Here is a 57671-nt window from a genome sequence, read left to right as displayed (position 1 = left end):
CACGCGCACGTCGGTTTCGAAGGCTTCGGTTTCGGTCAGGCGGCGCGCCTTTTTATTGCCGAGGTCGTAGTGGTAGATATCACCCGCCAGTGGGAACAGCAGCGCCTCGCCATCGCCGGACCAGGTGTACTCCATGATACCGCTGCCGTAGATACGTTGGCGCTCGCGGCGCGCCTTTTCCTCATCGGAAAGCACCTCTTCCCCTTTGTGCAGGGAATCGGCGTTCACCAGCATGCGGGTCTCGCCATCGGCGATGTTGTATTCCCACAGGTCATAGCGGTTGTAGTCCTCCTCGCGGCCCTGCAGAAAGGTGACCCGGCGGCCGTCCGGCGAGTATTTCAGCTCGCGGGGCGCAGTGCCGCCCAGAGCAGGGTCGGAGAACAATCTTTCGATCGTCAACTCTTCGGCGGAAGAAAAACTGGCAAAAGCGCAGCTCAACAGGATAAGCAGACCTCTTTTCATGGGGGAACTCGTTGTTATCGTCACAAATCGAACGGGACCGCAATGCGGACCCGCAACAGTGACCTCGATTCTACTGCTGCCCCGATAACGGCGCCAGTCTGCCCCGCCGCTCACGCTGCAGTATCTGTAGCGCTTCGCGGGCGTCTATCGTTTCCGACGGTGTGGCCAGACTGACTCCGACCGCCGCCACCAGTGCCGCAGCCAGCGAAGGCAGCGCCGGATTACCCCAGAAATCCTGCGCTGTCCAGATCACCAGTTGCGATACAACAGCACCGGCCGACAATGCCGCAACGGCCCCCTGCCAGTTGAAACGCGTCCAGAAACGACCCAGCAGACCGCAGACACACAGACCCGTCATCACCGTGGAAATCATCGCGGTGATATAGCCGATCAGGTCGTCGGACAGTGCCACCAGCAGCAGGGCGATACCGATGACTGCGACCAGCCCCGCGCGGGAGTAGAAAATCTCGCGTTGCGGATCCATCGCCCGGCTGCGAAAAACAAAAGACAGGTCGCGTACCAGTACCGTCACCCCGGCCACGGCGTCGGAACTGGCGCTGGACATGGTCGCCGACAGGCCGGCTATCAATACCACCATTCCCGCCCCCAGGGGCAGTACCTCCATGGCCAGATAGGGAAAGGCGAAGTTGCGGTTATCCAGTTCCGGATTCAGCGCGAAAGCCGCCATGCCGATAATGGCCGGCACAGCGCAGAAAAACAGATACAGGATACCGGAAGCGAGGAAGGACCGGCGCACTGTCTGTTCACTGCGGGCCGAATAAATGCGCTGGCGGAACGACGGCGTGGCCAACACACCCACGGCAATCACCACCACCAGCGATACCCCATGTAATATTCCACCGGTATTTTCAGAAGCCGTCGAAGTACCCGGCCCCGACTGTGCCGCCAGCAACGATTCCCAGCCACCGACCTGCTGCACGGCCAGCACCGCCATCAGCACAAAACCGACGAACAGCACAATGGCCTGCAGGGTATCGGTCCATACCACTGCGCGATAGCCACCTACCACAACGAAAATTGCAAAGCCCAGGGCGATGATCAGCTTGGCTGCAAACAGGTCGATTTCCGCAATCCACGCCAGGTACAGGCTGCCACCGAGAATATGTGCCCCCAGCCAACCGATACAGGCGATAAAGATCAACACCGCCACCAGTCTCCGCACCAGTGGGTTGGCGCCCACATAGTAGGAAATTTCCTCGCTCATGGTGGCAAAATTCAGGCGGCGCACGGACGCGAAGCAGAAGGCCAGTAACAGGATACCGACGGCACCCCCAACACCGTAGAGAGTGCCGGTCCAGCCATTGGCGTAGCCGAAGCCCACCGCCCCCATGGAAGAACCGGTCCCCACCATGGTGGCCACGGTGGTACCGATGGTCAGGAATACCGGCAGGCCGCGACCCGCCAGCAGGAAGTCGTCACCGCTGCACTGCCGTCGGGACGCCAGCCAACCGAGCCCGATCAGGCAGGCGATATAGGCGAGAAAAATGGAAAGGAAGAAACGCGAGTCCATGGCGGGGTTACGCCTCCCTGTAACACACCACGCCGACTTCCACCTTGCAATCCACCACCAGGTCACTGACGGAGCAGATACGGGCCGGGGGGTGATCGCCAAACTTTTCCCGGAAGACTTTATTGAAGGACTGGAAGTAGCGCGGATCGGTGAGAATAACGGTAACGTGAACCACATCGGCGGCCGAGTAGCCGGCCTCATCCATGATCGCGAAGCAGTTGTCGATAGCCAGTTGCGACTGCTCGACGATACCGCCCTCAACCACTTCTCCTTCCAGCATCGGCGTCTGCCCCGAGACGTGGAGCCAGCCACCGGCCTCCACGGCCCTGGAGAAAGGCAGGCGCTGCCCGCCGGTGCCCGTGCCGCCCTCGGCGCCGTAACGTTTGATGGTCATAGAAACCTCCGGTGAGTCTACTTCTATTATTGTTATTCCGGTTTCGGTGCGAAACCGCCATGGAAGGCGGTCATACAGAAAGTTCATGCAGCGGTCATTCGCCACGGCGTGATATACGCCCACTCCATGGCCGGGCCCGAAACCTCATAGAAACACTTGGCGACTGCGCGAGAGCAAATATCCACTGCGCGCCGGCTGTACACTACCGTCACTGTAACTGACCGCACCGTTGACCCAGACGCTTTCGATCCCCTTTGCCGGACGCTGGGGATTCCGGTAATCCGCAGTGGACTTGATACGCTCGAAATCAAACAACACCAGGTCCGCATAATTGCCGACTTTTATCTCTCCACGATCCGTCAGGTCGAATTCCCGCGCGGAAAGCCCCGTCATTTTGTGAATGGCCACCGGCAATTCAAACAGTTTCAGCTCGCGGCAATAATGCGCGATCACCCGCGGAAAGGCGCCCCACAGGCGCGGGTGCGGATGCGGATCGTTGGGCAGGCCGTCGGAACCGACCATGGTAAACGGGTGGCTGAGGATATTCAGCACATCCTCCGCCGACATACAGTGGTAGACGGCACCGGCGGGTTGCAGTTTTTCCGCCGCCCGCAGCAGCGACAGATTCCAGTCCTGTGCAATGTCGGCCAGCGGCCGGCCGCCCTGGTCGGGAAAAGGTTCCGACCAGGTAATAAAAATATCCGCGTCCGCCGCCACCTGCGCCAGGTCCAGGGTGCTGGAGCTGGCGGTATAGGGGTAGCAGTCGCAGGCCACTTTCTGCTGCGCGGCGGCGTTCTCCAGGGTTTCCAGCACTTCGCCGCTGCGCCCCCAGTTGCCGCGGCCGGCGCACTTAAGGTGAGAAACGACCAGCGGCACCCGCCCTTCTCGGGCGGTAACCAGGGCCTCGCCCATGGCTTCGAGAATCCGGTCAAACTCGGTGCGCAGGTGTGTGGTATAGACGCCGCCCAGCCGGCCCAGTTCGATGGCCAGGGCCATCACTTCACTGGTATCCGAGTGGCGCGCATTGGCATAGGCGAGCCCGGAACTCATGCCCAGCGCTCCTTCCAGCAGCGCCTCGCGCAGCTGCGCGCACATGGCCGACAACTCATATTCAGAAGCACTGCGATCCAGCGACGACATCTGGTTGTTGCGCAGCGACGTGTGGCCGATCAGCGCACCCACGTTCACGTTGGGGCGGGCGCGCTCCACGGCGGCGGCATAGTCGGCAAAGCGGGGATAGCGGAAGTCGCCCTCGACACCGAGCAGGTTGAGGGGATCCGGCGGCGCTCCGCGCAGGGAAACCGGACTGGCACTGATACCACAGTTGCCGACCACCACCGTGGTCACGCCCTGGCTGACTTTGGCCGCCATCTGCGGGCGGAGGATCACCTCGAGATCGTCGTGGGTGTGCACATCGATAAACCCCGGCGCCAGATGCAGACCCTCCGCATCCACCACCCGCTCCGCGGGGCCATCGATACACTCGGCAATACGCTCGATACGATCGCCGACAATGGCGATATCCGACTGGTAAATGGCAGCGCCACTGCCGTCGACAATCTGTGCGTTGCGTATTACCGTGTCATAGCTCATCGAAATTCCGTTTTGTCAGTCACCGAGCGGCAGGCGATCCTGCCCCAGCTTGTGCCTGTCCAGTGTGTGTTTCAGACGGCGCAGCGCTTCGCGGCTCCGGCGCTTGTGTCTGATCGCCAGCTCCGTGGCCAGTACATCGATCGCCGCCAGCATCACGTAGCGGGATGCACTGGGTTTGAAAATATAATCCGTCTCCAGCGGCTCGATGGGAATCAGGTGATCCACCACCTGCCCCAACGGGGAATCCTCCACCGTTACCCCCAGCGTCTGCGCCCGGTACTCGCGGGTAATTTCCGCCGCCTCCTGCACATCCGGGCTGTAGCCGCCCAGCGACAGGCACAGCACCACATCGTTGGCATCGATGGTGGAAGCCGCCATACGCATCAGCATCGGATCCGAATAGGCGGTGGCCGGAAACCCCAGGCGAAAAAAGCGGTGCTGACACTCCTGCGCCATTACCGTGGAGCCGCCACCCACACCGAAAATCAGGATCTGCCGTGCGCGCGCCAGCGTTTCAACCGCCGGCTTTACCACATCCTCCGTCACCAGCCGGGCATTGTGATCCAGTGCCGACTTGATGGATTCGTAGACGCCGTAGATGCCGCCCGGTTCTACCTTCACATCGGTGTAAAAGCGCTGTCCCACCGCCAGCGCCTGTGCCAGGCGCAACTTCAGGTCGCGCACGTTCTTGCAGTCCACCGCCCTGGCAAAACGCGTGATGGTCGCCTCGCTGACGCCGGCCTTTTTGGCCATTTCGCTAATACTGGCATGGGCGGCGAACTCCATATCATCCAGTACCAGCCGTGCAACTTTCTGTTCCGCATCCCGCAGGTGGTCGAACAGTGCATTAATGCGCGAAACAATATCCGGTTCGTGACTCACTGGAGTTTCCTGTTGCTGTGCATTCTTACCGCTCCGACAACTGTATTTGTGCGCAGAGCACACCGAACCTGATGATACGAAATCCGGTTGAGTATAGACATCGTGTTTGTTATTTTCAATACTTGAATAATATTTGTGGTAAAAACTATCATGCAGTTCCATCGCCCTACTACAACAACGACAGGTACACCATGGCCACACCACAGGATTCCCCCGGACCCAGCACGCCGCTGAACCTGTTGCGCGAAGAACTGCTGCTACCCGTCGCGGTCGTCTATCGCTCGCACTTCCTCAACAACCTGCACTGGATGCAGTCATTTGCCGACCGCTACGGAGTAGCGCTGGCCCCCCACGGCAAAACCACCATGACCCCGGCCTTCTTTCGCGAACAGATAGCCGCCGGTGCCTGGGGCATCACCCTGGCCACCGCCCCCCAGGCCGCCGCGGCCGCCCGCGCCGGTATCCGCCGGCTGCTGATGGCGAATCAGTTGGTGGGCAGACAGAATATGGAGCTGATCAGCGACCTGCTGGCGGAGGCCGGCAACGAGTCGGTGGACTTCTATTGCCTGGTGGACTCCACGGATAATGTGCGGCAACTGGGCGAATTCTTTTCCGCGCGCGGGCAGCAACTGCAGGTGCTGATCGAGATCGGCGTACCCGGCGGGCGTTGCGGCTGCCGCAGCCGCGAAGCGGTGGAAGCCGTCTGTGCCGCGGTCGCGGCCCAGCCGGCACTCGCGCTGGCCGGGGTGGAAACCTACGAGGGCCTGATTCACGGCGAGCACGCCGAAGCCCGCGTGCGCGAACATCTGATCAGTGTGCGCGACCTGTGCATCGACCTGTTGCGAGAAGAATGCTTCGATACCGAGCGGGCCATTCTGACCGGCGCCGGCTCCGCCTGGTACGACCTGGTGGCCGAGGTGTTTACCGAATGCGACGAGCCGCGGCTGCTGCCGGTGATTCGCCCGGGCTGCTACCTGATTCACGACTGCGGTATCTACAGGGAAGCCCAGCGGCAGGTGATGGAACGGCTGCACAGCAAACCCATGCCGGACGGCGATCTGCAGTCCAGCCTGGAAGTCTGGGCCTATGTACAGTCGCTTCCGGAAGCGGGCCTGGCGATACTGGGTCTGGGCAAGCGGGACGCGGCCTTTGATGCCGGGCTGCCACAAGCGAGCCTGTACTATCGACCGGGCTCGCCAGCGCCCCGCCCCGCTCCGCACAACTGGCGGACAACGGCGATCATGGACCAGCACTGCACAATGGAAATTCCCGCCGATGCGGACCTGGGCGTAGGCGATATGATTGCCCTATCCACCTCCCACCCCTGCCTGACCTTCGACAAATGGCGGCAGATCCATATGATCGACGACGAGTACAATCTGTTGCGGCGCGTGGAAACCGAGTTCTGATTGCAAATGTCAAAAAATAAATATCAAGGCCATCGCAGGGTCCGCCTTTTACTACTGGCCACAATGTTCGTCTCGGCCGCCAACGCCCTCGGGAAAGAACCCCTGGCACTGATGCCCTACCCGCAACAATTTCAGAGACAGCAGGGGCAACTCCAATTGGGCGGGGAACTGGCACTGGAAGTGCGCGGCCCCGCTTCCGCGCGCCTCGACGGCGCGCTCGAGCGTTTTCGCCAGCGCCTGCGGCGCCAATCGGGCATAGAACTGCGCGGCGGGACCCAAGCGGCGGCAAAGCTGACAGTGGAAATTGCCCGCGAATCGGCTGCCATTACCCGCCTGCAACAAATACAGCCCCCGGCCGAGGGCTACCGTCTGCGCGTCGGCGCCGAGGGCATACAACTGCGCGCGGAAACCGACCTGGGCGCACTGCGCGGGCTGCAAACCCTGCTGCAACTGATCGGCGACGGCGGCCAGCTGGCCGCCATCAGCGTAGAAGACCAGCCGCGCTTTCGCTGGCGCGGCCTGCTGATCGATTCCGTGCGCCACTTCTTTTCCGTGGACACCATCAAACGCCAGCTCGACGGCATGGCCGCGGCCAAGCTGAATATCTTTCACTGGCACCTCACCGACGACCAGGGCTGGCGCCTGGAATCCCGCCACTACCCAAAACTGCACAAACTCGCCTCCAACGGCCACTACTACAGCCGCGAGCAGATCCGCGAGGTGGTCGATTACGCGCGAGCGCGCGGTATTGTAGTGGTACCGGAGATCGATCTGCCCGGCCACGCCAGCGCCATCGCCGTGGCCTATCCGGAGCTGATGTCGGCGCCCGGCCCCTACGAGCCGGAGGAGCGCTGGGGTGTACACACGCCTCTGCTCAACCCCGCCGATGAACGTGTGTACGAATTTGCAGGGAAGATTCTCGCGGAGGTGGCGGAACTGTTTCCGTTCGAGTATGTGCATATCGGCGGCGACGAAGTAAATCCCCGCGACTGGCTCGAAAACCCGCAGATACAGGCGCTTATGCGCAAACAGAAACTGCCGGAGCCCGCTGACCTGCACAACTATTTCAACGGCCGCATCGCCGCGATTCTGCGCAAACTCGACCGCCGCATGATTGGTTGGGATGAAGTGCTGCACGAAAATCTGGCCTCCGGCACCGCGGTGCAGTCCTGGCGCGGTCCGGATGCCCTGGGCAATATCGCCCGCGCCGGTCACCCGGCGATCCTGTCCACCGGCTTCTATCTCGACCAGCCACAGACCGCCGCCTACCATTACCGCAACCGCCTGCTGCTGGCGCCATACGAATTCAGGCTCGCGGAGCGGGAAACATGGCAGCGCCGGCAATTTACCCTGCCGCGCAAACGCGGCAGCGCCATCGAGGGCAGCTTCACCCTGGTGGAAAAACCTTCCGGAGAGATGCGCGGCTTTATCGATTTCTCCGGCAAATCCCGCCGACCGCTACACAGTATCGACACCCGTCACGGTATCACCCGCTTCGAGCTGGATACCTGGATGGGGCCGCTCGAGGCGCGGCTGGACCTGGGCGGGACAAAACTGCGCGGCGATATGCTGGTGGGCAATGTCGCCTACACCGCCGGCGGTCAACTGATTGGCGGCAGTCAACTGGAAGGCACTTCGATTCCCGCGGCCCTGCCGGCCCCGCGATTGAGCGAGCGGCAAAAACAGAATATTCTCGGCGGCGAGGCCGCCCTCTGGTCGGAAATGGTGGATGAAAACAGCATCGACCTGCGCCTGTGGCCGCGCGCCTTTGCCGTAGCCGAACGCCTCTGGTCACCGCGAACGCTGCGCGATCAAGCATCGCTGTATCGCCGCCTGCCGCAGGTTTCCCGCTGGGCCGCTGAATCCACAGGGCTGAAGCACCGGCAGCAACAACGAGAGGCACTGGCAAAGCTGGTATCCGACGACCATTTCGAAGCGGCGCTGGTACTGAGCGAAGCGCTGGAACCGGCCCACTACTACCACCGCCACCACGAAAAGTCGGTACACGAAAGCTATTCCCGCCGCGACCCGCTAAACCGCTTCGTCGACTCACTGCCGGCAGAGAGTTTTGCGGTAAGGGAGCTGCAAAAGAATATCGACCAGTGGCTGGCCTCGCCCGGGGCGGAGTATCTGCAGGCGCTCGACGCACGGCTGATACGCTGGCGCGACAGTGCCGAGACACTGCGCAGACCGGATCAACCCGATGCCGATATCCGCCGGCTTGCGCAACAGCTATACCGGGTAAGCGACCGCGGCATCGCCCTGATCGAGCTGTTGCAAGCGGGCGAGTCTCCCGACGCCGACACCGCGGCATCCATTCGCGCCCAACTGCGCGAGGCGCAACAGATGCACGGAGAGGCGGTGGTCGCCGCGGCCTATCCGCTGGAACGGCTGCTGGATGCGAGCTACTGATATTTTTGCCACAACTGATGGGCACGTCGCTGCGCGCCTTTGCCCATCCTACGGAGCTGTTGAAAGTGAAAAGAACCCTTTTACTATTGGCGACTCTGCTGGGCGCCTGCGCGGAAACCCCGCAGAGTACCGAGGACTGGGTGGCCGAGCACCGCTTCACCGACGGCGTGGAGGGCCCGGCCATCGACGCCATGGGCAACCTCTACGCAGTCAATCTGGGCCGTCGGGGAACCATTGGCATAGTACGCGGCAAAGACAGAGAGGAAATTTTTGCGCAACTGCCCGCAGGCAGCACCGGCAACAGTCTCCGTTTCGATAGCGACGGTTTTATGCTGGTAGCCGACTATACCGGCCACAATATCCTCAAGCTGGACCCCCAGAGCGGCGAGCTGGTGCAACAATTTCACAACGACAGAATGCACCAACCCAACGATATCGCTATCGCCGCGGACGGCACCGTCTACGCCAGCGATCCGGACTGGCAGAATGGCAGCGGCCAGTTGTGGAAAATGGACGCGGATGGCCACTTTACCCTGCTGGAAGCGGACATGGGCACCACCAACGGTATCGAGTTGAGCACGGACGGCCAGCGGCTGTATGTCAACGAGAGTGTGCAGCGGAAGGTCTACGTCTACGATATTCAAGCGGATGGCAATATCGCCAACAAGCGGCTGCTGATGGAGTTTGCCGACCACGGCCTGGACGGCATGGCGGCGGATGCAGGCGGGAATCTCTATATCGCCCGCTACGGCGCCGGCGAGGTACTGAAAATTGCCCCGGATGGGGAGAGGCTGTCTTCCATCGGCCTGAAAGGGCAGCACCCCACCAATATCGCGCTGAGCAGAGACGGCAAACGCGCTTTCGTCACCATGCAGAAGCGCGGCAATATCGAGAGCTTTACCATCGATCAGACACACTAAATACCAAGGTAGGGTGCGCCCGATCGGCACCACCGGAGTTTTACTGCGGCCGCAGGTGATGGGCACGTCGCTGCGCTCCTTTGCCCATCCTACAAAGAGCGTCGGCTTAGCTTAGAGGCATTCGCGTCAGGGCCTATTTAAGATAGTCCAGCCCTCTCATGTCCCCGTATTCTGTTTCTTGCTCTGTACCAGATAGCGCAGATATTCGTCGTGCCCCGGCATTGAGGCCACAGCTCTGGCCATCAGCGTACGCATGCGCTCGAGCTGCTCCGCGATCCAGCCCGGATCCATGGCCGCGACAATCGCATCCCGCTCTTGCGGCCAGTGGTTGTGGCCCAACAACAGGGAAATCCACAGCGCCTGCGGCATCGGATCTCCCTCGTAGAACGGCATTATGCCGCGCTGGCGGAACAGGTCCAGGCGGTGCTGGAGGGCATCCGATACCGGCAGTTCGGCGGCCCGCCGCCAGAACTGACCATCGATACCGGCACCGAGCCAGGCGTGCAGGCGGGCAAAATCCCGGCGGTGTTCGAACTCCAGTGCGGCGCGGCGGTTGAATTCATCGCGGCTGCGGGAGAAATCGCGGCTTGCCGGAAACTGCTGCAGCAACCGCACCACGGATTCCTGTGCCCAGTGCAAAGGCCCGGTTACAAAACTGTCCAGGCTCTGCGCGGCTTCGCCCAGGGCGATACAGTTGCCACTCCAGCTCCGTCGGCGCCGGCCGGGCGAGACGGCGCGAAAGGCTCCGTCTTCCTTTTCATTGCCCCCCGACCACTGGCGCAACAGTGCCAGCGCCCGTTCATCGGCGATCAGCTCACAACAGAAATACAGTGTCGCCTCGGTGCCGGTGGGCGCGGACACCGAATATATCCAGCCCTGCTCCAGCGCCGCAAGAGTACTGTGGGGCACAGGTCTGTCGGGGGTAAAAGTCACGCTGACACAGCGATCCGCCGGCATACAATCGCCGGCATGGATCCGGGGTTCCGCCAGTGCTTCGCCGATCAGCCGCGCGCAGCGGCCGCTGCAGTCCAGGTAGAGATCGGCTTTCAGGGGCGCCCGGCGATCGGTCAGGCACAGCTCCTCGATCTCGCCGAGCGCATTGCGCTCCACCCCGGCCAGCGCCGATTCCACCACTTCGACACCGGCCGCCAATGCCCGCGCTCTCAGCATCCCGGTATAGATGGCTGTATCCAGTTGCAGGCCGTAGTCGAGCCCGGCAAACAGGGAGCCCGGTTTGGGCGACGGCGGCCGGTAGCGGCCCTGTCGCGCGGCCAGGGCGGCGACGGAATAGTGATCGTAGGGCGTGCTATCGCCGCGGCGCCGTTGCTGCGCGGCGAAGCCGTGAAAATCCCGGCGCTCCAGCATAAAACCGTGGGCGGCGAACGGCAGGAAGTGGTCGCCGCCGTCGCCCTGCCAGTTGCGGTAGGCAGTGGCCAGGGTATAGGCGGCGCCGCCGCGGGTGACCAGATCCACCTCGTCGACGCCGGCGAGGCGATTGTAGCCGCGTATCGACGGCAGGCTGGCCTGGCAGCGCGGGGACTCGCCGCCCTTTTCCGGGATATCCAGCAGCGTGAACTTTACGCCTTCGCCGAGCCGGCCGGCGAGCATCGCCGCGGCACTCCAGCCGGTAACACCGCCGCCGACGATCGCCACATGTGTAACAGAAGCGCTCACGAGAAGACTCCGTACAGGCTCATCGCCGCCGGCGGCCAGGCCTGGGGTCGGCCCTGCGCCGCATCCAGTGCCTGCAAGGCGCTCGCGTGTGCGGGCAGGGTCTCCGCCAGCGCCGCCACTTCTTCGCGCAGCGCGGCCAGTTGCCGCTTTAATGCCTCTGCCCCCGGCGTATCGGCGCCCGGGTGCCAGCGCTGCGGAACAATATTCTGGCCGATATAGACGGCGATCCAGCTGGGCTCCAGAAACATGCCTTTCTGGTAGTGTTCCACCTGCCCCTGTTCGCGGAACAGATCCATCTTGCGCTGCAGGCTGTCGGGCAGCGACAGATTCCGGCAGTCATTCCAGAAGGGCGTGTCGTCGCGCTCGCTGGCGCAGTAGTGCAGTATCAGAAAATCCCGCACCCGCTCGTACTCGGTGCGCATCAGGCGGTTGAATTCATCCACCGCCGCCGGGGCGATCCGCTCGCCGGGAAACAGGTCGATCAGGTGCATGATCGCCACCTGAATCAGGTAGATGCTGGTGGATTCCAGCGGTTCGAGAAAACCGCCGGACAGGCCGATGGCGACACAGTTTTTGCGCCAGCTCTGCGCACGCACCCCGGTGCGGAAGCGCAGAAAGTTGGGCTCTGCCAGGGGTTCCCCATCCAGCCCGGCGAGCAGCTCGTCGCAGGCCTGGGTGTCATCCATATAGCGGCTGCAATACACATGGCCGTTGCCGGTGCGGTGCTGCAGGGGAATGCGCCAGCGCCAACCCGCACCGCTGGCGGTGGCGCGGGTAAAGGGCGGCGGCTCGCCGACGCTTTCACTGGGGATGGCCACGGCGCGATCGCAGGGCAACCATCGACTCCAGTCCTCGAACTCCACTCCCAGTGTTTTTTCCGCCAGCAGCGCGCGGAAACCGCTGCAGTCGATAAAGAAATCGCCGGCGACGGTTTCGCCGGATTCCAGTTTCAGCGCGGCAATCAAACCGCTTGCGGAATCGCAGCTCACCTCCTCTATGCGCCCGTCGATATGCCGGACACCGCGGGCTTCGCTGTAGTCTTTGAGAAAGGCGGCATAGCGGTTGGCGTCGATATGGAAGGCGTAGCTGTACTTGCTGCGCAGATCCGATTCCTCCAGGGCCGGGTAGGCGAAACGCCCCTTGCGCGCAGCGACGGCGCCGATGGCGTAGTCCTCCAGGGAACTGCGATCACCCAGTGCGCGCCCGCGCAGCCAGCTATGCAGAAAGCCGCACTCGTACAACGGCCGGCCGTAGACACCGAAGGGGTGAATATAGCGATCGCCGATTTTTCCCCAGTCGACAAACTCGATTCCCAGCTTGAAAGTGGCGCTGGTCGCGCGCATAAACTCGCGCTCGTCAATGCCCAACAATTCGTTGAAAAAGCGCAGATGTGGCACCGTGGCCTCGCCCACACCGACGGTGCCGATGGCCGAGGATTCGATCAGGGTAATGCGATAGCGCTCGGTACCCAGCAACCTGGCCATGGCGGCGGCGGTCATCCAGCCGGCGGTGCCGCCGCCGGCGATAACGATGTTGCGGATCCCGGGGTCTGTTGTGGACATTGCTTTTCAATCGCTTTTTATAGCTCGAGCAGCCGATCTCTCGCGGCATACGTCGAGGCTTGAGCTTTTTATCATTTTTTTCCGGCGGGCCTGCGGCCCGCTTGCCGAGCTGGAGCTCGGCGTTCCCAGGGGAAACTACCCGGCTCCGAGCAGTCTATTCCGCAAACAGAGACGTGTCGGAGTTTTATCAGCAAGGCGGCCGGCCGGAAAATCGGCCGGCCGCCCCGCGGGTTTAGAACTTCGCCCGGAACACCAGTGCGTAGCGGCGGTCGGTGGTGAAGTTCAATGCATCGGTGGTAGTGCCCTCCTGGTCCAACTGTACCTCGGTGCGGGTTTCGGTTTCCAGCAGGTTGCTGGCCTCTAGCCCCAGCTCCATGTTCTCGTTGATGTTGTAGAACACGGAACCGTCCAGGAAGCCCGCGGCCTTGGCGTAGACCGGCGCGAATTCGTTGGAGTCGCGGCGGGTTACCAGGTAGCGGGAGCGCCAGTTGTAGGCCAGGCGCAGTGACAGGTCCTCGTATTCATACATACCGGTGACATTGTAGTTCTCGTCCGAGTAACCGGGCAGTGGCAGATCGCTGAAGGCGCGGAAGGTGTTGCGATTGTCGATAATCGGCGTGCCGTCCGCGGTGAAGCGTACCGAGCCCACCTCTTCATCGCTGCGCTGGTCGTTCAGGTCCTGCTGGTCGATATAGGTGTAGTTCAACTGCAGCCCCAGGCCGCTCCAGGCACCCGGCAGGAAGTCGTAGAACTGGGTGTAGGACAACTCCAGACCGCGCAGGGAGCCGGAGCCCTGATTGACGGGGCCACTGAAGTTCACATCCTTGGTTTCGCCGGATTCACTGGTCACCGACTCAACGAAGGAGCGTTCGCGGAACAGATTGTCGATATCCTTGTAGAAGATACCGCCGGTCAGTGAACCGAGTTCGGCGAAGTACCACTCGGCCGTCAGATCCAGATTCAACACCTCTTCCGGTTCCAGATCCGGATTGCGCGCCGCGCCGTAAAGCTGGATGTTCTCCACCGCCGTGGTCGGGTTGTAGTTCCAGGCGTTGGGATTGTCTACCGCCGGGTTGCCATCCGCACCGATATGGTCCGCCAGCACACTGACAATGCGCGAGTAGCGGGTCTGGTCGAGCGTGGGGAAATAGAGCCCGTTGGAGGCGGCAAAACGCAACACCACATCCTCGTGCAGACCGGCCGCCAGGTTGAAGCTCGGCAGTACGGTGCTGTAGTCGGTGCCCTCCACCGTCTGCAGTTCGGAGGCGGTGCCGTCGGCAAAGGCGAGAATATCCTGCGGATAATAGGGCGCAGCATTGGCCGAGGGGGCCGCCGGCATGGAGGTGTAGCCAGAGGATTCCAGTTGATAACTCACATAGCGCAGGCCCAGGTTACCGCGCAGCGGCACCGCCAGCTCGTCGTTACCGAAGTCCAGGCGGAAGTAGGCTTCCGTGCGCTCCTCGTTGGTGGAGCTGATATGCTGCGGCGCAAAGGGCGATCCCGGCGCAATGCGGTTGCCCAGATCCGGATTGGCCAGGTAGCAGTCCGCGGAGGTCTGCGCCGGCGAACTGGCGGCGTTGCCGCCGTGGGCGACATTGCTGATACCGGATTCACAGGCGCGGCGGGTAAACTCGACAAAATCTTCCGCGCTGGACATTTTCGGGAACAGGAAGCTGTCTTGCCCCTGCAGGCGGTTGCCGGAATCGTAGAAATCCCCCAGGTCCACGCGCTCCCATTCGTCCGGTGCCATCGACGGTGCGCTGGCGGACATACTGCCGGCGCCGCCCCAGCTGATGCCGGCCACACCCCAGTTGGAATATTCCGTGTCGCGGATGGTCAGATCCTTGTCGGAATAGTAGGCGCCGCCGGAGACACTGCGCACCCAACCGGCGTCCACTTCGAAATCCACGTCCAGACTGAAGGCGGTGCTCTCCGCATCGTTGTCCACATCCTGGTCCAGCAGTGTGCGCAGATAGAGATCGGGGGTGCCCGCCTCGGCGGAAGCCGGATCCGGATTGCCCAGGTTCGGGTTCAGGTACTCTATCTGCGGCCGGCTGCCGGTCAGGTCGACATAGGTATCGGTCACCGTATTGGCGGCGCCGGCGTTGATGCCGTAGTTTTTCACCCGCTGGCTGGCCTCGATGCGCTGTGCGTCCAGCTCGATACTCAGGCGATCGGTGGGAGTCAGCACCACATTGAAGGACATATCCTCCACCTCGTTTTCGGTGCTGTTGAAACGGGAGGACAGTAGATAGGGCAGCACATTGTTGCGGATGGTGCCGCTGGTAAACATGCCGTTTTCATCGAAGGTGGCTTCGGTGTCCGGCGCCAGGTTCAGGTCTGTCTGCTCGCCCAGCACGAAGCCCTGTCCCTGCTGGCCGATGACCCGTTCGCGCCAGGTCAGTGCCGCATCGGAATTGATGTACTCGGCGGTGGCGACCACCGTGCCGTCGTTGTTCTGCCACTGCAATGAGCCCGCCAGGCCCTGGCGCTCGCGGTCGTTGTTGGCGGTGCGGATGGACGTCTGCCCGGGGAAAAAGACAACGCTGTCTTCGTAGCCCAGCAGCGGACCGCCCTCGGTGTCGGCGCCCGGGCCGCGGGAATAGAAGTTGGCCACGCCGATACCGTCGCCGCGGGTCTTGTACTCGGATTCGGAAAAGCTCAGCAGCGCGCCGAACTCACCCGCGCCTGTCTGCCAGCGGTCGCTGAACAGGAAGGAGTAGACCGGCGTGGTTTCGCCGCGGAAGTCGCTGTAGCTACCCTTCACGCTGCCGGTAATCAGCGCCTCCTCCTGATCGAAGGGCTTGCGGGTAACCAGATTGACGGTGCCGCCGATACCGCCGGCCACCAGGTCCGCGGTCTGGTTTTTGACCACTTCCACCGCGCCCAACAGCTCCGGCGGAATATCCTCGAAATTGAGACCGCCCTGCGGATTGGCACTGAAGGAGGTGCGGCCGTTGATTTCGCTGCGCACCCGATCCAGACCGCGCACCAGCACGCCGGTGCCCTCGTCGGCGTAGTGGTTGGGGTCCTCGGAGGAGGCGAAACGCTCGATACTGACACCGGGCAGGCGCTGCAGCGCCTCGGTGACACTCTTGTCCGGCAGTGCGCCGATATCCGACGCGGTGATGGCGTCGACCACCGTATCCGCATCGCGTTTCATGGACTGGGCCGAAATCAGGTTATCGCGTATATCCCCGTAGACAACGATTTCCTCGATTGCGGCACCTTCGCTCTCCTGGGCCCCGGCCGCGGCCGGCAGCAGGCCGGATACCGCGCCGTATACCGCCAGGCTGAGCAGCTTCTTGTTGAATGTGGTTGGCATGATTAACCCTCAGTGGTCTTCGTTTTTATTGGATGGAAAAGCACTACCACCGGCCTCCCTGCCCAGTGCCTTCCCTTGATACCTCACGATCCTCGAGCCTCGGCGCCAGGACAGCTGCCGAAAAAACCGCTCACGGACACTCTTCCGGAGCAACCCGCAATCCCCGCGAGCGCCCGACTGCGAGCGGTACAAGGTGACAAGCTGAAAGCGCATGAACAGAACATATCAACGAAGAAATTAATTTTCAAGAAATTGATTTTTTAATGTTATATATTTTCACAGCCACCCATAAAAGGGGCGATTACGGCAGGCGAGCCTCCGGAAAGGCGCATTAATGAGGATTTTTACGCCACTTGGCGGGGCGGCGGTGGCATATTGCGGGCCCGGGAGCGCCGGGTGGGGGTCGACATCAGCTTCCATGGATGGCTAGCCGGGCATAGCCATCATCATTTGCTTAGTGCGACAGCGGATAGTTTTCGAGTTCTTCGGACAGGATTTCTTTCAGCGGCGCCAGCTCCGCCTCGAAATGCTTCCACTGTTCGGTGCCGCCGCGGTAGATGGGCTGGCGCACCTGTTCGGCGCTGGGTGTGCGCACGGCGCGCTCGGTTTTGTGGAAATCGATACAGGCCTGTTCGAACGGCAGGCCGCAGTAGTCGAGGATGCGGCGCACCTGGCCCTGCAGGTCGTCGACCACGGATTCGTAGTGCACGCGCAGCACCCTGCCCGGCAGCACCCGATCCCAGTGATCCATCAGGCGCACATAGTCGCGGTAGTACTCACCGATCTGTTGCTGGCCGTAGGTGAATTCCTGGCCGTCGGCGAACAGTTGCTTGAAGCCGCTGAAGCAGCAGGACAGCGGGTGGCGGCGGGCATCGATGATTTTGGCATTGGGCAGTATCAGCTGAATCAGGCCAATATGGCGAAAGTTGTTGGGCATCTTGTCGATAAACAGCGGCGCGCCCCGACGGTGGATGCGGGTTTCCTCGATAAACTGCCGGCCCAGTTGCTGCAGTTTTTCCGCGCTCAGTTCGTGCAGTACCGCCGGGTAGCGCGGCTCTTCACCGGCGCGGCGGCGGCCGTCCAGGCGGCGGGCGGCAGCCATGATATTCTGCAGTTCGAGGGTGCCATCCACCTGTGAGTGGGAGGCGAGGATCTGCTCCAGCAGTGTGGAGCCGGCGCGCGGCAGGCCGACGATAAATATCGGGTCCGGTGCATCGCAGCCGGCGCCGGAGAAGTTTTCAAACAATTCTCGCGTACAGTGCTGTATCTGCAGATCCGTGTCGCGGCGGTTCTGCTCGATGCTGTAGCGACACTCCTCCTGCTTTAATCCATTGCCCTTTTCGTACCAACGGAAGGCATCTGCGTATTCCTTTCGGTCCTCCAGTGCCTTGCCCAGGGCGAAGCAGAGATGGTAGCGATCCTCGCGCGCAGTGGCGGGGGCGTTCACCAGTTCGCGCATGCGGTCGATTTCTTCATCGGCAAAACGGTAGGTTTTCATATTGGCGAGACTCCAGTAAGCATCGCCAAAATCCGGTTTGGCCCGATAGGCATCGCGGTAGGCGCGGACAGCCGCGTCGGCGTCGCCGATGGTTTTCAGTGCATGGCCGCGCTGCAGGTGTACGCCGTATATTTCCGGCGACTCGGCGGCGATACGGTCGTAAACCGCCAGGGCGGTTTTGTAGTCACCCACCATGGCGCTCTGGGTGGCAAAGAGTGTCTCCGCCCGGCGACCGCCCTGCTCTTTTTTCAAGATTTTCGCCTGCTCCAGCGCCGCCGCGAACTTCTGTCGCTTGCGCAGTACGCCGACATGGTCGAAACGGGCCTGGTGAAAATCCGGGTAGAGCTCCAGGCAGCTCTCCAGCAGGAAGTCGGCGTCGTCGAGAATCCCCAGCTCGGCGCCCACCAGCGCCAGCAGGCGCATGCCCTCCGGGTGGTGTTTATGTTTCTGCAGGAAGGCGCGGCAGAGCTGTTCGGCCTTGTAGAGCTTGCGCTCGTACAGCAGTCCGGCGGCGCTGAGCAGCTGCGGCGGCATTTTCTGTAAATGCTGGAACTGGCGCAGGGCCTGTTCCGCCTCTTCCTTTTCGCCCAGGGCGCGCAGGCCCAGGGCCAGGCCCCGCCAGCTCGCGTGCAGGGCGGGATTCAGGTCCACCGCGCGACGGAAAGCCCCGACGGCCGCGCGGTTGTCATCCAGCCGGGCAAAGTTGTGGCCGCGCTCCTGGTGGGCGCGGGCGTTTTCGCTGTCCTGTAACAGCAGTTTTTCCAGTGTCTGCAGCGCCTGGGCGTGCTCGGCCAGATAGCGCTGGCTGGCGGCCAGCAGATAGAGGATTTCGGTATCTTTCGGGTGTGCTTCCGCCAGTGTTTTTGCCATATCCCGGGCGCGCGAAAAGTCGCGCTGCTTCAGGGCACTGCGGATTTCTGAGAGGGATTCCTGATGGGCGGGATCGGCGGGCACAGTCGATATCTCGGTTTACTGGAGGGGTTGGGGGAAAGGGCGAACCAACAGCTCCCCCTCTCCCCCAACCCCTCTCCCGCAAGCGGGAGAGGGGAGCACTGGTTGCTATCAGAAATCGTAGCTTACCCGGACACCCATGGTGCGCGGGCGGTTGGTGGTAGTGCGCTTGGAGCCGTCCAGGGTATTGATGAACAGCTCGGCGCGCTCGTCGGTGAGGTTCTCCGCGTAGAGCTCCACACCCCAGTTCATTTCCTGCAGGCCCACGGACGCGTCCACGGTGGCGTAGGCATCCTGCTTGAAGCGGTCGTTAGGCTGCACCACGATGGAGCTCCAGGCGTCGTCACTGTACTGGACGCCGGCTTGCCAGTAGGCATCGAAGCTGGAAATGGTCCAGTCGTAGCGCGCGCGCAGGTTCATCTGCAGGGCCGGGGACAGGGCCAGCTCGCTGCCTTCCGGTGCGACGTTAACCGCACTCTCCGGCACATCGGTGATCTCGGTGTCGTTGTAGGAGAGGGCACCGATAATCTGCAGGTTGTCGGTGGGCAGCCAGGTAATGTCCGTCTCGATACCGTTGATCTGGGCATCCAGTGAATTGTCCAGGTAGAACAGGAAGTAGACACTGGGGTCGAAGACCGCCGTCTGGATATCTTTCCAGTCGACACGGTAGATGCTGCCGTTGAACTGCAGCGAGTGGTCGGCGAGGCTGGTTTTCCAGCCGGCTTCGTAGTTGTCGACGGTATCGGTGCTCACCGTGTAGGGAATGGTGATGCTGCCGTCGGCATTACTGTTGCCACCGCCGCGGTTATAGGCCGGCGGGCGGAAACCTTCGGAGTAGGTCGCGTACAGCAGCACGTCGCTGTTGGGTGTGTAGCTGAGGGTGAACTTGGTGATGGTGTCACTTTCGTTCAGCGGCGTATCGATGCCCTCTTCTACCCATTTCTGGTCCAGGTTGTCGCCACCACCTTCGTCGGTATCTTCACCCCACAGGGTATCGAATGAAGAGTTGGCAGAACCCACCAGCTCCACATCCATATCGTAGTGGCGCAGACCCACGGTACCGGTCAGTTGATCAGTCAGGTCGTAGGACAGCTCACCGAAGAAGGCCAGTTGATCCTGGGTGCGGGTGATATCGTTGAAGAAGGCCACTTCCGCCGGGCGCGGATTCGGGTCGATCACGGTAGCCGGAATATCATCTGCCGTGTCGGGTGCCCAGCCGCGGGGATAGTTTTCGTGATTGCCCAGATCGGCAACCGACGGGTAAAGGAAATTGCCGTTGTCGAGAATTTCCACGTCTTCGTAGAAGGCGCCACCGGTAAAACGCAGGGCGTTCTCCTGCGGGGTGGAGATACGCAGCTCGTGGCTGGTGCGGGTATTCTCAATCGTGCCCACATAGGCCTTGGTGGGGTCGTAGCAGGTGTCGCCCGCGGTGTTACAGGTGTAATAGTCCACGTAACCGCCCACATCGTTGTAGCCGGTATAGTCCATGGACTGCTCGACTTCGCGATCCAGATAGGCGCCGGTGTAGACTACATCCAGTGCCGCCAGGCGGCCTTCCAGGGTCCAGCTGGTGAGATCGAAGCTGTCTTCCAGGGAGTCCTCGAAGTAGCGCTGTACTTGCAGGTCGCCGACATTTTCCGGATCGTGATCGAAGACGCCGTCCGCTTCCAGGTCCTGGTGGGTGTGCTGTACCAGTGCTTCCCAGTCGTCGTTGATGGCCCACTTCACGCCCAGGCGCGCGCCCTGGTAGCTGGCATCGTTGAAATCTTCTTCCACCAGGTCTTCGTTGGTGGCGCTCTCCACCGGCAGTCCTTCCCAGACCGGGTTCACGTCTGCATCCGGGGTATAGGTACCGGCGACGTTGTCGATGTAACCGCCTTCATTGGACTGGTAGGCAGCCACACGCACGGCCAGCTTGTCGTCGATGACCGGCAGGTTGACCACGGTTTCCAGGGTGTCGGACATCTCGCCGTCCTTGGTGGTGGCGAGGCCCGCGTCGATACCCAGTTCAAACTCGTTCAGCTTGGGCTTGTTGGTGATCAGGCGCACGGTGCCCGCCTGGGAGCTGGCGCCGAACAGGGTGCCCTGCGGGCCTTTCAGTACTTCCACACGCTCGATATCGGTAACGTAGACATCCAGGTTGCGGCCGCCGATGCTCACCGGCGCCTCGTCCATGTACAGGGCCACGTTCGGCGCAGTGCCGTTGGCCTGGGACAGCTGGGTGGCGATAGTCTCGGTAGCCATGCCGCGAATATAGATGGACGACTGGCCCGGCCCGCGACCGCCGGCGGTCACATTGGGCATATGGCGGATATAGTCGTCGAAGTTGCTGACGTTCAGGTTTTCCAGGTTCTCTTCCCCCAGTGCCTGTACCGCTACCGGAATATCCTGTGCGCTCTCGGCACGCTTGGTGGCGGTGACCGTCACCTCTTCGATCTGCTTGGGCTCGGCGTGGGCAGCCTGACTACCCATAATCGCCGCAGTAGCGGCGATTACCGCACTGTGCAGTCTGTTTTTCTGGAACACTGAGCTCTCCTCATTTTGGATTGATCGTCAACCGGGCCCACCCGGCCGGGGTGACCCGGCAGTCCCAAACAGCGAGGCGGCGGAGCCGCCGGACAGTCATAACAACACACTACCGCCGCGACACCGCTGGCTGCCGTGGTTACTGCCAAATCGCTGAAAAATTTAGTGGACTAATTATTGTGACAAGCTTTTCTTTTCAAGAACGTATGATTTTCGCTCTCAACGAAGCTTTTGGAGACGGGAGCACGGACTTGAACCCCAATGCCCGGCCCGGATTTGTGGCGAAATTCTACAGAAATGCGGCTAAAAAACAAATTTATAGGCGCCGCCTATCAGAATCTGGTCAAAATTCATGCAGACTCGCCTTTTCGCGCACTTTCCTGTTTTTATTTAGGTTTCAAAATAAATGCCGGCGGCAGTGACGGCAATTTCGGCAGGGCCCGCCCGGCATGGGCAGCCGGGCGAGATCGATGGCAAAGGTCGTCAGTGCTTCAGCAGGAAATCTGCGTGAAAACGCAGATGCTGTTCGATAAAGCTGGCGATGAAAAAATAGCTGTGGTCGTAGCCGGCGTGGTGTTCCATCTGCAGCGGGTAGCCGGAGGCCTCGGCCGCGGTTGCCAGCGCGTGGGGTTTCAACTGCTGCTCCAGGAACTGGTCCTCCTCGCCCTGGGATACCAGCGCCGGCAACGGTTCGCTGGCGCGGCTCATCAGCGTGGCTGCATCGTATTCCTCCCAGCTCTGTCTGTCCGCCCCCAGGTAGGCACCGAACGCCTTCTCGCCCCAGGGACAGGCAATCGGGTTGCAGATGGGGCTGAAGGCGGAAATGGAGGTATAGCGCTCCGGGTTGCGCAGACCGATCACCAGGGCACCGTGGCCGCCCATGGAGTGGCCACTGATGGCGCGACGATCATTGACCGGGAAATGCTGCTCCACCAGTTGCGGCAATTCGCTCGCGATATAATCGTACATCCGGTAGTGCTGTTTCCAGGGCTCCCGGATTGCATTCAGATAGAAACCGGCCCCCTGCCCCAGGTCGTAACCGGGATCGTCCGCCACCCCCTCGCCGCGCGGGCTGGTATCCGGGATCACCAGTGCAATCCCCAGCTCCGCCGCCGCGCGCTGGGCGCCGGCCTTCTGGCTGAAGTTCTCGTCGGTGCAGGTGAGGCCGGAGAGCCAGTAGAACACCGGAAACCTCTGACCATCCCCCGCATCCTCCGCCTGCGGCGGGAGGAATACCGCAAAGCGCATGCGGCAATCCAGCACCGCCGATCGGTGCTCGAACTGCTGTTGCAGGCCGTCGAAACACTTGGTGCTGCTCACTCGCTTGATGGTCATGCTCTTCCCCGTTCAGTTGTCGTAGTAGTCAATCACACTGCGGATACTGTTGCCCGTGTGCATCAGCCCTAAGGTATCGTTGATTCTTTCCAGCGGCATGGTGTGGGCGCTGGTCTCCCGGCCGGTGTCGGCCACGCCGATAGTAACCGATTCGCCCCAGCCCTTGTGGCAACATTCCAGCGCTAACCGAATCGCCGGCCACAAACTGGCCCGATACTTGCTCCAGAAAATGGGAAGAGCGAAAACAGCGACCCGGAGGAGAACAGGGCGATGGGTAATCACCACTGGCTGATGAATTCCGAGGTACTGACAATACTGCGCAAGCTCCGCAAGCGCCTGAATGCGGAATTCGGTATTGTACTGCGCTTCTCGGACTACGATTTCGAACAGCAACTGGCCCGCGCCCGGGACCGGACTGTGGATGGCGAAACCCGACGGATGATCGCCGCACTGGAAACGCGCAAGGGCGAGTCCTTCCGCACCGGCGAGGAGCAACCCCCGCGCCTGTACCGCGGCCAGCCGATTCTCGAGGAAGACGATTCAAAAAGGGATATCTACGAACGGCTCTACGGCGACGAGCTGGCCGAACACGATCCGTCCAGGCGCCCGACGCCGACAAAGATCTACCGCGGCAGCCGCTCCCGCTGAGTCAGCGGAGAATCTTCCCCTGACGAGGACTGGACGGACAATCAAGGTCGCATAAATACCCGTGTCTGTCACATATCCGATCGGTGCGCACGGCGCAGCTTACGCCCCGAGCATAAAAAAGCCCGGCCATTGGAATGCCGGGCTTACTCGGACGGTAATCGCGGTGGACTACTGCAGGTAAGTGGCGCGGAGCTGCGCCAACTCCCGCTTATCCACATCCAACTCCTGTTCGATAAAGCCTTCGACGGAACCGGCCTGGCGCTCCATTTCTGCGAAAGCGGATTCCAGATAGGAGGCCTGCACACCGACCAGCGCATCCTTGACCGGCTGCGACAGCCTGGAGAAGAAAGCATACATGCGTTTTTCCTTTTCGCTGGCATCTTCCGGCAGTTTCATTATGTCCGTGTCCTTGAGTACTTCACTGGAAAGCAGGTAGTCCTCCATCACGGTTTCGCGATCGACACCCAGCGCGGTCAGCAGCAGTGCCGCACCCACACCGGTGCGGTCCTTGCCGGCGGTGCAGTGGAACAGCAGCGGTTCATCACTCTCCAGCAGCGAGTCAAACATGGCGCGGTAGGCCGGTATCTGCTGGCGCACCAGATCCGGGTACATATCGGCCATCAGTTTGACCATGTCGCCGGCCTGGAAATCCGGCCTGGCCAGGACCTTGGCGAATTCCGCTTCCCAGTCGCCCATGGCGTAGTCCCAGGTCAGTCGCTCGATCTCGCCGGCTCGCCAGTGTGTCGGCTCTTTCTTGCGCTCCTCGCTGGAACGGAAATCCACCACGGTTTCGATACCGCGTTTTTCCAGATAGTCATAGTCGTTATCGGTCAGGTTGGTGAGCACACCGGAGCGGTAGAGTTTGCCCCACTTTACTTCCCTGCCGTCTTCGGTTCTGTAGCCGCCCAGGTCGCGGAAATTGCGACCGCCTTCCAGGGGCAGTACCCGGGTATGCTCGATTTCTGTGGCGACACCGGATTGCGGTTTTTCCGCAACCGGTGTGGTGGCGCTGCAGGCGCCGAGAGAGACGGCGACGGCCGCCGCCAGAATGCTGTTTACGAATTTGTTTTGCATATGACACCTTTACCGGATTGGTTCTGTTGCAACCGGCCGCCCGGGCGGCCGGCGGGAATCGGAAATCAGAAATTGACGCGGAAGCCCGCCAGGTAGCGGCGGCCGTAGCCTTCCACCTGGTTGGGCGTGCTGATATCGCCCTCGTAGCGCACGTCTTCCTCGTCGGTCAGGTTATTGGCGTTGGCATAGAGGGAGACGCTGGCACCGAAAACGGGCTGCGGCAGCTCATAGCTGACGGCCAGGTCCAGGCGCTTCTGCTCGGCCCAGTACTCGGTCATGCCGACGTTCTCGGTGGTGGAGAGCCAGTCGTCGCGGTACTGGTGGTTCAGGCGGATGGACAGGCCTTCCATTTCATAGAACACGGAGGTGTTGACGATGGTGTCGGAAGTGCCCGGCAGGCTGTGGCGACTGCCTTCCAGGGTTTCGAACTCGCTGTCCAGCAGGGTCAGGTTGGCGCTGATACCGAAGCCGCTCAGCGCCGGCAGAAAATCGGAGGCCTGGGCGATGGCATTGAACTCGGCACCGCGCATCTCGCCGTTGTTGCCGTTGACGTATTCGGTGTAGGTCCACTCGTCGAGGCCCGCTTCCGGCATATAGTCGTCGCCGTCAATCACAGTGCTGCGGGCGTAGATCACGTCGTCGATACTGCGGCTAAACAGGCCTGCGCTCAGCAGGCTGGCATCGCCGGGGTACCATTCGATCGCCGCGTCCGCGCCCCAGGATTCCTCGGCGGCCAGCGCCGGGTTGCCCGCCGTCACATTGGCCCCGGTCATGTCCACCATGTCGGCACCGCGCCACTCGGAATAGGTAGGCCGGCTGACGCCGGTGGAGGTGGACAGGCGCAGTTTGACGTCGTCCGCCAGGTCGATATTCAGGTGCGCGCTGGGCAGGAAGTTGGTGAAGGAATCCTCGAAGTTGCCGGTGGGGCCCTCGCTCAGGTAATCGGTGTTTTCCACCCGTGCGCCCAACACCAGGTTGCCCCAGCCGTATTCGGTGGTGACCATGGCATAGACCGCGCTGACGTCTTCTTCCAGGCGGATTTCCTGCGAGTCGTGCGGCGTCACCGCGAGGCCGCCGACGGCCCGCGACCAGGCCCGGCGCAGGGCCTTGTTGTCGTAGTAGGTGGCACCGATGCCGTTGTCGAAACCGCTGTCCCACGGCTCGTCGGTGGCGTAGTCGGCGATGTTCACCCCGGATGGCCACAGGCCCATGGCCATTACCATGCCGTGGCCGCCCGCCTCGCGGGAATCCATTTCCACGCCGGTCTGCAACACCGAATCGCTGCCGAACAGCTGCAGGTCGCGCTCGGCGTCCAGCTTGAACTTGGTGGCGTCGATGTTCATGGCGGCGCTGATGGTCATCGCCAGCATGCCCCCGGGCGGATAGGAGATGTCGTTGGGGCCGATGGACGTACCGGTGCTGTCCATCAGGCCGCCCACCGCCGGATCGTAGAGATCGCTGACGTCGTAACTGGCCATGACGAAACCGCCGCTGCTGTAGGGCATCGGCAGGAAGGTGCTGTTTTCGGTTTCGGTGACATTGAGGCGGGACTCCAGATACCAGTCACCCAGTGCGAAATCCGCCCCCAGGGTATTGGTGAAGGTGGAGTTTTCGTAGAGGCCGTATTCCAGGCTGCGGGTCGCCAGTGCGTACTGGTTTTCGGCGCGCTCCCCCACGGCCTGTGGTGCCCCTGCCGCGCCGGCTCCGCCGGCAAAGTCGAACACGAACTGGTTGCGCTCCTCGAAGTCCTGGAATTCGTTGTACAGGCTGCTGACGAAGACGCGCTCCAGTGCACCGTCGCCGCGGAACTCGAAGCGGCCGCCGTAGGCACGGTCTTCGCGGGTCACCTTGTAACTGCGGAAATCCAGTTCGTTGACACTCAGCTCGCCGCCGTCGCGGCTCAGGTCATACTCGCGGTTGTCGGTGATCTGTTCGCGGCTGTTCTCGGAAGAAAACAGGGAGAAGCCGAAGTTGTCATTGGACCAGGAGCTGCGCAGGGAGAGTTTCTCGATATCGCCGTCGCCCAGTTCCTGGTTGCCCATGCCCACATCGGTGGAGAAGGCCCAGCCCCTCTGTGCAAACGGATCGAAGGTGGAGATATTGATATAGCCGGAAACCGCCTCGCCGGGCATGTTCGGCATGATGGCCTTGTTGGCGTCGATGCGGCTGGTGATTACCGACGGGAAACTGTCGAAGCGGGGCACGCGGCCGTTCTCGGCACCGGGGATGCTGAGTCCGTCGATGGCCAGGGAAGTATAGCGGAAGGGTGCGCCGCGGAAGTTGATGTAGCGGGCCTGCCCCTGGTCGCGCTCGATCGCCAGGCCGGGTACGCGGCCGAGCGAGTCGGCCAGATTCTGGTCCGGGAAGCGGCCGATGGTGTCGGCGGAGATGACATCGACATTGTTGTAGGCATCGCGCTTTGCGTCGATGGCGGCCTTCTGGCTGTCGCGGATGGGGGAGGCGGTCACCATCACTTCCTCCACCAACCCGGCCTCACCGATCTGCTGGGCGAAAGCCGGGGAGGCGGCACCGGCCAGCGTGAGGGAAATCAGTAGAGACAATCTGTTGCGTTTGAATTCGATCATTGTCGTTCTGCTCCGAAGTGGCTCTTCGAATGGGGCCTGTTGCGGTCTTGCAAGGCGGCCCGGATTCACTGCCGGGCCGTTCGGGGGCATGATCGAAACTGCGTGTGACAGCGGGGTTAAAGAGATACCTCGGTTTGGGAATGAGATATTTCTAAAAATGAAAGTGCTTTTAAATCAGAGACTTGGAACGGGGAAGATTTTGTTCTAGGCGCGGATATTTTCCGCCGGCAGGGCAATACGATAGCGGTAGCGGCCACTCTTCAGATCCCGCTGCGCTTCGAACAGAAAGGGCTGAGCCAGTTCCTCTCCCAACGCGGAAACCAGCTCGTCGCGGATCTTGTTGCGATTCTGGTCCAGGGTCTTGGCCCGCAGGCCGTTTTCGTGCAGGTCGTTGATGGCCTTGTTGTGGCCACCGTACTCTTCCATCAGCGCTATCAACGCGCCGGCACCGTCGCGATCCGGGCGATTCACCGGCGGATTGAGATACCAGCCGTCGCCACCCTGCCGCCGGCGCGCGTACCAGAGGAAATAGAAGAAGGGGGTTTTCGACAGTTCCAGCGGAACCCCGTGTACCAGCACGCGGAAATGCCGGCAGTCGAATTCGAGATGCTCCCCGGCTTGTGCGGCGGCGAGCGCCGCATCCATATCGCCGCCATTCAGTGCCATGGCGCGGTCGAACCAGGGCAGCCGGGCCGGAGCCAGCGCGGCAATTTCGGGCCGCGCCAGCCGGTCGACCAGTCCGGGCATGCGCGCTGGGTCCTCCGGCCGCAAGCGCGCAAACAGCTCCATCTGCCGGGCATTGAATGAAGCCAGTTGTTCCGACAGGGCGCGCGCCCGATGTCCGGACACGCCCCGTGCCAGCAGGTCGGCAATATGGCCGCGCCGCCGGCGCGACAGCGGCATTGGCAACAGCGCTGCCAGGCCCACGACCAGCAGCGCCACCAGCGCCTGGCTGGCGAATAGCAGTGGCCAGTCGGGCCGGCAGTCGACACTGAACAGAGAACGCTCGCGCCGCTCCCCCATCCACCAGTCGACCGCAATATCCGCTGCCACAGCCTTTCCCGCCGGCGGTTCGTCACTCAGCAACTGCGTCACCCGCGCACGGCACTGGCTCAACAGCCCCAACCTGCCCGACGCCAGCAATGCAGCCAGGTCTGTATTCAGTCGTTCGCCCACCCAACCCTGCAGCGTTTCCCGCCCCAGGCTGTTCTGCAGTGCCGGGGCCAGTTTTTCCGGCAGTTCCCGCTGCAGTTGCCGCGACAGATCCCGAGCGAAAGTCGCCTGTGCCTGCCAGTGGACGAGCGCCGACAACAGGAGGGTCAGCAGCAGCCAGGCGACGGGCAGGGCACTAGCTTTCACAGCGTTCCGCTCCCTCGAACTGGCGATGCGCGACGATGAAAGTATCGGTAAAGGCATCGAAAGCTGCGGCTATCTCGCAGTCGATACCCGGCGCCCGCGCCTTGCGCACAAACAGGGTGGCGGCAGTGGCGTCGTCTGCGATCAGCGTGCGCTGCAGCGGGATATCCAGGTCTTTCTGCAGGTAGAGACCACCGCTGACGAGGTCCAGCTCGCCGCGGGAGAAGGCCCGGTAAAGGCTACCGGCATCGTCGAAGTAGACCAGCTCTTCGCCGGACAGGTTCACGCCCGCCGCCTTCAGAGACTCCAGTGGCAGCAGGTAGAGGGTGTGGCTGAGTTTGTCGTTGAGCAGGCCGATTTTCTTGCCGCGAAAGTATTCGCGGCTCAGTTCCGGCCTTTCATCGCGACTGAACCAGTAGACCCGGTAGTGATCGTAGCGCAGCAGTGTATCGTAGAAATCGGAGAACGCCGGCACCAGTCCGCGGAGGGTGTGCTCGCGGCTCCAGATCAGGTCGTAATCCTCGTTGAGAATCGCCTCGGCGCCGAGCTGCCCGCGGGGTTTCCAGGAAATACGCACGGCGCCGTAGTGACGCGCCATGGCCGGCGCGCGGCACAGGCGATCGGCGATTTCGCGCGCGTAGATGGACGAGACCGCCAGGATATCGAAGGTCCCGTCGGCGGTAGCGCCGGCTTCACAGCGGTAGACATGGTAGTCGCCCAGCCGCGGCACCGGCGCTTCCTGTTTCGCCAACCACAGGCTGAACCCGGCAGCCCCAGCCAGTAACAGGGCCAGCGCGGCGCCATAGGCCTTATAGCTGGTTAAAAACAGTGGAGACATGAACGAGGACGCGATGCCGGACAATGCGCGCAGTCTATGTATTTTTTGTGACAAACCGATGACCCGGCGCAGGGGCTGGCAGCCGGTCCCGTCAATCCTGTCCCCTCGATGAAATCGGGCTTTACACACAGCCCATCCGCGACATACAATTAATGATAACTATTCGCATTCTCATATTTGCCATCCCGGCGGAATGGGTACGGATAGTGGATAAGTCTGCTGAACGCGGCCCACGGAAGGGCCGGCTCCCTAACCGGTTGGCATCTCCGGGGAGAGCAGGGCCGGTGTCTCTACGCCCACCGGCCTTCGTGTTGATGTGCAGGGATGCACTTCTTTTTCTCGGGCTCCCGAATTCGCTGTGGCTCCGGATGGCAGGCGCCGAAACTGGCCCCTGACCCTAATACCAATCAATTAAGCCGCCCTGTCGCGGCAAAGGGCCTGATACCGGGTGCAGGACCGCCCCAATGCCAGCTAAAGCCCCGTGCAACCTCACCTTCCAAGCCTCAACCCGCTTAACTTGCCGGCATTACCCCTGACCCGAGCTTTTCGCTGGCGATCTATACTCCAACTGTCGACTCCCCGCCAGCGTCAAATGGATTGCATGCGCCGCTACCTGTTCCCGCTACTCGCATTTTGCCTCTGCGCCTGCTCCGGCCAGGCGGTGTTTCCCGAACCGCCGCCGCGCCCGCCCAGCTATCACCTGCAGGCGCCGGCAAAGGCGCCGCTGACGGCGATTACCGACCGTCTTGTCCGCGGCCGCACCGGACAGACCGGCGTCTACCCGGTGACCTCGGCACAGAACGCGCTGTCGGTGCGCCTGGCCGCCATTCGCGCCGCGCGCCGCTCCATCGATATCCAGTATTTCCTGTTCCGCCGCGACGAAACCGGCCTGCTGCTGACCCGCGCCCTGATCCGCGCCGCGGATCGCGGTGTGCGGGTGCGCTTCCTGCTCGACGATTTCACCACCGGCGATGCCGACCGGGTACTGGTGGCGCTAGATCGCCACCGCAATATCCAGATTCGGCTGTTCAACCCTTTCCCTCACAAAAGCCTGCGCGCACTGGAGTTCTTTACCGATTTCGCCCGGCTGCAGCGGCGCATGCACAACAAATCCTTCACCGTGGACAACCGCGTGACCTTTATCGGCGGGCGCAACCTGAGCAACCAGTATTTCGGGATCGACCGGGATCTGAACTTCGGCGATCTGGATATGCTGGCCATCGGCGCCGTGGTGCCGGATATATCGCGGCAGTTTGATCGCTACTGGAACAGCCCCTACAGCTTCCCGGTGCAATCGGTAATCGACTACCGGCCGGTCCCCGACGCCGACCTGGCCTTTGCCGAGGATCTGGAGCGCAACGCGTCCACGCTGCTGGCCAGTGACTACGGGCGCAACCTGGCGTCTTCGCCGGTAATCGATGCACTGAGCGACGACGCCAATCTCTGGTACTGGAGCGACACCCGCGCCCTCTACGACCCGCCCGGCAAGGTGGCCCAGCCGCCGGCGGCGGGCCGCCAGTTTGCCGGGCGCGAGTTGATGGAGAAGATCACCGCCGCCAGGAGGGAACTGATCGTCATTTCTCCGTACATGCTCCCCGGCGAACACTATCTGCAGCAATTGATCGATGCAGCGCAGAGCGGCGTGGAGGTGCATATCCTGACCAACTCCCTGGCCTCCAGCGACGTGTTGCTGGTGCACGGTGCCTATCGCAAATACCGGCGGCCACTGTTACGGGCGGGAATACACCTGTACGAGCTCTCCAGCGAGCTGAAATACAAACAGGACAACTGGAATGGCGAATCCCGATCGCTGCTGCACGCCAAGGCATTCGTCGTCGACAGGAATACGCTCTATGTGGGCTCCTTCAACCTGGACAACCGCTCGATTCTGCTGAACACCGAACTGGGGCTGTTGATCGACTCGCCGCAACTGGCGGGGGAAGTGGCGGAGAATTTTATCCGCAACGTGGGCGACAACGCCTGGCGGCTGGAACTGCGTGGGGAACAGATTGTATGGCACCGGGCCGATGGCAAACGCCATTCCACCGACCCCGGTACCAGCTGGTGGCAGAGGCTCGGTTCTGTCGTCAGCGGCTGGCTTCCGATCGAACCGTTGCTGTGAATCCTCTGCCATTTCCGGTCAGTGGTGGGCGGATATCGACGAGGCGAACTCGCCGATTTCCCGCTGGCCGGCGGAGTGGGAAATATCCCCCAGACTCAGCACGCCCACCAGGCGTTTTTCACTGTTCATCACCGGCATACGGCGCAATTGCTGCTCTTCCATTTTATGCATCGCGGTGTCCATATCGTCGTCTTCCCAACACCAGGCGATGCCTTCCGTCATGACTTCGCGAGCGGTCAGGGAAGAGAGATCCTCCCCCTCGGCCACACCGCGACAGGCGATATCCCGATCGGTCACTATGCCCACCAGCTTGTCGTTCTCGCCCACCGGCACCGCGCCGATATCCTCATCGCGCAGTATTTTCGCCACTTCCGACAGCGGCGTCTCGGGCGCACACCAAGTGCAGCCCTGGTGCATGGCTTCTCTGACTTTCATGATTGCCTCCAGATTTTCAAACGTCGGCTACAGTGTAAGGTAGCGATCGCCGGTCTCCCCCCCGCCGTCAGTGAATTTCAATACGCTGGCGCTGCGGCTGGCTGGGTTCGCGCTTGGGCGCTTTCAGTGTGAGTACGCCGTCCTGGAAGCTGGCATCGATGTCCGCTTCGCTCACATCGGCCCCCAGGTTGAAGCTGCGCATGTACTTGCCATAGCGGCGCTCCTGGCGGATCACACGGCCCTCTCTTTCCTCCTTGTCTTCCCGGTGCACCTCCGCCTCCAGCGTCAGTACGCCCTCTTCCAAGGTGATACTGATATCGTCCTTGCTGACCCCCGGCAGCTCCGCGCTGATCTCGTAGCTGTCGCTGGTTTCGCTGACATCGATACGCGGCGAGAAAAACCCTTCCTTACCCTGGGTCAGTGCGCGGCTGGGCGAAGCCAGCTGATCAAAAAAATTGTCCAGATCCAGTAGTGATCCCCTAGGTACAAGACTCATGGCAAACCTCCCACGCCCGATTCTTAACCTGCGCGAGCCGTCGACAACCGGGCCCGCACGATGTGCTGTTACACCACGGAAGTTTAAGGAGTGCGATGGCGTTCGGTAGGGCAAAACCCGGGGGAAAAGCCGGTATGGGTTAAACGCTTTTTTTATATCGGGCGAGGCATAGAGAACCGGATGTTCCAAAAACTCCACCGGCGCCTGCCAATGTCGACTCACGGGCGTGAACGACACCTTTTTCAACTACCATTGGCAGTAGAAAACAGAGAGGAATCGAGCATGGCACTTGCATGGGTCCTGGTGGCCAACCAATCACACGCGCGCCTGTTCGAGGCGGACAAGCGCGCCAGCGAACTCCACGAACTGGAGTCCATGATCCACCCGGAGAGCCGCCTGAAGGGGCGCGATATCTACGCCGATGCCCCCGGGCGCACTTTCGACCGCAGCGGCGAGGGTCGGCACGCGATGGGCAACTATCGCGAGCTGTGCCGCCGCCCGGCCCGCGACCGCTTTGCCCACGAACTCGCCCACGCGCTCGAGCAGGGCCGCGAGGAGGGACGCTACGAAAAGCTGTATATCGTCGCCGAGCCGCAGATGGTGGGCAGCCTGCGCGATGCCCTGGATCCGTCCACACGCGCCTCCATTGCCGGTGAGACCAGCAAAAACCTGGTGGGCCGCAAGGCCGATGAGATTCGCGCGCAACTGCCCCACTGGCTGTGACCCTTAGTGCAGAAACGGAAGGTTTTCGATTGATTTGCACGAGCCGGATTGCAACCATGGGGTACCTCCGGATACTCCATGGTCATTCGCATGCTGAGACTATTTGAAATCGAGCGCGGCCGGGTTGCCGAGCTTTTCTCCGAGGGCGCCGTCACCGAAGAGCAACTGTCGGAAACCGTCTGGATCGACCTGCAGGAGCCACAGGAAGACGAGCGCGCTCTGCTGGAGCAACTGCTGAGAACCGAATTGCCGGAATCCGAAGACGTCGACGAGATCGAGGCCTCGGCGCGCTACTTTATCGACGCCGCCGGGGTGCATATCCACTCCCTGTTCCTGACCCAGAGCGAGGGCCGCCACGACACCTCCACCGTAGCCTTCATTCTCCAGCCCGAGCGGCTGATCACGGTGCGCGACAGCGAGCTGGCGGATTTTCGCCTGCTGCGCATGCGCGCCCGACGCGGCCAGGTGGAAGCGCGCAGCGCGCAGGAACTGACAGTCCAGGTATTCGAACAGAAGGTGGAAAACCTGGCGGACGCGCTGGAGGATATCCATGTGGAACTGGGTAAGGCCAGTTATCTGGTGTTGGAGAAGGAGGACACCGACCTCGAAGACGCCATCGACATGCTCGCCAGGCTCGAGGACAGCAACGGCAAGATACAGCTGTGCCTGATGGACAGCCGCCGCTCCATCACCTTCCTGCAGCGGCATATCCAGATCGACAGTGAACTGCAGGAGAGCTTCCGCGATATCACCCGGGACATCGACACCCTGATGGCGCACACCGGCTTCCTGTTCAACAAAATCAACTTTCTGATGGACTCCACCCAGGGGTTTATCAATATCAAGCAGACCAACATCATCAAGATGTTTTCCATCGCCGCGGTGGTCTTCCTGCCACCCACCACCGTGGCCAGTATATACGGCATGAACTTCGAGCATATGCCGGAGCTGGACTGGCTGCTGGGCTATCCGTTTTCGCTGGGGCTGATCGTGCTGTCGGGCATTGCGCCCTATCTGTATTTCAAGAAGAAGGGGTGGTTGTAGACCGTCACCGACAATTGATGGGCACGTCGCTGCGCTCCTTTGCCCATCCTACAAAACGCACCACGCTGCCGTAGGAGCTGCTTGCAGGCGAATGCTCAACGGGCCACGACCCTTTTCGTCTGCATGGCAGGCTCCTACCGCCACCCCCGCAGGATGGGCAGAGCGCAGCGCGCCCATCGGGCCATTCAGGCCGGCACTACAGGTTGCCGATCTCGATCATCATCGCCGTGTACATCTGCAGGTTCAGGCGGAACTGCTCGACAGTCAGGAATTCGTGCTCCGAGTGGCCGGTGTAGGCCTTGCCCGGCATCGACGGTCCGAAGCTGACCGCGTGGGGCAGCAGCTTGGCGTTGGTGGAACCGCCGATGGCCACCGGGCCGGCGTCTTCAATACCGGAAAAGTGACGGAAAACCTGCAGCAGCGGCGCCACGTGCATGGCATCCTCCACCCGGTAGGGAGTGCCCAGGTCCACTTCCACCTGCGCCAGCTCGATCTCGTTATCCCGCTGCCACTGCGCGAGTGCCGCCCGGATTTCACGATCCAGGCGACCGGCGGATTTGCCGGTGGGACGGCGCAGGTTCAGGTAGCTGGTGAGCGCATTGTCGCCCGCCTTCACCATGGTCACCGTCGATGTCATGGGCCCCATGAAATCGTCTTTGTAGGCGATATCGCCGAACTGCTCCGCCAGGATTCCGGTACCCACCAAGTCGTTCAGGTAGCGCGCCGTTGTACCGGCGGCGTTGGCCGGCCACCGATGTACTGCCAGCGCATTGGCCAGAAATGCAATCGCGTTGACACCGTGCTGCGGCTCGGAACTGTGGGTAGCCTTGCCGCGGGCGGTCACTGCCAGGCTGCCGTCGTTCCGCGCGGCAAACTCGTAGCGCACATCGCCGTGCTGCGCGGCGCGAGCGCGGATGGCCTTCTCCAGCGCCGGGGTAATATTGGCCACGGTGGCGCGGGCCTCGTCCGGCACCTGGCTGCGGAAATAGCCGCCGCGGAATTCACTCAGGTAGGGCTCGCCGTCGCTGCCCACCGGGCTGTCGGCCGCGGTGACGCGCACCTCGCTCCAGCCTTTCTCCGCGGTGACCACCGGGTAGTTTGCATCGATGGTGATGTTGTAGGCGGGGATCGGGTAGCTCTTCAGGAATTCCCGCAGCGGACCCCAGTCGGATTCCTCCGCCAGGTAGACGATCAACTCGATACGGCGTTTCAGCGGCACCCCCTTGTCGTCGATCGCTTTCATCGCGTAGAGGGCAGTGGCGATGGGTCCCTTGTCGTCCTCGCTGCCGCGGGCGATCAGCTTGCCGGGCTCGCTGTCGCCATCCAGCTCGAAAGGACTCTTCTGCCACTTGGACGGATCCGCCGGCTGCACATCGCCGTGGGTCACGATACCCAGCTTGTCCTCGGCGTCACCCAGGGCGACGATCACCACATGGCCGTGATCCTCGTACTCCAGGCCCAGCTCTATCGCCTTGTCGCGCAGGGCCTCCTTGAAACCGGTGAATTCCGGATTCTTTTCCAGAGGCAGGTCTTCGCGGGCAAAGGTCTTGTAGTGCACCAGCTCGGCGAGTGTATCGGTCATCGCCGCCTCGTAGGTTTCAACCGCATAGTCGGCGGTATTCTGCGCCACAGGCGACACATCGGCTGCGGCCAGTACCGGGGCACACAACAGCACAGCGGCCACACGATTCAACAGCGAACGGATTTTCACAAGCGCCCTCCTGACGAAAAAAATGCCATTGTACCCGCTCCCGAATAAAACCTCTTCCCGGGTGCCAGACACCTCCCGACTCGGTGCCCGAAGACTGCGTCTCAACTGCTAAGATTGTCTGCGAGTATAAATTGATCACCGGCCGCGCAGTCCGGGAACCTGTATGAGACAGCACAACGCCAAGTCCTTTCACCGCCGGCAGTGGCTCAGCGTGGATCAGGCCGTCACCCACCTGAGCGCCGTGGCCGAAGAGCCCCTGACCAGTACCGACCTGGCCGACCTGGCCGATCAGTACCAGCTGGATCTCTACTGGTACCGACCCGGCCAGCAGGTGGCCTACCTGGATCGCCCCGAGGTGCGCGAACTGAACGAACCACTGCGCCTGTGCGCGGAAAACCACAGCGACTGGAGCGCCATTGTCGGTATACTGCGCCACCATCCCGCCCTGCCCGCCTACGAACAGGATACGCCTCTGCTGGAGGACAGCGAGGGCAACCGGCTGCGCATCGTTTTCGACAACCGCCAGCGCCCGGAACCATTCAGTGCCCGCTGGTACCCGAATTACGCCGAACTGGTGCTGAAACGCAGCGAGCTGGAGCAATTGGAGCCACAGCTGTTCTCATCCCCCGATCTCGGCAACGAGCTGGAACCGCAGCTGCTGCTGAACGTGATCTGGCAACTGGAACAACTGGCGCTGGACACTTCACAACCGCGCCACTCCCCCGCCTGGCTGGCGGAGCAGCTCGCACAGCGCTCCGATGCCATCGACCGACCGGCGCTGGAACGCATTCTCGCCGCCGCGGAAAGGGAGGGCGTGCGCGGGACGCCGCACTGATGGGAACCTTTGGCCCACTGCCGACCCGGGGTCCTCATAGGGTGCGCCATGCGCACCATCCGGCCGGAAAAGAATATCCGAACGAGAAATGCAGGCCCCGCTGTCGGGGGCTGTTTGTGAAACGATTAACTCGGGACATCCATGCCCCTCGCCCTTCGGGTGCCCGCGGCGTTCAAATCGGCTGATCCGGCCGCTCCATCTATTCACGGCGCCCCGGAGGGCCTTAGATTGGGGGAACGGCGCGAAAATTCGCTATCCTGCGAATTTTTGACTCGCACCATCCTTGGCGCTCGGCCCTGCGGGCCGCCTTGCGGCGCGGAAATTCGCTATCCTGCGAATTTTTCGATAGGTTACTTCTGGTTTTTTCGCTATTCGCGCGGCGGGAATTTTTTATAATCCTGTCTGCACTTACCATTCCGGGGGACCCTGTGGCGGCCAGAAATAACAAGACACAGTACGGCTGGATGGCCATCGCCCTGCACTGGCTGATGGCACCAGCGATTCTCGGTCTTTTCGCACTCGGCTGGTGGATGCGCCAGCTGTCCTACTACGATCCCTGGTACCGCCAGGGGCCGGAACTGCACAAGGGCATCGGTATATTGCTGCTGGGCCTGTTGCTGTTCCGCCTGCTGTGGAAATTCCTGAACCCCAGCCCTGCGGCCGAGTCCGGTACGCCCCGCTGGCAGGCAGTGGCCGCGAGGCTGACCCACGGCCTTCTCTACCTGTTGCTACTGGCCATCATGACTTCCGGCTATCTCATCTCCACCGCCGACGGCCGCACCATCGACGTCTTCGGCTGGTTCAGCGTGCCCGCCACCATTCAGGGCCTCCCCAATCAGGAGGACGTCGCCGGCCAGGTGCACGAAATACTGGCCTGGAGTCTGATGGCACTGGTGGCACTGCACGCGCTGGCGGCATTGAAGCACCATTTCATCGACCGCGACGCCACTCTGCGTAAAATGCTGGGAATGGGCGCAAGGCGGATCGCCGCGCACACCGATCACCCATCACAAGACACACTCACGACCACAAAATAAGGGAGCAATCCATGAAAAAACTCGCCGTATTCCTGTTCGCCACGCTACTGGGTGCCACCACCGCCCAGGCCGCGGAGTACAAAATCGACACCAAGGGCGCCCACGCCTTTATCCAGTTCCGTATCAAGCACCTGGGCTACAGCTGGCTCTACGGCCGCTTCGACGACTTCAAGGGCTCCTTCAGCTACGATGAAAGCGCGCCGGAGAAGTCCTCCGTCAACGTCAACATCGACGTGACCAGCCTGGACAGCAACCACGCCGAGCGCGACAAGCACCTGCGCGGCGAGGATTTCCTGTACACCGAGAAATTCCCCACCGCCACCTTCGAGAGCACCGGCTTCGAACCGCAGGGCGACGGCAAGGCCAAGCTCACCGGCGAACTGACCCTGCGCGGCGTCACCAAGCCGGTCACCATCGACGTGACCAATATCGGCGGCGGCGAGGACCCGTGGGGCGGCTACCGCCAGGGCTTCACCGGCACCACCGAGTTCGCGCTGAAGGACTTCGGTATCGACTACGACCTGGGCCCGGCTTCACAGACCGTGGAAATGATCCTGGACGTGGAAGGTATCCGCATTTAACCCCGGGAACGCCGAGCCCCAGCTCGGCAAACGGGCCACAGGCCCGTCCCATACAAAAAAGCCCGGCAAACGCCGGGCTTTTTTTGTATCTCAAGCTTCGCGGGATTCCGGAGCCAGTGCGGGCTGCGCCATTGGCAGGCACCTCCGGCTCCAAAACTTGCGTTATATGAGTCGCGGCCAGCGGCCGCTCCTGCATTCCGCACTCATCATGCCTCAGGCCCCGACGCTGGACAGCTTCGACACACCGGACAGGCCGCAGAGCCGCCCCACGCCGTATACCACCCAGGCGCTCACCAGCGCGGGCAATACCTCGGAAACCGTGCCGTGAAGTCCCATCAGGCGCCAGCCAATGGCTACCGTGCTGGCCACTACAACCATCGCGATCGTCAGTGGCTCCCGAGGTCGGCCTCCCAGCGCGTAAACCACCAACAGGCCACCGAAAGCGGAGCCCAGTACGCCCCAGGCGAACAGCACCAGGTTGAACACATTGTCTTTGGCGAACAGGGCGATCAGGAGGGACGCTCCCACCACCACCAGCGTGGCGACACGGGCGGTGCCATAGCCATGCCAGCGCGAGGGCATCAGGTCCCGGGACAGGCAGGCGCTGCAACTCAGTATCAGGGAATCCACAGTGGAAATGGTGGCGGCAAAGAGCCCCGCCAGCACCAGGCCGGTGGCCGCCGGGTGCAACAGCACATCCGCCATCACCGGCAGGGCCAGCTCTGCATCCAGCTCACCGCCACTCATCACCAGAGAGGGGTCCACCGCGCCCTGGTCCATCAACAGGCGCGCCATCATGCCCACGCCCACCGCCAGGGTGTAGAAGGCTGTGAACCAGAGGTAGTAATAGATGCGGGCCCGGCGAATGCTCTTCACATCGTCGCAGGCCATAAAACGCACCATCACATGGGGCTGGCCGATCACTGCCGCCCCGGCGAAGGTCCAGCCGACCAGGAACAGCAGGACGCCGGTCCAACCGCTGGCAGCGGATTCGGTGGGGAACAGCTGGAAGAAACCGGGCGAGACCTCGTGCAGGCCGGTCCAGGCCGGCTGCCAACCGCCGACAGTGGACACCGCCATCACCAGCATTATCGTCATGGCTACAATCATCACCACCGACTGTGCGGCATCGGTCCACACCGAGGCCCGCAGGCCACCGGAGAAGCCGTAACAGAGTACCATCACCGCGCCGATGATCGCGCCTGTGCGCAGATCCCAACCGAACAGGGCCTGCAGGGCCTTGCCACCGGCCTTGAACTGGGCTGCGGCGTAAACCCCCAGCAAAGCCACGGCGATCAGCGCGGTCACCAGCTTGAGGAGCTGAAAATTCTCTCCGCCCCAGCGGGACAGCAATTCGGGGATAGTGAGGGTGCCGCGCTGCTCGCTCATTTGCCGCACCTTGCGCGTCACTAGCGTAGCGGCCATCCAGTCCCCCAGGATCCAGCCCACCATCATGGTGAAAGCCGGCAGGCCGGTGGCATAGGTGTAGCCGATCACCCCGATGAACATGAAACCGGAGTTGTTGGTGGCTACAGCCGAAAGGCCGGTGAGGGAAGGCGGCACGGAGCTGCCGGCAAGCAGGTAATCGGACTGTTCCTTCGAGCGGACTAGCACCGAAGAAAAGCCGATCAGGAGAAACATCAGGAGAAAGCCGAGAAAACTGGCAAGCAACATGGAGTAGCGCCCCCCGGGCAGCAGGCCTCACTGGCCCCCGGGACACGGGAGCCGGGCAGAGGCATTATTATTTTTGGAAATAACTGTATCTCCCCACCAGAATACCACTTATGGTGAGAAATTCACGCCGCGCATATCGCCTCGCCGTGATCGTAGACTTCAACCAGTGCGTGGTGCAGGCTTTTCACAGAGCTTTCGTAGTCGGCTTCGTTGACCACGAACTGCATATCCACCTGGCGCATGGACTGGTGTACCGCCAGTACGCTGATACCGGAGCGGGCCAGTGCGGCCACGGCGCGGGACAGCATGCCCGGCACCTTCATGTCGCTGCCGATGGCGGAAACCACGGCCACCTTGCGCACCTGGATATCGCAGTCCGGGTACTTTTCGCAGATGGCACTGCGAATACGCTTGACCGTCTTCAGGTTGTTGCCCAGAAAGTGGGTGATGGTGTTGGCATTGGTGTCCTTGGTCACCACATTGCCCTTGAAGCGGCCGATGATCTCGTTGATCGTGCGGTCGTACTCGGTCATGGACCCCATCATGTCCTGGTCGAAACATTCCACTGCGTAGATATTCTTGCGGCCGGCAATGATTTCCACGCAGGGGGTTTCGCTGACATAGTCGCCGGTCACCAGGGTGCCGGCGTGCTCCGGCTCGAAGGTGTTCATCACGCGCAGGGGGATTTCCTGCTGGCGCAGGCCCTTGGCGGCGCGGGGGTGGATCGCCTCCATGCCCAGGTTGGCGAGCTGGTCGGCGACATCGTAGTTGGTGCGGCCGATCGGCACGGCCTGCTCTTCACCGACCATGCGTGGGTCGGCGCTGCTCAGGTGGTATTCCTTGTGGATGATCGCCTCGCGCGCTTCGGTTTTTACCGCAATGCGGCTGAAGGTCATTTCGCTGTAACCGCGGGCGAAGGTTTTCATCAGGCCTTCGGCGGTGTGCGCATAGCCGGTGGCGATCGGCAGTTCGGTGGCGAAATCGACGTCCGCGAAGGCGCGCTCGATACGCTCGTCCAGTGTCCGGTGCTCGGCATCCTGCCAGCCGGTCAGGTCGATAAAACGCGCCTTGATACCCTCGAGCTTCAGTAGTTCGGCGGTATTCCAGGCGCTGTGCGCCTCGCCCAGGCTGGCCAGCATCTCGCTGACGGTGTTCAGGTGGCCGTCCAGCGCGAAGTGGCCATGCTGGCACAGGCGCTCCAGGTCGGCCAGGCAGCGCTCGGTATCGTCCAGGCGCTCGCCGATAAAGGCGTTGGCTTTTTCAAGCTGTTCCGGATCGGTAAACAGGGTACCGTTGATTTCTTCCATACGGGCGCGCAGGCCGCTCACGGCTTCGGACCAGCTGCCCTCCTCATCATCGTCGTCGGTGCCGGCGAACAGGGCAAAGATACCCGGGCGCCCGGATTTCTTGTGCTCCAGCAGCATGTCGGTGATACCGCCGTAGGCGGAGACCACGAAGATGCGCTGGTAGAGGCCCTCTTTTTCGGCCTTGCCGTCTTTGAAAACGATATTGTCGCGAACAGCGGCATAGTCGCTCATGGACGTGCCGCCAATTTTTTCCACCGTGTGTAGTTTCATGGTTTTCCTGTAGATGTATCAGTGAGCTTGTGGGTGAACCGGCGCTTAATGAGCCGTGCGCAAAGTTAGGTAACAGTTCGCTTCGCCAAAGCGTCCAGCTCTGCGTTGAGAAAGCTTGAAATAGAACCACTATTCCAGCGCTCTCTCGCCTTGATCTGAACGCTTTGGCTGTGCTCCTTTGTTACCGAACTTTACACACGGCCCACTGGGCGCCGGTTCGGCAGCACTACATCTATTATTTGTCGTCTTTGACCTCTTCGGCGTCCAGTTCGTAGGCACCTTCCGCGTTGTGCACTTCCTTGCCGTGCAGCGGCGGATTGAAGACACAGGCCATCTTCATTTCAGTTTTGGCGCGCAGGTTGTGCTTGTCGTTCTGGTCGAGGATATAGATGGACCCCGCCTTGATTTCGTGCTCGACGCCATCGGATTCGGCCGTCACGCTGCCCTCACCGGAAATGCAGTACACGGACTCCAGGTGGTTCTGGTAGTGCAGGTGCAGGTTGGCACCCTCGTAGATGGTGGTGATATGAAAGGAAAACCCCATATTGTCGTTTTTCAGCAACAGACGGGTGCTCTCCCAGCCCTCGGAAACGATACGGCGATCGGATTTTTCCGCTTCTTGCAAATGTCTAACAATCATTACTTCGCTCTCATCGATGGTTAATCGGAGTGGTCCCGGCGACTATCCCGCAATCGGATTCAGCGCCGGGCCATCGGCATATTCAGTGGGCCGCCTGTCAGGCGGCGCCGGCAACTTCCCCTTCCTTCTTCTTGCCTGACTCGGAATCGTCGGCAAAGAAGTCGTGCTCTTCCGGCACCTCGCTGCCCTTCAGGACCTTGGCCACCGCGGCTTCGACGATGTCCAGCGCGCGGGTCAGGTTTTCGTCGCTGATGGTCAGCGGGCACAGGGTTTTCACTACGTGGTCGTCCGCGCCGCTGGTCTCGATCACCAGGCCGTGCTTGAAGGCTTCGCCGGTGATCTTGTCGGCCAGCTCGCCGCTAACGCAGTTCAGACCGCGGAACATGCCGCGACCGCGGGTGGTCATGTTGCCGTCGCCGTGCTCTTCGACAATCTTGCTCAGGCGCTGTTCGATGTACTCGCCCTTGCGCTGCACTTCCTTGCCGAACTTGTCGTCACTCCAGTAGTGGTTGATCGCCGCAGTGGCGGTGACGAAGGCCATGTTGTTACCGCGGAAAGTGCCGTTGTGCTCACCCGGCTTCCACTGGTCCAGCTCCGGGCGCATCAGCACTACCGCGAACGGCAGGCCGTAGCCGGAGAGGGACTTGGACAGGGTCACGATATCCGGTTTGATGCCCGCTTCCTCGAAGCTGAAGTAGCTGCCGGTGCGGCCGCAGCCGGCCTGGATGTCGTCGACGATCAGCAGCACGTCGTGCTTGCGGCAGACAGCTTCCAGATTGCGCAGCCACTCGATGCTGGCGGCGTTGATACCGCCCTCGCCCTGTACGGTTTCCACCATCACCGCGGCCGGCAGGTCGACGCCGCTGGAAGAGTCGGACAGCACCTTGTCCAGGTAGGCGGTGGTGTCGATATCGTCGCCCAGGTAGCCGTCGTACGGCAGGCGGGATACGCCGGCCAGGCTGGTACCGGCGGCGCCGCGGTGGTGGGAGTTGCCGGTGGCGGCCAGGGCGCCCACAGTGCAGCCGTGGAAGCCATTGGTGAAGGTGACGATGTTCTCGCGCCCCTTGTACTTGCGCGCGATCTTCATCGCCGCTTCCACCGCGTTGGTGCCGGTGGGACCGGTGAACTGCATGACGTAGTTCAGGTCGCGCGGTTTCAGGATTTTTTCGGAGAAGGTCTCCAGGAACTCGCGCTTGGCCTTGGTGTGCAGGTCCAGGCCGTGGGTGATGCCGTCGGCCTGGATGTACTCGAGCAGCGCTTCCTTGAATATCGGATTGTTATGGCCGTAGTTCAGGGTGCCGGCGCCGGCGAGAAAGTCCAGGTACTGGGTGCCGTCCTCGTCGTAGAGGTACTCGCCCTGCGCCTTGTTGAAGATGCGCGGGAAAGCGCGTGCATAACTCTGTACTTCTGATTCGATCTCGTCGAAAACTTTCATGATGGCAAACCTTTGCTTGATTAATTGGCAATTCGCAGTGGGTGAAAAGGCGGGGATTACCCGCTGACCGCCGATTCGGAAAACGGGCCGATGCGCAGCAGCATCTCGCTGTCGTGGTGACCGTGAAAGTGGCGTTCGCGGTCGAACATCACCGACTCGGCACAACTGGTATCCAGTTTGCGGGCCAGGCCGCGGAACAGGGCCCAGGAGGCTTCGTTGTCGGGGGTAATGGTGGTTTCCAGATAGCGCACCTGTGCGCAGGCGGGGCGGCGCAGTATCTCGCGGATCATGCGCCCGGCGAGCCCCTGACCGCGGCCCGCTTCGGCCACGGCCACCTGCCAGATAAACAGAGTATCGGGGCGCTCCGGGATCAGATATCCGGAGACGAAGCCTGCCAGCTCTCCGTCCACTTCGGCGCAGACGCTGGTGTCGGCGAAGTGGCTGGTCTGCAGCAGGTTGCAGTAAATGGAATTCTCATCCAGGGGGGGACAGCGGCTGATCAGGCGATGCACATCGGCGCCGTCTTCACTGACCGGTCGGCGCAGCAGGGCTTCCCTTTTGTTGGCTGAGTCCTGCCGCGCCTGGACCTTTTCTTTCGGAGACTCTTCAGTTTTGCTTTCCGAGCTTCCGCTCTGCGATTTCGCAACGCTTGTGGCGCTCAAATCAATACCTTTAGTCATCAAATTTTTGTTTAAAGTGCAAAAGCGCTCTTTACCGCTTTATTTTGCACCAACTGGGTCAAATTTGACCTTTTAGAGTAAAAACTATTTACTGGTCTAAATAATTTTTTGCATAGTACTCTAAACAATTGCGAGATATCAAGACGACCCCATGCAAAGTGATCATAAATTGAGCAGACAGGATCCCCCGCAAGCGGCCCCCGGCAGCGGTTCCGCGGAGGGCGCGCGCAGGGAGGAAGAGCTTGAATCAGTCATCGACAAACCGGAGGCGGCGCACAAGGTCGCTCTCAGGCATCTATCCCGCCGCGACCTGCAGAGCCTGCTACTGATGGACAAAATCGAAGAAGTACTGACCACCCTCCGCCGTCTGATCCGCGCCACCGACCTGCACTCCAAGCAACTGGTCAAGACCGCCGGCCTCACGGCGCCGCAGCTGTTGCTGTTGCAGGCGATCCGCGAGAAGGGCCAGGTGACCATCGGCGCCCTGGCAAGAGAGATCAGCCTCAGCCAGGCCACGGTAACCACCATTCTGGACCGCCTGGAAAAGCGCGGCATGGTCTACCGCGAGCGCTCCTCCCAGGACAAGCGCAAGGTGCACGCCTATCTGACCGACAAGGGCATGGACATCATCCGCGACGCCCCCACCCCATTGCAGGAGCACTTCGTGCGCCAGTTCCGCGATCTGCGCGAGTGGGAGCAATCGATGATCATTTCCTCACTGCAGCGCGTGGCGCTGATGATGGACGCCGAACATATCGACGCCTCACCGGTGCTGGATATCGGCGACCTGGACCGCAAGGACAGCCGCCACAACCCGCAGGAAAAAGACTGAACCAATCCGATAACCGGCAAAATTCTGGTGCAGACAACCCCTGTCGCGATTAGACAAATTCGAGTGGCAAGGGTGCTGACAATTGTAAAATTTCTGTCTTTTTAACTTGGAAAACCGGTAACCTGCACTGGAAGTTTTTCGCGCCAACGCAATAGACCCGAGAATTTCCTCTCATTCACATTCAATCGTTGCATTCATCCGGAACTTCGGTATAAATGGTGCGACAACACTACGGCGACCGCCAACCCTCTGGTTAGCGGGCGCTTATTCAAGACAGGGCGTAATAACAATCGAATAAGGCGCCGCTGAAAATGACTTTCGCCACCGGTAATGGGGCTCGACCGGCGGCGCGCTGTCCCTTTTTTTCAGCGGCGACATCCGGCGCCTGGCGAACATGAAAACCGATACATCGCTATCGGCCCCTCCGGTTTTCCACCTGCGAGCAATGCTCCCCGCCGCGCGCCTTTCGCCCTGTTTTCAGCATTCAATGTTGCCGCACAGCACTTTGCCCGCGGCGACAAAGGGGGAAGGGAGCAGACCATGGCTTGTTTGCAACATCCAGACAGGGAACAGCCCGTCTACCTGATGGCGCACCACACCATTGGCCGCCGCCAGGGCAAGGTGGACACACGTATCACCAGCGCGGAGATTTCCGGTATTCACGCCGCCGTCCAGTGGACCGGTACCCACTGGAACATCCGCGATCTCAGCCGCAACGGCACCTGGGTCAACGACCAGCAACTGGTACCGGCCAGGAACTATCCACTGCAACTGGGCGACCGGATCGCTTTCGGCCGCGCCAACAACCCGGTGTGGGTGGTGGAAAACCTGGACGCGCCGGAAAACCTGCTCATCGACCTGGCCAACGGCGAGGCCCAGTCCCTGGAGCAGTACCACCTGCTGCCGGACGAACGCGAGCCGCTCGCCAGCCTGCACTTCAGTCCGGTGGTCGGCCAGTGGCTGTACGAGCTCACCGGTAACTCCAACAGCGCCGACAACGCGACCGCCGTCAGGCACGGTGATCGCATCGATTGCGGCCTGCACAGCTGGCTGCTGTTCCTGGCCGACAACCAGGGGGCCACCACCGAGCTGTCGATGCAACAGCTCTCCATCACCGATTTCGACCTGCGCTTTTCCGTCAGCCACCACGAGGAACATGTACAGCTGCAACTGCGCCGGGAAGATATGAAACTGGCGTTGCCGGCGCGCATCCATCACTACCTGCTGATGTACCTGGCGCGGGCGCGCGTACGCGATATGCAGGCCAATGCGGACCCCGATGCCCAGGGCTGGGTCTCCATCCAGGTGGCCACGCGCGAACTGGGCATTACCGTCAATCACCTGAACACGCAGATATTCCGTGCGCGCAAGCAGATCGCCGAATCCCTGCCGGACGCCATCGACACCTCGGGCCTGGTGGAGCGACGCTCCTGGGAGGTTCGCCTCGGCTGCACGCGCTTCGAGATCTACAAGGGCGCGCAGTTGGAGTCCCAGACCCACCAGCGGCTGGCAGAACCCGCAGGGTGACAGGCAACGGCGCGGGATGGGCCCGCGCCACAGCCGGAGAACAAACCAGAACAGTTTTTGCTAGGGACGGCAGAGTGCAATAACAGGGCGGCAAAGCCAGACTCATGACGTCAGAGCAATTACCTTTCCATATCGGGCGCTATCAGGTCACCCGGCGACTCGGGTCCGGCGGCATGGGCGTGGTCTATCTGGCCACCGATGAGAAGCTGGATCGCGAGGTGGCCATCAAGCGGCTACTCAAAAACCCGACCAGTGACGCCGCCCCCCTGCGCATCCGCAAGGAAGCGCTGCTGCTGGCGCAGCTCAACCACACCAATATCGTGCAGATTTACGATGTGGTGGAAGAGCGCGAAGACATCGCCCTGGTGATGGAGTACGTGGAAGGCTGCTCTCTCGACAACTGGCAGCGCGAGCGCGACCCCGGCCTGCAGCAGAAGATCCTGCTGCTGAAGCAGATCTGCAACGGCCTGACCCGGGCCCATGGTATCGGTATCATACACCGGGACCTGAAAGCCGACAATATCCTGGTCGACGACAACAACACCGCCAAGATCACCGATTTCGGCATCGCCAAAAACTGGCGGGAGTACAGCGACCTCACCCGGGAACAGCATATCGCCGGGAGCTGGAGCGCCATGTCGCCCGAACAGGCGCTGGGGAAACCGCTGGACAACCGCTGCGACCTCTTCGCGCTGGGTGTGCTGGCCTACAGGCTCCTGTGTGGACAGGGCCCCTTCGGCGATCGCGAAAGCCCCTTTGTGATCGTCGACCGCGTCGTGAACAACACACACCCGCCGGCGGGCAAACTGAACCCGGAACTGCCGGCGGACCTCTGCCGGCTGCTCGACCGGCTGCTGGCCAAAGACCCGGACAGGCGCCCCCTCAACGCCACCGCCGTGGCCGCCGAGCTGGACGGCATCCTGCAGCACCTGGACGACGGCGCCGGCGACACTTTCAGCCGCACCGCCACCATCACCGCCGAGGAATACCACCGGCGCCGGCGGCGCAACCGGGGCCGGCACAGGACCCTGCTCGGCGCGGTCGCCGGGGCGGGTGCCGCACTGCTGGTGGCGGCCGCGCTGGCCCTGTGGCCGGAGGCCGGGCCCGAGCGCCGCGGCGATTACATCGCCGTGGTCTCCCCGCACGAAGGCGCGTTCGACAGCCGCGAAGAGCAACGGCTGGCCAGCAACATGCTCAGCGCCATCAAGCAGGGGCTGTCGAACCGCGAGGGCCTGCTGCTGGTGCCCTACGCCGAATCCCGGCAGCTGCGCGGCCAGCCGCTGCGGGACCAGGCCAGGGCCCTCAACGCGCAACTGCTGCTACACCCGACGCTGAACTGCGAAGCCGCCCACTGCGAGGCCTCGCTGGAAGTGATCGACACGGAGAGCTTTGCCGCTACCGCCAGCCGCAGCGTCATGCTGGAACTGGGCGAAGACCTGGACAGTCGCGCCCGTATCCTGCAGCAGCTCAACTACCTGTTCCCGGACAATCCCGCCGGTGAACGGGGAGCCGGCTTCAATATTAGCGCGGAAGACTACCGGCGCTATCTGGATCTCTACGAGCGGCGCGGCGACGAGGCCCGGACCGCGGAAACCCTGAAGACACTGGAAGCGCTGCAGAAGAACAGTCCCGGCTTCCCCCCCTACTACGAGCTCTACAGCGAACAGGTCATCGACCATAAGCTGAACACCCGCAGCACCGGGACCCTCGAGAGGCTGGAGAGATTCCTGCAGCGGGCGCCGCGCGACATCGGCGATCACCCTTCCGTGCTCACCGCCAAACTGCGCTTGGCCATGAGCCGCGACGACCCCGACCGCGCCCGGGCACTGCTGGAAAAACTCAAGCTGACCCTGCCGGATCACGCCAGCTATCACGCCCTGCGCTCCAACTACTACGAGGGCCGCGGCGAGTACCAGAAGGCGCTGGCGGCCATCGACCGCGCCCTCGCCCTGCGCACCAGCACCAACTACCTGTGGCTGAAGGGCCTGTACCTGTCCCAGTCCGGCAATATGGATGCAGCCAAACCCTACCTGCTACAGGTGATCGAGTTCAGCGACCACAATAGCAAAGCCCTCTACCTACTCGCCGCCAATGAACTGGACAGCGGCCGGCCGGCAGAGACCATCCGCCTGCTCAAAAGCGTCGACGTCGAGCAGCTCGGGGCCATGCATGCCTACAACCTGTGCCTCGCCTACTACATAGAAAATCAGTTCGAGCGCGCCCAGCAGTGTATGGCCGGCGTCGCCGAGCGCGCCCCCGGGGACGCCGAACCGCTGCTCTACCAGGCGGAAATCGCCCGCGCACAACAGCAACCGCAGCGAGCAGAAGAGTTCGCCCGGCGCGCCCTGGAAGTCACCAAAGGCCGCAACGACTGGAGAAGTCTGCTTACGCGGGCGCGGGTCTACGCGGAACTGAACCGGGCCGACCGAGCAGTGGAAACGCTGCTGCGGATCCGCCGCAGCGCCCCGGACAACCTCTACACCAACTATGCCCGCGCCCAAGTCTATATCACCATAGGCGACCAGCTCTCCGCCAAGGCCCATATGCGCAAGACCCTGGAACAGGGCATGTCGCCGATCTGGTTTGAAACGGCGCGTTTCTCACCGATGTGCGCGCACGGCGAATTCGCCGACCTGCGCGAGGAGTACCCGGCGCTGTGCGACGGGCAGACACCGGGCACCCGGATCGCGCAGAAATAGCCCCCGCAACGAACAACCTCTACTCGCCACCGCCGACAAGTGTAAAAGCCAATGCCAGACACCGAACCGCAACCGGACCCGACGGGCCGCTACCGCATCGATCGCCAGATCGGCGCCGGCGGTATGGGCGTGGTGTACCTGGCCGAAGACACCCGCCTGCACCGCCGGGTGGCGATCAAGAAACTGCGCCAGGATGTCGCCGGCAGCGCCGCCCGGCGGCGCATCCGCCGGGAGGCGCAGCTGCTCGCCAGCCTGAATCACCCCAATATCGTCCAGCTCTACGACGTGCTCGAGGAAGAGGACGGCGGCATGGCGCTGGTGATGGAATATGTCGAGGGCGCCACCCTGCAGGAGTGGATGCGCGAACAGGGCACTGCCCCGGAGGACAGACTCAGTATCCTGGTGCAGATCTGCAGCGCCCTGGAACAGGCCCACGACCTGGGCATCGTCCATCGCGACCTGAAACCCGCCAACATCCTGATCAACCGCGACGGCCCCGGGCTCATCGCAAAGATCACCGATTTCGGCATCGCCAAAAGCTGGAGCGAGCACAGCAACCTCACCACGGCACAGCACACCCCCGCCAGTTGGGGCGCGGTATCGCCGGAACAACTCCAGGGCAAGCCGCTGGACCACCGCAGCGATCTCTTCGCCCTCGGCGTACTCGCCTACGGGCTCTTCTGCGGGCAAAACCCCTTCGGCGACAGCGACAACAGCTTCATTCTCGCGGACCGTATCGTCCGCCGGCCCCATCCCCCCGCATCCAATCTCAACCCGGGTCTCCCCGGCGAACTCTGCCGCCTGCTGGACCGGCTGCTGGCGAAAAAGCCCGCACGGCGCCCGTCCAGTGCCGCCGCCGTGGCCGAAGAGCTGGAGGCGACAGACCCCGGCGCCATCGACCGCCATCCCCCGGCCACAATAGCCAGCGAGGATTTCTACCGCCGGCGCCGGACGGCCGGAAAACGCGGGATCGCACTCGTCAGCGCCGCCGCCCTGGCGATCGCCGCAATCGCCGCCGCTTTCCTGTCCGGGGCGCCGCCGGCCCGCGACGCCCGCTATATCGCCGTGGTACCACCGGCAGCGGGGGGCCCGGAGCAGAGCCGGGAAGTCCGCCTGCTTACCCAAAGCGTACAGAACGCCATCCGGCAGGGCCTTTCCAACCGCGAGGGGTTGTATCTGGTTCCCCAGTCCGAGTCCCGGCAATTACACAATCAATCCCTGCATCGCCAGGCTCGGGCCCAGGATGCGCAGCTGTTACTCAACCCCGACATTACCTGTGGAGAAAAAAACTGCGAACTGTCGCTGGAGCTGATCGAAACGGAAAGCTTTTCCACCATCGCCAACCGCAAGATCTCCCTGAGCCTGGACTCCAACCTCGGCGGTTTTGAACAGACACTGCAACAAATCAATTACCTGCTGCCACAGTACCCACCGCGCGCGCTGAGCCCGACACTGACTATCGGCGAAGAGGATTACCGGCGTTATCTGGAACTGCAGCCCCGGGGTAAGACCTACCAGAACGTCGGGGAAACCCTGGACGCCCTGGAAGAGTTGCAGGAAAAGGCCCCGCAGTTCCCCGCTATTTACGAGCTCTACGGGCAGTTGGCCTTCGACGACCGGTTCAGCAATCGCAATATGGATTCCATGGATCGGCTTGAAAAAATGCTCGCCAAAGCACCGCCGGAGATTGCCGACACCGTGGAAATACTGAGCGCCCGACTCTTCCTGTTCCACGCGCGTTACAACTGGGAGGCATCGGCGGAGATTCTGGCTAAGCTGAAGTCTGCCCTGCCGGACCGGGCCAACTATTACCAGGCGGAGGCCATCCATTACCACCTGCGCGGCGACTATGAACGGGCACTGATCGCATCGGACAAGGCCTTGGCCCTGCGCACCAGCACCAACTACCTGCTGCAGAAAGCGCTGTCGCTCAGTTACAACGGCCAGATGGAGGCCGCCAGGCCCTACCTGCAGCAGGCTCTGGAGATCGACGACAGCTATATTGATGCCCGCTCGCTGCTGGCCGCCAACGAACTGGATATGGGCCGCACCGGGGAAACCATTCGTCTGCTCGACACCATAGCCCCCCACCGGCTAAACGCCCTGGACTTCTACAACCTGTGCATGGCCCACTACCTGGAGAAGCGTTTCCCGCGGGCAGACCGGTGCTTTACGGATCTCTACAAGGCCCTGCCCAGCGATGTGGAACCTCTGCTGTACCGCGCGGAAATCGCCCGCGAACAGCAGCGCCCGCAACGAGCGCGGCAGTTCAGCGAGCGCGCCCTGGAACTCAGCCGACAGCGGGAAGGCTGGGAGAACCGGCTGATGCAGGCTCTCGCGCACGCCCAATTGGGACAGTCCGAACGCGCCGTGGCATCGCTGCTGAAAACCCGGCAGCGGGCCCCGGACGACACCTACGTCAATCAAACCCTTGCCCAGATCTATATCGCCACAGACGACCTGAACTCGGCCGAAGCCCATATCCGCAGATCGCTGGAGCTGGGGCAGTCCCCCGTCTGGTATCGCACCGCGCGCTTTGCCAAAATCTGCAGCCACAGCGCCTTTGCCGACCTGCGCGGGGAGTACCCGACGCTGTGCACCGGGCGCGGCCCGGATGGCGGGGTCGCACGGAAATAGTCCCCACCGCGCAAACCGGGTAAACTGTACGCCTGTCCGCACCGCGGAACAGCCGATGTAACGGACAAACCAGCAACGTAACGACTCGCCCCGGCAGTCCCCTCTCCCCTCAGGGAGAGGGGAGCCGATCAGCGCCCCTCCCCCGCAAACGGAGAGAGGCGAATAGTTATCCAGCAACAAGAATAAAAGGCTATGGAAGTCGCCGAACCGGAACAGGGCCAACTGGGCCGCTACCGCATCGAGCGCACGCTCGGCGCCGGCGGTATGGGCGTCGTCTACCTGGCCGAAGACACCCGCCTGCGCCGCCAGGTGGCCATCAAGAAGCTGCGCAAGGACAGCACCAGCGAATCCGCCGGCGCCCGCATCCACAGCGAGGCGCAACTGCTGGCGCAGCTCAACCACGCCAATATCGTGCAGCTCTACGACGTGCTCGAAGAGGACGGCGGCATCGCGCTGGTGATGGAGTATGTGGAGGGCACCACCCTGCGGGAGTGGATGCGCGAGCACACGGCGCCGCTGCGGGAAAAGCTGGGCCTGCTGATGCAGATCTGCCGCGGCCTGGGCGAGGCCCACTCCCTCGGCATCATCCACCGCGACCTCAAGCCCGACAATATCCTCATCACCCTCGACAACAGCGGCGGCGGCATCGCCAAGATCACCGACTTCGGCATCGCCAAGTCCCTGGAGCAGGATGGCGAAAATATCACCCGCGAGGACCAGGTGGCCGGCACCGTGGACGCCATGTCCCCGGAACAGCTGCAGGGCCTGCCGCTGTGCGCCCGCTCCGACCTCTTCAGCCTGGGCACCATCGCCTACGAACTGCTCTGCGGCGCCAAGCCCTTCGACCGGGGCGAGGGCGGCACCATGGCGCTGGCCCAGAAAGTGGTCAACGAACCCCATATCCCCCCGCAGCGGGCCCGGCAAAGCCTGCCGGACCCGCTGGCGGCGCTGCTGGACAAACTGCTGGCCAAACACCCGGAACAGCGCCCGGAATCCGCGCAGCAGGTCTACGAGGCGCTGGAACTCCTCCACCAGCACGGCTCCGACGATACCGATACGGAACAGTTCTCCGCCACCGTCACCCAACTGCTGCGCAAACCGCCCAGCAGGCACCGCCGCACCTTCCGCGCCCTGGCCGGCGCCGCCGCCCTCGCCGCCACCGGCGTGGCCGGCTACTTCGGCTGGCAGTACGCCACCCGCCTGGAACCGCAGTATATCGCCGTAATGCCGGTGGAGATCAGCGGCGAGGTGCGCGGCGAGAAGAATGCGGAGGCACTGACCGCGACCATGGTGCGCCAGGCGCTGATGAATGCGGCCTCGCAACTGAAGGCCAGTGCGCTGGTCAGTTTTACGCCGAAAGAGGGGCAGGATTTCGATACGCAGCTGAAGGCGTTGCGGGAGAAAGGGGTGACCGATGCATTGTACGCGCGGCTGGATTGTGCTCGGGTGCGGTGTGAGATTGAGTTGCAGCGAGTTGGGCCGGTGGATAGTCAGATCAAACAGCAGACTGATTTTGCGTTTTTGGCGGATAAGAGGCAGGAGGCGGAATACCGGATTAGCAATAGCGCGGCGACCTTGTTCCCCAGTAGCTATCACGATAGCGCTGTAGAACAGAGGAAAATGGGGAAACAGGATTACGACCGTTATCTGGCCATACTGTCGAAAACTAACAGCAACGCCGTAGCGCAGGACGACCTGGAATCACTGGAAAACCTGATCGCCACCTACTCCAAGAATGCTAGCCTCTATCTTCTGTATGCGGATGCGGCTACAGATTTGTATCTGTCGAACAATGATAGAAAGCTACTGAGCAACACCCTCGGCCTACTTGCAAGGGCAGAAGAGTCGGGCATCAACGAAGTATCTCTGCTTGAAGCAAAATTGCTGGTCAAGTCTTTAGGAACAGACAAAGAGGGATTTGAATCCACGCTCAGCGCGTTACAAGCCAAGGGGCACCCTTCTGCACACCTGCTAGCTCAGTACGCAAGATTCCAGTTCACTCAAGGGGATTACGAGTCCGGCTTGCGCTATGCACAGGATGCCGCGGCATTGAATCCATCGGCTGACAATCTATATCTGATTGCTCTAAACCAGACCGCCAGCGGAAACTACGACGATGCGCGAAATACGTTGAATAGAATTGTTCAATTTTACCCAAAGCACTGGTCATCGTACTCTGCATTGGGTGTAATCGAGCTGGAAAGCGGTAATCTGGTGGAGGCCGAGGCAGCCATTACCGCTATTCCCGAAAATTTGCGCGGCTGGCGTACAAAATCAAATCTCGGCGTTGTTTATTTTCTACAAAAGAAATACGAACCTGCCCTTGAGGCATATCAGCAAGTTTTAGCCGACACTCCAAATGATGTTTACACTATCACTCAAATAGGTGAGACCCAACAACTACTTGGGAACGTGTCAGCCGCTGAAAAAAGTTTTCAAAAAGTAATTACGCTTACGGCAGAAAAGGAAGATATCGAGACAAGATTAAGCCGTGCTCTTGCACTAGCAAAATTAGGTAAGTTGGAAAGCTCCATACCAATTATACTCCAATTAATTAAAAATTCACCGGACAACTCTCATATCAAATATGGCTCTGCCCAAGTTTACTCTCTTGCCGAGGAGTGGCGATCTGCCGATTACTATGTTCACGAACTATTGAAACAGGGCATGAGCGCAGAGTGGTTTAATCTGCCGGCATTCCAGCGACTCTGTACCCAGCCCCAGGCCTCCACGGAGGTAAAAACTGCTATCTGCGACTGATCATTTCGGCTCGAGCCGCGCAAACGGATCGCCGGACACAAAATGCATCCCGGTCTCCATATCCTCGCACAGCCACAGGAAGGAGAAGTCGTCCGGGATCTCCTCCCGGTCCCGAATCCAGATCACCAACTTGGTATAGCCTTCCGGCGTCCAGTGGGCCCGCGCCCAGAACTGGTGCTTGAAATCCGGGCTCATGGCAATAATGCCGTCCAGTCCATTGCGCCAGCAGTGGGAAAACTCCAGTTGCCGCCCCGGTACCGCCGACAGATCCAGGGTGATATTCAGCTTGACCAGCCCGCGATTGCCGCAGAAGCGGAAGCGCATATTACCGAAATGCTCGTCCGGGTTGCCGGCGTTGTACAGCGGCCAGTACTGCGGCTTGCTTTCTTCCGGCTCCACCGGTTTCAGCACCAGGTCCAGCTCCATTCCGCAGGCCGGCACCTCGCAGTCGAGCACCGGCTGTTCGTCGCATTTGCTCACAATTCCATCCCCTATTTAAAGCTTGTTGTATTCATCACAGGTTTTGTGACATTACGCACACACAGAAGCATACTGCAATCTGCGATTAGAAGGAATTCTCCGCCGGGGAAGACCCAATAAAAAAAGCCGGCAGCAACGCAGTTACTGCCGGCCCGAATTGATGGTCCCAGCCATCGACGGTTACAACAACACTATCAAGAGCGAAAATGGAGCATCCATGCCCCGGTCAAGCCCTTCCCCAAATCCCGGCCTACTAGGCTCTGTGTCTGCCGGGCCCGGCTTGACTGTTCAGCTTTCGCTGAAACGGGTATCCATCCCAAGCTGCGCCGCTAGGGCGCAGAGATCCGTTCCTTCGGAATCCTTGTCAAGGGGTGCCAGTCCTTCGGCGGCGTGACGTCAAATCCCGATGTCGTTCACTGCCCCTCAACGTTGGCTGCTACTCTACGGACGAGGCGATTACAGGTCGATCACACGCCATTACATGCCATTACAGACCTGGTTATAAATTGACCACGCTGCAACACTTGCGTGTTTCCCGCGAACAGATACCGGCTGGACTCCCGTCATATAGCAGTCAACCCGAGGCTGACGTTGTCGCATGGACTTTCGCTAGGTACCATCGCAACTGACGAATAAGGACATTCAAAAGGAGCTTACCGTGCTCGGAACAAACCCTGTACTCCAGAGCCGTGTGGACAGAGCGATAGCCCAATTCGCCGATCTCGAGAACCCGACTCGCGCCGACCTCAACCGGGTTCGCACAATATCCCGTATAGAGCAAAACCTGGAGAAATACAGGAAAGCCGGCCTGGAGAAGATACCGGAAGACGAGCTGAAAGAAGAAAAGCACAAGTCGAGTCGCTTGGGCAGGCACATGTTGGCTACGGGGGACGCAAAGCCGCACTCAAAATGCCACGCACACGCAATAGTAGCCGGTGGAGCGCCCGAAGCAGACGCAACGAGAGCCGTCCTCGCTTGGTTTCAGGTAAGAATCGACGATCCGACCAACGGATGCTGGCTTCCGGGAACAAAAGCTGTGGTACACATGATGCCCCACTGGCTACAAAGGGCCGCTCCCCATTTATCTTTGCATAGAGGTGAATATTACGAATGGGTCAGCAGATTTATATCACTGGATATGATCGGCAGCAGAGAGGACCTGATCAGAGAGCTCAAGTTTCTGGAGCATCGCCTGCAATCCGGCGCATTCCCGCCAGAGATAGTAGAAGGTAGGAAGTACTGACAAATGCCACTACATAGAATACACCGAGAAGATCATTACCTTATCTTTACAATCCCGACCAGTGAAGTTCTGAACAAGCTCGGGCGAAAATACCCGTTTCATATCAAGCGCGGACCAGACTCCTACACCCAGGTGTGGAAAGAACCCCTGGAGATTGTCTTCAAGGCAGGTGATGACTCCAGGGGCGAATCAGTGCCCGATCTACAGGTGATGAATGGGCGCATCTTCTTTAGCCAAAAAGCCTTCGACCTGATCGGCTCCAGCCTCAGCCAAGACGGGGAGTTCTTGCCGATAACTTACGACGGCAAAACAGGTTACATTTTCAATCCGCACGTTATAGCGGAGGATCATGATGCGTTGGATGACAAGGTTACAATCAAAAACGACTACGGTGACCTGCAAAACCTGGGATTCATTGAAGAGAAACTGCCAGCCGGTACCCAGGTTTTCCGCACAAAAGCTGATAGCTACCACGGTGTCTTTTGTACAGAGCTGTTCAAACAGGATGTGGAAAGATCGGGCCTTGTCGGCATTTTCTTCCAGCCCGACCTGGCCAACCTCTTTGGAGGAAGCGCCAGTACCAGAAACTGACTGGCAAAACACTTCCACCTCATTCTAGGCCCACTACAGTCAAGCGGTAACAAACAACGAGGATGAGATGGAATCCGGCCTGGAAACATCTCCGGGGCGAGCTTCGGCCCATCGGTGCGCACGGCGCACCCTACCACCTACAAAAACACCACTACCCTGCCGTAGGAGCCTGCTTGCAGGCGAATGCTTAACGGGCCTCGATCCTCTTCGCCTGCAAAAAGGCTCCTACAGGCGGAAACACCTTCGTAGGATGGGCAAAGCGCAGCGTGCCCATCGTCGGCCGTTGCACTTCAATCTGGTGTCATAGCCGCTATAACAATTGTTGGCATCAAGCGAGAACACCATCACCCAGAGTATTGAAGGCGCGAAAATCCTTTCACCGCGGCGCAATTCCAGTTCTGCATCCGATATCGAGATGCTGGCTCGGGAACAGCTCGAGCATTTCCATATCGCGCCAGACAGCGAGCACGGCCGTCTGCTGTTGTACCGTGTCCAGGGCGATATCGGCCAGTTGTGGGCGCAGAGAGCCGCGCTGTTGGCGTAGATGGTCGCGCTGACAGAGTCGACTATTTCAACACCAAGCGCTTTATGAGCTTCGAGCTGGCCAAACCGCAGCACACTCTGCAGAATCCGCTGTGCGCTAGTTGAGTCTGCAGGGAAACCACCCTATTTGTCATTATTCGAAAATTTTCACATTAAAAATTGTTCCAGAGTGGAGTTTACCCGACTCACTCCGACCTAACGGCCAGAAATCTTCACACTCCCTGTATAGACGCGCCCTGCAAAAATAGGGTCAGAGTGAAAGATCCCCTGAAAACCATAGGATCCAACTCGCTTGCAGCTACTCTCGGAAATTTCGTGCCAGAGTCGATTTAAAAATTCCGGATTCCGGTTTTTTCCCTGTTCGGCTCTGTTTAAATGCGCCCAGTTGCCGTTA

43 protein-coding genes and 1 pseudogene (1 of these 44 running past the window's edge) are annotated in these 57671 nt (G+C 61.3%); 18 read left to right on the top strand and 26 right to left on the bottom strand.

The genetic code is table 11. The annotated features are described in order from the left end of the window. The 5 genes from OQE62_RS04050 to OQE62_RS04030 form a co-directional block, all read right to left on the bottom strand. A protein-coding gene (locus OQE62_RS04050) for a S9 family peptidase (protein WP_265720715.1) crosses the window boundary here: on the bottom strand, positions 1 to 462 show its start. The gene continues 1755 nt to the left of window position 1, outside the view; the window shows 462 of its 2217 coding nt (coding positions 1-462); the start codon lies at positions 460 to 462; its stop codon lies off the left edge, out of view. Between the two features lie 70 nt (positions 463 to 532). After that, positions 533 to 1993, bottom strand: coding sequence for a sodium:solute symporter family protein (locus OQE62_RS04045; protein ID WP_265720714.1), 1461 nt, complete (start codon positions 1991 to 1993; stop codon positions 533 to 535). Between the two features lie 7 nt (positions 1994 to 2000). Further along, positions 2001 to 2387: a RidA family protein gene (locus tag OQE62_RS04040; RefSeq protein ID WP_265720713.1), complete on the bottom strand. Its 387-nt coding sequence runs from the start codon at positions 2385 to 2387 to the stop codon at positions 2001 to 2003. A 144-nt stretch (positions 2388 to 2531) separates the two neighbouring features. Further along, entirely contained in the window at positions 2532 to 3980 is a 1449-nt protein-coding gene (locus OQE62_RS04035) for an N-acyl-D-amino-acid deacylase family protein (protein ID WP_265720712.1), read from the bottom strand. Positions 3981 to 3995: 15 nt separating this feature from the next. Then, entirely contained in the window at positions 3996 to 4862 is an 867-nt protein-coding gene (locus OQE62_RS04030) for a MurR/RpiR family transcriptional regulator (RefSeq protein WP_265720711.1), read from the bottom strand. Positions 4863 to 5053: 191 nt separating this feature from the next. On the opposite strand from OQE62_RS04030, the gene OQE62_RS04025 reads away from it, so the two are divergent. The 3 genes from OQE62_RS04025 to OQE62_RS04015 all read left to right on the top strand — a co-directional run bounded on the left by OQE62_RS04025 (position 5054) and on the right by OQE62_RS04015 (position 9603). Further along, positions 5054 to 6271 carry an amino acid deaminase gene (locus OQE62_RS04025; RefSeq protein WP_265720710.1) on the top strand — a complete coding sequence of 406 codons (1218 nt, stop codon included), beginning with the start codon at positions 5054 to 5056 and terminating at the stop codon, positions 6269 to 6271. A gap of 63 nt (positions 6272 to 6334) precedes the next feature. Next, on the top strand, positions 6335 to 8683 hold the full coding sequence (locus OQE62_RS04020) for a beta-N-acetylhexosaminidase (RefSeq protein ID WP_265720709.1): 2349 nt from the start codon (positions 6335 to 6337) through the stop codon (positions 8681 to 8683). 65 nt (positions 8684 to 8748) lie between these two features. Continuing rightward, positions 8749 to 9603 (top strand): SMP-30/gluconolactonase/LRE family protein, encoded by an 855-nt coding sequence (locus OQE62_RS04015; protein ID WP_265720708.1) that lies wholly within the window; start codon positions 8749 to 8751, stop codon positions 9601 to 9603. A gap of 156 nt (positions 9604 to 9759) precedes the next feature. Here OQE62_RS04015 and OQE62_RS04010 read toward each other — a convergent pair whose 3' ends face one another. From OQE62_RS04010 to OQE62_RS03980, 7 genes and pseudogenes are all read right to left on the bottom strand, one after another. Then, positions 9760 to 11277, bottom strand: a complete 1518-nt coding sequence (locus OQE62_RS04010) for an FAD-dependent oxidoreductase (RefSeq protein WP_265720707.1) — start codon at positions 11275 to 11277, stop codon at positions 9760 to 9762. Then, complete coding sequence (locus OQE62_RS04005) at positions 11274 to 12839, bottom strand: tryptophan halogenase family protein (RefSeq protein WP_265720706.1); 1566 nt, start codon at positions 12837 to 12839, stop codon at positions 11274 to 11276. Before OQE62_RS04005 ends, OQE62_RS04010 begins: the two co-directional genes overlap by 4 nt. Positions 12840 to 13071: 232 nt before the next feature. Continuing rightward, the gene (locus tag OQE62_RS04000) at positions 13072 to 16164 is read right to left on the bottom strand and encodes a TonB-dependent receptor (protein WP_265720705.1); all 3093 of its coding nucleotides are present in this window, start codon (positions 16162 to 16164) and stop codon (positions 13072 to 13074) included. A gap of 454 nt (positions 16165 to 16618) precedes the next feature. Then, complete coding sequence (locus OQE62_RS03995) at positions 16619 to 18616, bottom strand: tetratricopeptide repeat-containing sulfotransferase family protein (RefSeq protein ID WP_265720704.1); 1998 nt, start codon at positions 18614 to 18616, stop codon at positions 16619 to 16621. 108 nt (positions 18617 to 18724) lie between these two features. Next, positions 18725 to 21139: a TonB-dependent receptor gene (locus tag OQE62_RS03990; protein ID WP_265720703.1), complete on the bottom strand. Its 2415-nt coding sequence runs from the start codon at positions 21137 to 21139 to the stop codon at positions 18725 to 18727. Between the two features lie 483 nt (positions 21140 to 21622). Beyond that, complete coding sequence (fghA, locus tag OQE62_RS03985) at positions 21623 to 22474, bottom strand: S-formylglutathione hydrolase (RefSeq protein WP_265720702.1); 852 nt, start codon at positions 22472 to 22474, stop codon at positions 21623 to 21625. 12 nt (positions 22475 to 22486) lie between these two features. After that, a pseudogene (locus OQE62_RS03980) lies at positions 22487 to 22666 on the bottom strand (S-(hydroxymethyl)glutathione dehydrogenase); the annotation flags it as partial. 78 nt (positions 22667 to 22744) lie between these two features. Between OQE62_RS03980 and OQE62_RS03975 the strand changes: the two are divergent. Then, entirely contained in the window at positions 22745 to 23122 is a 378-nt protein-coding gene (locus OQE62_RS03975) for a hypothetical protein (RefSeq protein ID WP_265720701.1), read from the top strand. Positions 23123 to 23290: 168 nt separating this feature from the next. On the opposite strand, the gene OQE62_RS03970 is transcribed toward OQE62_RS03975, so the two are convergent. The 4 genes from OQE62_RS03970 to OQE62_RS03955 all read right to left on the bottom strand — a co-directional run bounded on the left by OQE62_RS03970 (position 23291) and on the right by OQE62_RS03955 (position 28975). Next, entirely contained in the window at positions 23291 to 24196 is a 906-nt protein-coding gene (locus tag OQE62_RS03970; protein WP_265720700.1) for a tyrosine-protein phosphatase, read from the bottom strand. Positions 24197 to 24261: 65 nt separating this feature from the next. After that, a complete protein-coding gene (locus OQE62_RS03965) occupies positions 24262 to 26781 on the bottom strand; it encodes a TonB-dependent receptor (RefSeq protein WP_265720699.1) in 2520 nt (839 codons plus the stop codon). 204 nt (positions 26782 to 26985) lie between these two features. After that, positions 26986 to 28140, bottom strand: a complete 1155-nt coding sequence (locus OQE62_RS03960) for a hypothetical protein (protein WP_265720698.1) — start codon at positions 28138 to 28140, stop codon at positions 26986 to 26988. Continuing rightward, the gene (locus OQE62_RS03955; protein ID WP_265720697.1) at positions 28130 to 28975 is read right to left on the bottom strand and encodes a hypothetical protein; all 846 of its coding nucleotides are present in this window, start codon (positions 28973 to 28975) and stop codon (positions 28130 to 28132) included. Before OQE62_RS03955 ends, OQE62_RS03960 begins: the two co-directional genes overlap by 11 nt. Before the next feature lie 592 nt (positions 28976 to 29567). On the opposite strand from OQE62_RS03955, the gene OQE62_RS03950 reads away from it, so the two are divergent. Beyond that, the gene (locus OQE62_RS03950; protein WP_265720696.1) at positions 29568 to 31097 is read left to right on the top strand and encodes a phospholipase D family protein; all 1530 of its coding nucleotides are present in this window, start codon (positions 29568 to 29570) and stop codon (positions 31095 to 31097) included. 18 nt (positions 31098 to 31115) lie between these two features. On the opposite strand, the gene OQE62_RS03945 is transcribed toward OQE62_RS03950, so the two are convergent. Together OQE62_RS03945 and OQE62_RS03940 are read right to left on the bottom strand one after the other, a co-directional pair. Further along, on the bottom strand, positions 31116 to 31532 hold the full coding sequence (locus tag OQE62_RS03945; protein WP_265720695.1) for a CBS domain-containing protein: 417 nt from the start codon (positions 31530 to 31532) through the stop codon (positions 31116 to 31118). 67 nt (positions 31533 to 31599) lie between these two features. Then, on the bottom strand, positions 31600 to 32028 hold the full coding sequence (locus OQE62_RS03940) for an Hsp20/alpha crystallin family protein (RefSeq protein WP_265720694.1): 429 nt from the start codon (positions 32026 to 32028) through the stop codon (positions 31600 to 31602). 282 nt (positions 32029 to 32310) lie between these two features. On the opposite strand from OQE62_RS03940, the gene OQE62_RS03935 reads away from it, so the two are divergent. Both OQE62_RS03935 and corA read left to right on the top strand, forming a co-directional pair. Beyond that, complete coding sequence (locus tag OQE62_RS03935) at positions 32311 to 32751, top strand: host attachment protein (RefSeq protein ID WP_265720693.1); 441 nt, start codon at positions 32311 to 32313, stop codon at positions 32749 to 32751. Positions 32752 to 32841: 90 nt separating this feature from the next. After that, positions 32842 to 33795 (top strand): magnesium/cobalt transporter CorA, encoded by a 954-nt coding sequence (gene corA, locus OQE62_RS03930; RefSeq protein WP_265720692.1) that lies wholly within the window; start codon positions 32842 to 32844, stop codon positions 33793 to 33795. Positions 33796 to 33991: 196 nt separating this feature from the next. On the opposite strand, the gene OQE62_RS03925 is transcribed toward corA, so the two are convergent. Next, positions 33992 to 35506 carry a dipeptidase gene (locus OQE62_RS03925; protein WP_265720691.1) on the bottom strand — a complete coding sequence of 505 codons (1515 nt, stop codon included), beginning with the start codon at positions 35504 to 35506 and terminating at the stop codon, positions 33992 to 33994. A gap of 163 nt (positions 35507 to 35669) precedes the next feature. Here OQE62_RS03925 and OQE62_RS03920 point away from each other — a divergent pair, with 163 nt between their 5' ends. The 3 genes from OQE62_RS03920 to OQE62_RS03910 all read left to right on the top strand — a co-directional run bounded on the left by OQE62_RS03920 (position 35670) and on the right by OQE62_RS03910 (position 37959). Continuing rightward, entirely contained in the window at positions 35670 to 36341 is a 672-nt protein-coding gene (locus tag OQE62_RS03920; RefSeq protein ID WP_265720690.1) for a hypothetical protein, read from the top strand. A 428-nt stretch (positions 36342 to 36769) separates the two neighbouring features. Beyond that, positions 36770 to 37378, top strand: coding sequence for a cytochrome b (locus OQE62_RS03915; protein WP_265720689.1), 609 nt, complete (start codon positions 36770 to 36772; stop codon positions 37376 to 37378). Between the two features lie 11 nt (positions 37379 to 37389). Further along, a complete protein-coding gene (locus OQE62_RS03910) occupies positions 37390 to 37959 on the top strand; it encodes a YceI family protein (protein ID WP_265720688.1) in 570 nt (189 codons plus the stop codon). A 213-nt stretch (positions 37960 to 38172) separates the two neighbouring features. On the opposite strand, the gene OQE62_RS03905 is transcribed toward OQE62_RS03910, so the two are convergent. The 5 genes from OQE62_RS03905 to ectA all read right to left on the bottom strand — a co-directional run bounded on the left by OQE62_RS03905 (position 38173) and on the right by ectA (position 43947). Next, complete coding sequence (locus OQE62_RS03905; RefSeq protein WP_265720687.1) at positions 38173 to 39633, bottom strand: sodium/proline symporter; 1461 nt, start codon at positions 39631 to 39633, stop codon at positions 38173 to 38175. A 122-nt stretch (positions 39634 to 39755) separates the two neighbouring features. Further along, positions 39756 to 41210 (bottom strand): aspartate kinase, encoded by a 1455-nt coding sequence (locus OQE62_RS03900; protein WP_265720686.1) that lies wholly within the window; start codon positions 41208 to 41210, stop codon positions 39756 to 39758. Between the two features lie 235 nt (positions 41211 to 41445). After that, a complete protein-coding gene (locus OQE62_RS03895) occupies positions 41446 to 41850 on the bottom strand; it encodes an ectoine synthase (RefSeq protein WP_265720685.1) in 405 nt (134 codons plus the stop codon). A 97-nt stretch (positions 41851 to 41947) separates the two neighbouring features. Continuing rightward, the gene (ectB, locus tag OQE62_RS03890; RefSeq protein ID WP_265720684.1) at positions 41948 to 43285 is read right to left on the bottom strand and encodes a diaminobutyrate--2-oxoglutarate transaminase; all 1338 of its coding nucleotides are present in this window, start codon (positions 43283 to 43285) and stop codon (positions 41948 to 41950) included. A gap of 56 nt (positions 43286 to 43341) precedes the next feature. Next, on the bottom strand, positions 43342 to 43947 hold the full coding sequence (ectA, locus tag OQE62_RS03885; protein ID WP_265720683.1) for a diaminobutyrate acetyltransferase: 606 nt from the start codon (positions 43945 to 43947) through the stop codon (positions 43342 to 43344). A gap of 346 nt (positions 43948 to 44293) precedes the next feature. Here ectA and OQE62_RS03880 point away from each other — a divergent pair, with 346 nt between their 5' ends. From OQE62_RS03880 to OQE62_RS03860, 5 genes are all read left to right on the top strand, one after another. Then, on the top strand, positions 44294 to 44797 hold the full coding sequence (locus tag OQE62_RS03880) for a MarR family winged helix-turn-helix transcriptional regulator (protein WP_265720804.1): 504 nt from the start codon (positions 44294 to 44296) through the stop codon (positions 44795 to 44797). Positions 44798 to 45337: 540 nt separating this feature from the next. Next, positions 45338 to 46324, top strand: a complete 987-nt coding sequence (locus tag OQE62_RS03875) for an FHA domain-containing protein (protein WP_265720682.1) — start codon at positions 45338 to 45340, stop codon at positions 46322 to 46324. Positions 46325 to 46428: 104 nt separating this feature from the next. After that, positions 46429 to 49023 carry a serine/threonine-protein kinase gene (locus OQE62_RS03870; RefSeq protein ID WP_265720681.1) on the top strand — a complete coding sequence of 865 codons (2595 nt, stop codon included), beginning with the start codon at positions 46429 to 46431 and terminating at the stop codon, positions 49021 to 49023. A gap of 51 nt (positions 49024 to 49074) precedes the next feature. Then, positions 49075 to 51660, top strand: a complete 2586-nt coding sequence (locus OQE62_RS03865) for a serine/threonine-protein kinase (protein WP_265720680.1) — start codon at positions 49075 to 49077, stop codon at positions 51658 to 51660. 192 nt (positions 51661 to 51852) lie between these two features. Next, on the top strand, positions 51853 to 54420 hold the full coding sequence (locus OQE62_RS03860; RefSeq protein ID WP_265720679.1) for a serine/threonine-protein kinase: 2568 nt from the start codon (positions 51853 to 51855) through the stop codon (positions 54418 to 54420). On the opposite strand, the gene OQE62_RS03855 is transcribed toward OQE62_RS03860, so the two are convergent. Then, entirely contained in the window at positions 54421 to 54900 is a 480-nt protein-coding gene (locus OQE62_RS03855; RefSeq protein ID WP_265720678.1) for a hypothetical protein, read from the bottom strand. A gap of 658 nt (positions 54901 to 55558) precedes the next feature. Between OQE62_RS03855 and OQE62_RS03850 the strand changes: the two genes are divergently transcribed. The 3 genes from OQE62_RS03850 to OQE62_RS03840 all read left to right on the top strand — a co-directional run bounded on the left by OQE62_RS03850 (position 55559) and on the right by OQE62_RS03840 (position 57278). Further along, a complete protein-coding gene (locus OQE62_RS03850; protein WP_265720677.1) occupies positions 55559 to 56143 on the top strand; it encodes an AHH domain-containing protein in 585 nt (194 codons plus the stop codon). Positions 56144 to 56146: 3 nt separating this feature from the next. Next, complete coding sequence (locus OQE62_RS03845; RefSeq protein ID WP_265720676.1) at positions 56147 to 56734, top strand: hypothetical protein; 588 nt, start codon at positions 56147 to 56149, stop codon at positions 56732 to 56734. Between the two features lie 319 nt (positions 56735 to 57053). Beyond that, on the top strand, positions 57054 to 57278 hold the full coding sequence (locus OQE62_RS03840) for a hypothetical protein (RefSeq protein WP_265720675.1): 225 nt from the start codon (positions 57054 to 57056) through the stop codon (positions 57276 to 57278). A gap of 194 nt (positions 57279 to 57472) precedes the next feature. On the opposite strand, the gene OQE62_RS03835 is transcribed toward OQE62_RS03840, so the two are convergent. After that, on the bottom strand, positions 57473 to 57671 hold a 199-nt coding region (locus tag OQE62_RS03835; RefSeq protein WP_265720674.1), incomplete at its 5' end, for a hypothetical protein.

Origin of the sequence: Microbulbifer halophilus (assembly GCF_026183675.1) — a bacterium.
Taxonomy (GTDB): domain Bacteria; phylum Pseudomonadota; class Gammaproteobacteria; order Pseudomonadales; family Cellvibrionaceae; genus Microbulbifer; species Microbulbifer halophilus.
This window is presented reverse-complemented; position numbering and strand designations above follow the sequence as displayed.

Bases quoted from the DNA above. Each gene is read 5' to 3' on its own strand.
- OQE62_RS03880 (WP_265720804.1), top strand. From the start codon at position 44,294: ATGGACAAAATCGAAGAAGTACTGACCACCCTCCGCCGTCTGATCCGC.
- OQE62_RS04025 (WP_265720710.1), top strand. From the start codon at position 5,054: ATGGCCACACCACAGGATTCCCCCGGACCCAGCACGCCGCTGAACCTG.
- OQE62_RS03870 (WP_265720681.1), top strand. From the start codon at position 46,429: ATGACGTCAGAGCAATTACCTTTCCATATCGGGCGCTATCAGGTCACC.
- corA (WP_265720692.1), top strand. From the start codon at position 32,842: ATGCTGAGACTATTTGAAATCGAGCGCGGCCGGGTTGCCGAGCTTTTC.
- OQE62_RS03905 (WP_265720687.1), bottom strand. From the start codon at position 39,633: ATGTTGCTTGCCAGTTTTCTCGGCTTTCTCCTGATGTTTCTCCTGATC.
- OQE62_RS03950 (WP_265720696.1), top strand. From the start codon at position 29,568: ATGGATTGCATGCGCCGCTACCTGTTCCCGCTACTCGCATTTTGCCTC.
- OQE62_RS03860 (WP_265720679.1), top strand. From the start codon at position 51,853: ATGGAAGTCGCCGAACCGGAACAGGGCCAACTGGGCCGCTACCGCATC.
- OQE62_RS03955 (WP_265720697.1), bottom strand. From the start codon at position 28,975: ATGTCTCCACTGTTTTTAACCAGCTATAAGGCCTATGGCGCCGCGCTG.
- OQE62_RS03965 (WP_265720699.1), bottom strand. From the start codon at position 26,781: ATGATCGAATTCAAACGCAACAGATTGTCTCTACTGATTTCCCTCACG.
- OQE62_RS03845 (WP_265720676.1), top strand. From the start codon at position 56,147: ATGCCACTACATAGAATACACCGAGAAGATCATTACCTTATCTTTACA.
- ectB (WP_265720684.1), bottom strand. From the start codon at position 43,285: ATGAAAGTTTTCGACGAGATCGAATCAGAAGTACAGAGTTATGCACGC.
- OQE62_RS03935 (WP_265720693.1), top strand. From the start codon at position 32,311: ATGGCACTTGCATGGGTCCTGGTGGCCAACCAATCACACGCGCGCCTG.
- OQE62_RS03895 (WP_265720685.1), bottom strand. From the start codon at position 41,850: ATGATTGTTAGACATTTGCAAGAAGCGGAAAAATCCGATCGCCGTATC.
- OQE62_RS04005 (WP_265720706.1), bottom strand. From the start codon at position 12,839: ATGTCCACAACAGACCCCGGGATCCGCAACATCGTTATCGCCGGCGGC.
- OQE62_RS03920 (WP_265720690.1), top strand. From the start codon at position 35,670: ATGAGACAGCACAACGCCAAGTCCTTTCACCGCCGGCAGTGGCTCAGC.
- OQE62_RS04000 (WP_265720705.1), bottom strand. From the start codon at position 16,164: ATGCCAACCACATTCAACAAGAAGCTGCTCAGCCTGGCGGTATACGGC.
- OQE62_RS03875 (WP_265720682.1), top strand. From the start codon at position 45,338: ATGGCTTGTTTGCAACATCCAGACAGGGAACAGCCCGTCTACCTGATG.
- OQE62_RS04045 (WP_265720714.1), bottom strand. From the start codon at position 1,993: ATGGACTCGCGTTTCTTCCTTTCCATTTTTCTCGCCTATATCGCCTGC.
- OQE62_RS04020 (WP_265720709.1), top strand. From the start codon at position 6,335: ATGTTCGTCTCGGCCGCCAACGCCCTCGGGAAAGAACCCCTGGCACTG.
- OQE62_RS04040 (WP_265720713.1), bottom strand. From the start codon at position 2,387: ATGACCATCAAACGTTACGGCGCCGAGGGCGGCACGGGCACCGGCGGG.
- OQE62_RS03865 (WP_265720680.1), top strand. From the start codon at position 49,075: ATGCCAGACACCGAACCGCAACCGGACCCGACGGGCCGCTACCGCATC.
- OQE62_RS03970 (WP_265720700.1), bottom strand. From the start codon at position 24,196: ATGCAAAACAAATTCGTAAACAGCATTCTGGCGGCGGCCGTCGCCGTC.
- OQE62_RS04035 (WP_265720712.1), bottom strand. From the start codon at position 3,980: ATGAGCTATGACACGGTAATACGCAACGCACAGATTGTCGACGGCAGT.
- fghA (WP_265720702.1), bottom strand. From the start codon at position 22,474: ATGACCATCAAGCGAGTGAGCAGCACCAAGTGTTTCGACGGCCTGCAA.
- OQE62_RS03940 (WP_265720694.1), bottom strand. From the start codon at position 32,028: ATGAGTCTTGTACCTAGGGGATCACTACTGGATCTGGACAATTTTTTT.
- OQE62_RS03975 (WP_265720701.1), top strand. From the start codon at position 22,745: ATGGGTAATCACCACTGGCTGATGAATTCCGAGGTACTGACAATACTG.
- OQE62_RS03945 (WP_265720695.1), bottom strand. From the start codon at position 31,532: ATGAAAGTCAGAGAAGCCATGCACCAGGGCTGCACTTGGTGTGCGCCC.
- OQE62_RS03900 (WP_265720686.1), bottom strand. From the start codon at position 41,210: ATGAAACTACACACGGTGGAAAAAATTGGCGGCACGTCCATGAGCGAC.
- OQE62_RS03910 (WP_265720688.1), top strand. From the start codon at position 37,390: ATGAAAAAACTCGCCGTATTCCTGTTCGCCACGCTACTGGGTGCCACC.